The organism is Pseudomonas quercus, from assembly GCF_012033695.1.
GTDB lineage: Bacteria > Pseudomonadota > Gammaproteobacteria > Pseudomonadales > Pseudomonadaceae > Aquipseudomonas > Aquipseudomonas quercus.
In genome coordinates, this window is record NZ_JAAVJI010000012.1 from 1 (window position 1) to 55,826 (window position 55,826).

A 55,826-nucleotide genomic window follows, 5' to 3' on the forward strand; every position below is an offset into this window, starting at 1 on the left:
GGAACTGGATGAGTACATTTACTATTACAACCACCACCGCATCAAGCTCAGGCTCGGTGGTCTGAGCCCTGTTGAGTACAGGGCTCAGGCAACATCATAAACTGTCCAACTTTAAGGGGGCAGTCCAAGACTTGCACCAACTGTGCGCTGTGGGAGCTGGCGTAGCCGGCGAACCTTGCCGTACAGACACTTGGGATATCAGGTGCAATTCGTTCCCTGGCTGCGCCAGGTCCTACAAGACTTGCACCAGGCTGTACTCTGTGGGAGCTGGCGCAGCCGGCGAACAGGGCCATACAGACATTTTGGGATATCAGGTGCAGTTCGTTCCCTGGCTGCGCCAGGTCCTACAGGTTCTGCACCAACTGTGCGCTGTGGGAGCTGGCGTAGCCGGCGAACCTTGCCGTACAGACACTTGCGATATCAGGTGCAATTCGTTCCCTGGCTGCGCCAGGCCCTACAGTTTCGGCACTGCAGGGCTTGCATGGCTGTGACAGGGTTCAGGCCGCGATGGAGCCTTTAAGCTTATTCATCGCGTTCTTTTCCAGCTGACGAATGCGCTCGGCAGACACGTTGTACTTGGCTGCCAGCTCATGCAGCGTGGCCTTTTCCTCAGCCAGCCAGCGCTGGTAGAGAATATCGCGGCTACGCTCGTCCAGTACTTCCAAGGCTTCGTGAAGGTTACTGGTAGACGTGTCTGTCCAGTCAGCATCTTCAAGCTGCCGGGCCGGGTCGTACCGGTGGTCTTCCAGGTAGTGAGCCGGTGACTGGAACGCACTGTCGTCATCCGCCTCTGCCGCCGGGTCAAAAGCCATGTCCTGACCGGTCAGGCGGCTCTCCATTTCACGAACTTCACGCGGCTCCACGCCCAGACTCTCGGCTACACGATGCACTTCATCGTTGTTTAGCCAGGCCAGACGCTTTTTTTGGCTGCGCAGGTTAAAGAACAGTTTGCGCTGTGCCTTGGTAGTAGCGACCTTCACAATGCGCCAGTTGCGCAATATGAACTCGTGAATTTCGGCCTTGATCCAGTGAACAGCAAAGGACACCAGGCGCACACCCATTTCCGGGTTGAAGCGTTTGACAGCTTTCATCAAGCCGACATTGCCTTCCTGGATAAGGTCGGCCTGCGCCAGGCCGTAGCCCGAATAACTGCGGGCAATATGTACAACGAAGCGCAGGTGAGCCAGCACCATTTCACGGGCGGCTTCGAGGTCCTGGCTGTAGTAGAGTTTATCTGCCAGCTCGCGCTCCCGCTCCGGTGTCAGCAAAGCAATGCTGTTCACCGCATGCACGTAGGCTTCCAGGTTTGCGCCTGGAACCAGCATGTGCGCAGGTTGCAAGGAAGTGGTCATTCAAAAACCTCCAACGAACAGATGTGCGCCTTGTGAGCGCCGACACCAATAGACCGTACCATTTAGAACGAGTTCCGACGGCAAAGTCCTTGGCGCCAAAAATATGGTTAACGCGGCGCCAGCTCCCGAAGGTGCCTCGCCACAGCGATCCACGCACCGATATACCCCAACAATACCGCCCCTAGCAAGAGGGAAAAACCGTCTGAAGACGGTACCCCGCCAAGGGCGAAGTCGCTGCCGTACAATCCGGCAAGGTTCACGACGGCACCGTTGAGCCAATCCAGCCCGAAGGCCAGTACAGCCCAGGCTAATAGCCCGGCGCCAAACCCATAGAGCGCACCCATGTACAGAAACGGGCGCCGAACATAGGCGTCTGTGCCCCCTACCAGCTTTATGACCTCGATCTCGTTGCGCCGGTTCTCGATATGCAGCCGAATGGTATTACCGATCACCAACAGGAGGGCCGAAATCAGCAAGACCGCCAGCCCGAACACAAAGCGGTCCCCCAGCTTGAGGATGGCCGCCAGGCGCTCTACCCACACGAGGTCCAGTTGAGCCTGCTCCACATTTGGTAGCCCTGCCAACTGGGTACGCAGCGCCTCAAGCGCAGGCTTGTCTACTTCCAGGGGCGTGACAACGACTACACCTGGCAATGGGTTATCCGGCAGTTCCTTGAGCGCCTCACCGAGCCCTGACTGCTGTTGGAACGCGTCCAGGCCCTCTTCACGGCTGATGAACTCAGCGTCTGCCACACCTGCCAGGCCTTTAGCTTGCGCAACCAGCGCATCGCCCTCCCGGCTACCGGCATCCATGCGCATATAGAGGGAGATCTGCGCGGCACGCTGCCAGGAACCACCCAGGCGCTCCACATTCTTGAGCAGCAGAGACAACCCCATGGGCAGGCTGAGCGCAACAGCCATCACCAGGCATGTGAAAAAGCTGCCGAATGGCTGGCGCCCTAAGCGCTTGAGGCTATCGACCAGGCTTGCTCGGTGGCTTTCAAGCCAAGCATTGAACAGGGCGTTGAAGCCTGGCCCGTCGTCCTGTTCGTTGCGCCGAGGTTTTTTCTTGGGCGCATTATCGGAAGGCTTTGGCGCCACACGGTCCGATACCTTTGGGCTGCGCGTCGCACTCATTGGCCAGCCTCCCCATCTCCGATCAGGCGGCCACGTTGCAGCGTGAGCATGCGGTGGCGCATGCGGGCAATCAATGCCAGGTCATGGCTGGCGATCAGCACGCTGGTCCCCAACCGGTTGATGTCTTCGAATACGCCCATGATTTCCGCAGCCAATCGAGGGTCGAGGTTGCCCGTAGGTTCATCGGCCAGCAGCAAGGCCGGCTGATGGACGATAGCGCGGGCGATGCCCACACGTTGCTGCTGGCCTGTGGACAAGTCGCCTGGGTACAGCAGGCCTTTCTCATTCAGCGATACACGGTCCAGCGCAGAGTCCACCCGCTTAGCGATCTCGTCCTTGGGCAGGCCAAGAATCTGTAAAGGAAGCGCGATGTTGTTGAACACCGTGCGATCGAATAACAACTGGTGGTTCTGGAACACCACCCCGATCTGCCGACGCAGGAAAGGGATCTGCGCATTGCTGATCTGGCCCAGGTCTTGCCCGGCCAGCAGCAGCTTGCCACTGGTAGGCCGCTCCATCGCCAGCAGCAGGCGTAACAACGTACTTTTACCCGCCCCGGAGTGCCCGGTCACGAACAGGAATTCACCACGGCGCACCCGAAAGCTGAGTTCGTGCAGCCCCACATGGCCATTTGCATAGCGCTTGCCCACCTGTTCGAAACGGATCATGCCTCACGCTCGGCGAACAAAGCCTTAACGAAAGCGTCGGCCTCGAACGCGCGCAGGTCGTCGATCCCTTCGCCCACGCCGATGTAACGAATGGGCAGGCTGAACTGCTTGGCCAGTGCGAAGATCACGCCGCCTTTGGCCGTGCCATCTAGCTTGGTCAGCGCCAGGCCGGTGAGTGCCACGGACTGGTTGAAATGCTTGGCCTGGTTGATCGCGTTCTGCCCAGTGCCGGCATCCAGTACCAGCAACACTTCGTGTGGCGCCGCCTCGTCCAGCTTGCCGATTACCCGGCGCACCTTCTTGAGCTCTTCCATGAGGTTGTCTTTGGTGTGCAAACGGCCAGCCGTATCGGCAATCAGCACATCCACCCCGCGTGCCTTGGCAGCCTGCACGGCATCAAAGATGACCGAGGCAGAGTCTGCGCCTGTGTGCTGGGCAATCACCGGCACGCCATTGCGTTCGCCCCACACCTGCAGCTGCTCCACCGCAGCGGCACGGAAGGTGTCACCCGCCGCCAGCATCACCTTTTTGCCTTCGCGTTGGTAACGGGCCGCCAGCTTGCCAATGGTGGTGGTTTTACCAGCGCCGTTTACACCCACAACCAGAATGACAAAGGGGCCTTGCTGCTTGCTGATGACCAGCGGTTTCTCAACAGGGCGGAGCATGGCAGCCAGCTCTTCCTGGAGAGAAACAAACAGGGCCTGCGCGTCTGTCAGTTGCTTGCGTGCAACCTTCTGCGTCAGGTTGCGGATGATGACGGACGTTGCTTCTACGCCGACGTCGGCTGTGAGCAAACGCGTTTCAATGTCGTCGAGCAAGTCGTCGTCAATGGCCTTTCTGCCCAGGAACAGGCTGGCCATACCCTCGCCAATACTGGCGCTGGTCTTGCTCAGGCCCTGCTTGAGCCGGGCAAAGAAGCCGACCTTGGCAGGCTCTTCGGCGATAGGTGCAGGTACCGCTGGGGCAACCACGGGTACGAGGGGCGCAATGACCGGCGGCGCAACCTCGGCCAGTGGCACCTCGGGCTCGGGGAGGCGCGCAGGGGCGGGCGTTGATACCTCTGGGATTGCCGCGGCCTGGGCAGCCTGTGCGGGCGTTGGCGGCGGCAGCGGGGCCGGTTCTGGCTCTGGCTGAATGCCTACCGCCTCCTCCGGAACAGGTAGTTCGAGCCGGGCTGGCGGCACAAGCGCAGGCTCAACGACAGGCGCCAGGGCGGTTTCCGGTTCTGGCGCCAGCACTGGCTCTGGCGCAAGGGCTACTGCGCGCTCGGCCGCAGCCTCTTCGGTTTCTGCAGCGGGAACAGGCAGCTCCGGCTCAGGTTCAGGCTCAACAACAGGCGCCTGTGGCTTTTTGCGAAGCCAACCGAACAGGCCTTTTTTCTCGCCGGCCGGGGCCGGGGTCTTCTTATCGTCACTGGAACCAAACATGGAAGGTGGCTATCTCAAAGTAGCGAAGCGCCAGCGGGGGCGCCTCGGAAAAAAAACAGACCTTTTTTCACCCGACGCGTTCGTCACTGCTCAAAAACCGGGCCACCTGGCAATCATGGTCACAGGCGTGGCCCTAGGCCGGGCGGATCAGTATCCTAGCACCTCCTCGCCCGCCGACGCTAAGGCCAGGGGGCATCCGTACAGGTTCCGCGATTAAAATGACAGTTCTCTCCCGCTACCTTGCCGGGCTACTGGCAGGCCTTTCCTGCTGCACCCTGGCCAGCACCGCATCAGCCGCCCAGCCTACCCACGAGTACGTTCTGGCCAATGGCTTGAAGGTGATAGTGCGTGAGGATCACCGCGCACCCGTGGTGGTTTCACAGCTTTGGTACAAGGTGGGCTCCACCTACGAAGGCCCCGGCCAGACAGGGCTGTCCCATGTGCTGGAACACATGATGTTCAAGGGCAGCAGCAAGCTGGGCCCTGGGGAAAGCTCCCGCGTGTTGCGCGACCTGGGCGCGGAAGAAAACGCTTTTACCAGCGATGACTACACAGCCTTCTACCAAGTGCTGGCCCGGGACCGGCTGCCAGTGGCGCTGGAAATGGAAGCCGACCGTATGGCAACCCTGACGCTACCTGAGTCAGAATTCACACGGGAAATCGAAGTCATCAAAGAAGAGCGACGGCTGCGTACCGACGACAAGCCCTCTCAGAAAGCCTTCGAACTGTTCAAGGCAGCCGCCTACCCTTCCAGCAGCTACCGCACGCCAACCATTGGCTGGATGGCCGACCTTCAGCGCACGTCAGTTCAGGATGCACGTGACTGGTACCGTACGTGGTACGCGCCCAATAACGCCACGCTGGTGGTGGTGGGCGATGTTCAGCCCGAAGACGTTAAAGCCATGGCCGAACGCTTCTTTGGGCCTATTCCCCAACGGCCGGTGCCTGTGGCCAAGCGCCCGGTCGAACTAGCCGAGCCCGGTGAGCGCAGGCTAGTACTGCCCGTGCGTACCCAGTTGCCCAGCTTGTTGATGGCCTTCAACGTGCCCAGTGCCGCCACAGCAGCAGATGCCCGTAGTGTGCAGGCCCTGCGCCTGACGGTTGCCCTGCTGGACGGCGGCTACAGTGCGCGCATGGCCTCCAGATTAGAGCGCGGCTCGGAGGTGGTGTCCGCTGCCTCTGCCAGCTACGACGCTTACGAACGTGGCGATAGCCTGTTTACCCTGTCGGCGACGCCAAACAGTGAGAAACATAAAACCCTCGCTGACACCGAGAAGGCCGTATGGGCCCTGCTTGATGACTTGAAACGCACCCCGCCCACCGCCGAAGAGCTTGAGCGCGTACGCGCCCAGTTCATTGCAGGGTTGGTATACGACCAGGACTCCATCACGTCCCAGGCCACGGCCATTGGCCAGCTGGAAACCGTTGGCCTGCCCTGGAGCCTGCTGGACGGCGAAGTCGAGGCCCTGAGCCAGGTAACGCCGGAAGATATTCGCCAAGCGGCACGTACCTATTTCACGCACAGCCGCCTGACCGTGGCCCATGTTTTACCGGAGGCTGCACCCCATGACTGAGCACCGCCCCTTTGCAGCCACGCTGCTGGCCTTGCTCTTGAGCACCAGCGCTACGTTGCAGGCTGCCGAACCCGCGCCAGCGACCTCCTCAGCCAGCCCTCACTTGGAAACCCTGGCCAGCGCAAAGGCGGCCGCACCTACCTATCGCCAGCTCAACGTACAGCGCTGGACCACCCAGGCTGGCGCACGTGTGCTGTTTGTCGAAGCCCATGAATTGCCGATGTTCGACCTGCGCGTCACGTTCGCAGCCGGTAGCGCCCAGGATGGGCAGACGCCAGGCCTGGCGCTGATGACCAACGCCATGCTCAACGAAGGCGTACCCGGCAAGGATGTGGATGCTATTGCCCGGGGTTTCGAAGGGCTGGGAGCGGACTTCGGCAACGGCTCGTATCGGGACATGGCCGTCGCTAACCTACGCAGCCTGGTAGACCCTTCTAAGCGCGAGCCCGCCATGGCTCTGTTCAGCGAGGTGTTAGGCAAGCCAACGTTCCCAGCAGCCTCCGTCACGCGCATCAAGAACCAGCTGCTGGCAGGTTTTGAATACCAGAAACAGAACCCTTCGCACCTGGCCAACCAGGCGTTCATGACCCAGTTGTATGGCAGCCACCCCTACGCACATGGCAGTGAAGGGGATGCCAAATCAGTGCAGGCAATCACCGTCGCACAAATGCGTGCTTTCCATAAACGGGCTTATGCGGCTGGCAACGCTGTCATTGCTCTAGTGGGCGACCTGGACCGTGCCCAGGCCGAGGCCTTGGCCGAGCAGGTGTCGCGTGCACTGCCAGCAGGGCCCGCTTTGCCGTTGGCGCCTCAGGCAAAAGCGCCAGCCCCTGCTGTCACCCATATCGAATTCCCGTCCAAGCAGACCCATGTACTGGTCGGCCAGTTAGGCATTGCCCGTGACGACCCTGACTATGTGGCACTGACCATGGGTAATCAGATTCTGGGCGGCGGCGGTTTCGGTACCCGGCTGATGACCGAGGTGCGCGAACGCCGCGGCCTGGCGTATGGGGTGTCGTCCGGGTTCTCTGCCATGCAGGCGCAGGGCCCTTTCCTGATTAGCCTTCAAACCCGAGCGCAGGTGAGCCAAGGTACGCTGGAGCTGGTGCGCCAGGTGTTACGCGATTTCCTGCGCGATGGCCCTACCGAGGCCGAGCTGGCCGCCGCCAAGCAGGAACTGGCAGGCAGTTTCCCCTTGTCCAATGCCAGTAACGCCAGCATCGTGGGGCAGCTGGGAGGCATGGGTTTCTACAACTTGCCCGTGTCCTACTTGGAAGACTTCATGGCGCAATCCCAGCAGCTCACCGTAGAGCAGGTCAAACGTGCCATGAATCGGCACCTTGATGCCGACAAACTGCTTGTTGTAACAGTAGGGCCTACGGTTGCCCAAGACCCTTTGCCCCCACCCTCTGACCACCCTGCCGAGCCAACCCTCGGCACCCCGGAGCACTAATGGCCATTCAACCTGCCAAATCCGGCCCGCGTGGCGGCCAGGGCCAACTGCGTATCATCGGTGGCCAATGGCGCAGCCGTCGGGTCACTTTCCCCGAGGGGCCTGGCCTGCGGCCCACGCCGGACCGTGTCCGCGAAACGCTATTCAACTGGCTAGCGCCTTACGTCGCTGGCGCACGGGTGCTGGACCCGTTCGCTGGCAGTGGCGCGCTGTACCTGGAGGCCTTGTCCCGTGGCGCAGCCATGGGCTTGGCACTAGACAGCAATGCCGTTGCCATTGCCAGCCTTCGGGGCAACCTGGACCTGCTCAAATGCCCGGTAGGCCAGCTGTTGCAGGCTGACGCCGTACGCTACCTGGAAAACCAGCCCGCACAGCCATTCGACCTTGTGTTTCTGGACCCGCCCTTCCATCAGAACCTGCTGGCACCCGTCTGCGCACTGCTGGACAGCAAAGGGTGGCTGGCTGAGCAGGCCTGGATCTATACAGAGAGCGAAACGCCGCCTTCCAGCCTTCAACTGCCAGCCGGGTGGCACCTTCACCGGGAGAAACAGGCCGGGCAGGTCTATTACGCACTGTGGTCAACAGGGCGCTGAACGCAATGATGGCAACGTCTGCTTCGAGCTTCCGCCCTGCCTTGGGTTTGGGCAACCCACACATGCAAACCTTGTGGGGGCCGCTGTGGCGCAAAGTGCCTGGCCTGGCACGTACGCGTGAACGGCTATGGCTGGCAGACGGTGACTTTATCGATGTGGACTGGCATGGGCCCCATGCCGCTCAAGCCCCTGTGGTGCTGGTGCTGCATGGGCTTACCGGCTCCTCCAACTCGCCCTATGTGGCGGGCTTGCAAACTGCCTTGGCAGCGCGTGGCTGGGCCAGCGCCGCACTGAACTGGCGGGGGTGTTCAGGTGAGCCCAACCTGCTGCCACGCAGTTACCACTCTGGAGCGTCCGAAGACTTGGCTGAAGTTATCGGGCTGATCCAGGCGCGGCGCCCCATGGTGCCGCTGTATGCAGTAGGGTACTCGCTAGGCGGTAATATTCTACTCAAGTACATGGGTGAAACGGGTGATGCGTGCCCGTTACAGGCCGGCGTGGCCGTGTCAGTGCCGTTCCGCCTGGACCAATGCGCCGACCGTATGGGCCTAGGGTTCTCCAGGGTGTACCAGGCACATTTCATGCGCGAAATGCTGGGATACCTTAAGCACAAACGGGAGCATTTCGAGCAGAACGGGCACACACAGCACCTTCAAGCGCTGTCAGCCCTAGGGTCGCTGGAGGGCATTCGCACGTTCTGGGACTTCGACGGCCGCATTACGGCGCCGCTGCATGGTTTCGAAGGCGCGGGTGACTACTACCGCCGCGCTTCAAGCCGCTATTTTCTCAAGCAGATCAGGCGGCCTTGCCTGTTGATCCAGGCCGAGGACGACCCCTTTGTATTCGCCCACAGCTTGCCGGGGCCTGACGAGCTGGCGCCGGGCACCACCTTCGAGCGCCACGCCGCGGGCGGGCATGTGGGCTTTGTGGAAGGCAGCCTGCGCAAGCCAAGCTATTACCTGGAGCGCCGCATACCCCAGTGGCTCGGCACGGTTTAACCCGCGCCTGTCGCCACTGGCCGCTGGGGGTCGGTGATCCACTCACTCCACGAACCGGCGTACAGCTTTGCCAGCGGCAGGCCCGCCAAGCACATGGCAAACAGGTTGTGGCAGGCCGTCACGCCTGAGCCACAGTACGCAACCACTTCTTTGCCCTCATAGGCCTTGAAGCGCTCATGCAGTTGCTCGGGCGCCAGGAAAGTCCCTGCAGGGCCGATGTTTTTACTGAAGTCCAGGCAATGGGCGCCTGGAATATGCCCTGCCACTGGGTCGATGGGTTCTGCTTCCCCGTTGAAGCGGGGCTGGGCCCGCGCATCGAGCAAGGTCAAGCGACCTTCAGGCAGTTGTGCAGCCAGTTGCTGTGCCGTCACCACCAGGCTGGCATCAGGTTTTGCACTCAGGTGACCACGCTCGGCGGGGGGAGCATTCAGGCTAAGCGGCAGGCGCGCCTCATGCCAGGCTTTCAAGCCACCATTGAGGATATAGACACCGCTACGCTTTCCTAACCAGGCCAGCAGCCACCACGCTCGGGCGGCATAGGCGCCAGGCCCGTCATCGTAGAGCACCACGTCGGAGTTAGCATTGATACCCCAGGCCTGGAAGCGCTCAAGCAGGTGCCCAGGGCTAGGCAAGGGATGGCGCCCTGTTACCCCCCTCACCACCTTGCCGCTGAGGTCGCGATCCAGGTCTGCCAACCGCGCACCCTCAATGTGGCCCTGCGCATAACTGCGACGGCCATAGTCCAGGTCGCCCAACGATGCGCGGCAATCGAGGATAACCAGGCCTGGCTCTTCAAGTCGCTGGTACAGGTTTTCAGGCGAGATCAGTTGCGCGATAGGCATGTCGGGTTCCCTGGGCTAGGCGTGAAACGTCCTGAAAATAGGGCTATGCAAGACTGAACATCCGCTCAGAATGCACCTGCACAGCCTGACAAGTGCTGGATTGATTCACAGCTGGGATTGAAGTTCCTCAAGCACTACACGAGGGGCAAAGCCTTGTCGTCCTGTGCACCGCCCTTGAAAGCAGCCATCAATTCGCTTATCCAACCTGCCGGGCACGGCAGGGCGTAATGCTGTAGCAGGCTTAGGGCCTGCCAAGCGCCACGCTGAACAGCAGCAGGCGAAATGACCACCGGTGATGGCAAGGTGGTGTAGAGGTAACGCACCCAGGACGTGAGAATTAGCCAGGCGTTGATAGCCACAGTTTGTTGCTCCAAGGGCGTCATGCTTAGCAAGCCGCAGCGGCACAAGTGCTCCAGCAACTGACGGCCTTCGCGCAGGCAGCTTATTGAAAACACCCGATGCTCGGCGCCCAGCTCAGGGTCTGCCTGTACCAGCTGCTCAAGATCCCTGTAAATGAACCGATACGCCCAGATAGCTGCAATGACCTTGCCCACGCACAGGCGCAGACGCTCTGCCCCTGAAGGTGTGTCAGCGTGCACTTGCAATGCGCTATTCATCTGCGCCTTGTAGTCAGCGAACAGAACGGCGACCACTTGATGCTTGTTGGCGAAGTGGTAATAGAGGTTGCCGGGCGAAATACCGGCCGCAGCCGCAATGTGATTAGTCGAAACGTTGCGCTCCCCCTGCTCGTTGAACAGCGCAAGGCTGACCTTGGCAATGTGTTCACGGGTTTTGGACGACGCTTTCAAAGGCAGGTGCTTCCTGGCTGAACGGCTTTTAGATAGGCCCATCGTGATTATGGCCAATAGTGACACAGGTCATTGCAAAGGAGAGATTGCACACAGCCCATGTGAAAGTGCAGTAGATTCGCGTAACGTGGCTCTGTGCCACCACCTGTTTGTACCTAAGGCCCGGCAGTTGTAAGCCGGTGCCCGTTGGCAGTGAGGCTGTAATGAATTTATCGCGCGATGACATCGCCACCCTGTGGAAGAAGCACCTGCACGTGGAAATTGTGACTGACCAGGACAATTTTTTCGAGCTAGGGGGCGACTCCATACAGGTGCTGCACCTGGTATACGAACTAAGCGCCCAGTACAGCACTGGCATGGATGTACGGCTGTTTTTCTCCAATCCCACCCCCGCTGGCCTGCTCGCAGCCACTACCCACTCCCATTGACCACCTGCTGCCATGGCTGGCGCGGGTACAGCCGGCTGCGCTACCATCCCAGTCCCTAACGGTTTCCCCTTCAGGACGATCCGATGAACCGAGTGTTGTATCCAGGCACCTTCGACCCTATTACCAAGGGCCATGGCGATCTGGTCGACCGGGCCTCGCGCCTGTTTGACACTGTCGTGATCGCTGTCGCGGCCAGCCCGAAAAAGAACCCCCTGTTTCCGCTGGATCAGCGCGTAGCGCTAGCGCGAGAGGTAACCGCTCATCTGCCCAATGTGGAGGTGGTCGGTTTTTCCACGCTATTGGCGGCCTTCGCCAAGGAGCAAGGCGCTAATGTGCTGTTGCGCGGCCTGCGTGCCGTATCGGACTTCGAATACGAGTTCCAACTGGCCAACATGAACCGCCAACTGGCGCCGGATATCGAAAGCCTGTTTCTCACACCCTCGGAGCGATATTCATTCATTTCTTCCACGTTGGTACGAGAAATTGCCGCGTTGGGAGGGGATATCAGCAAGTTCGTACACCCTGCCGTTGCCGATGCCTTGAAGCAGCGCTTCAAGGGCTGACCCGACATGCCGGCGTGCAAGGCGCCGGTTATTGGGGCAAAATACGGGTATTGTTCTGTTCCTGAACGCCCTGGCGCCGGCCTGGGCTGGAGTTTTCATGTCTTTGATCATCACCGACGATTGCATCAATTGCGACGTCTGCGAACCCGAGTGCCCGAACGCTGCCATTTCCCAGGGCGAAGAGATCTATGTGATCGACCCCAACCTGTGCACGCAATGCGTAGGCCATTACGATGAGCCCCAGTGCCAGCAGGTCTGCCCTGTCGACTGCATCCCCCTGGATGAAGCCAACCCAGAAACAACCGAGCAACTGATGGACAAGTACAAGCGGATTACCGGAAACGCTTAATCGCGTTTATAGCCGCTTTCTGTACACCCAAGGCACCGCACGAAGGCTGCCTTGCCTGGATCGACCACCAACGCCTTGCCCGCTGCGCCCACATTCCCGCCCAAGGCGGTGAAGGGCAGTGACACCACGAACACCCCTGCACCGACCACCGTGGCAGCAATCAGCAAGGGCCGGGCAATCACCAGGTCGCCGATCATGGCGAAGGCCGGTGGCGCCTGCACGTCGTAGACGGGGTCGCCACTGGTGCTGCTTTGGGAAACCTCGGCCAGAGCGGGAACACAGGGCACCAGGGCCAGTGCCAAGGCAAATGAAAGGGCGCGAAACGGCTTCATGTGACTTCCTTTTTCCCGATGGGAAAGCAACTGCAGGGTCAGTTCACTATATCAGGGCCACAAGCGCTGTCAGGCGCCGAAATTATTTCTGACACCCCGGGCAATAAACGCTAGCACGCTGGCCAAGCCGTATTTCTCTCAACACCTTGCCACACACCTTGCAGTATTCACCGCCACGCCCGTAGGCAAACAATTCTTGTTGGAAATAGCCTGGCTGCCCGTCCCCGCCAATAAAGTCCCGCAAGGTCGTGCCGCCCCGCTCGATGGCGTAGGCCAGAATGCGTTTGATCTCGACGGCGAGCTTCAGGTAACGGCCGCGGGAGATTCCGCCGGCCGGCCGGCGCGGGTCTATGCCCGCCGCAAACAAAGCCTCTGTGGCGTAGATGTTACCCACACCCACAACAATGTGGTTATCCATGATGAAGGGCTTTACCGCTGCACTGCGCCCTCTGGACAGCTTGAATAGCCGCTCGCCATCGAACGCATCGGTCAGGGGCTCTGGCCCCAGCCCTTTGAGCAATTCATGGGCATGGGGGTCAGTGCTCCACAGCATAGCCCCAAACCGACGAGGGTCGGTGTAGCGCAGTGCAAGGCCTGAGTCGAACTCGATGTCCACATGCTCGTGCTTGAGTGGGGCCTGCCCTGTCGGCACCAGCCGCAGGTTGCCAGACATGCCCAAATGCGCAATCAGGGTGCCCACTTCGGCATTGATGAGCAGGTACTTGGCCCGCCGCTCCACGCTGACGATACGCTGGCCGGAAAGCCGGGCGTCCAGGTCCTCTGGCACAGGCCAGCGCAACCGGCGGTCTCGCACGATGACGCGCGTAACACGTTGGCCTTCAACATGGGGCACGATGCCGCGCCGTGTGGTTTCGACTTCAGGTAGCTCAGGCATTGAAAAGCTCGACAGGAGGCGCGCTATCGGGCGCCTGATTCGCGGACGGTTTCTTTAAGGTTGTCAAAGTCATACTCGCTCAACCCTACGTAATCGAGTACCCACTCACCGACCCGGTTCCATTCATGGTCCATAGGCTGGTTGCCTACCCGGTGATGGGAGGCACTGATGTGCTCGGCCATCTTGAGCACGGCCAGCAGGTCTTTCTGGGCACTGTGCTGCCCTCGTTCGTCGCTCATCAGCGCCTGAGCATTGTGATGGCCTGCAATGGCGGTGCAGGCGGTCAAGGGCAAGCGCCACGCCTTGGCGGCGTATTAACCCACCACGGCATGGTTGGTGTTGAATGCCTGGTTTTCCGTGTCCACGATGCGCAGGCCTTGCTCTGCAACGGCATAGGCCGTTTCCAGGGTTGTCATGTAACCGGGAAAACGCATCAGCATCAAGGGCATACCGCAATCGTGCAGCAGCCCTGCCAGATAGGCCTCGTCCACAGTAACCGTGCCCAGGTGCCGGGCAATGGCAGCACAGGCGCTGGCCACATCCTGGGCATCGTCCCAGAAGCGGTTGAGCGTCACGATGGTTTCGTCGGCCATCTCGCCCTTTATGGATTGGGCGTTGATCAAGGCAATCACCACGTCAGCGCCCAGCAGCTCGGCCGCTTGGGAAATGGAGGCCGTGGGTTCAAGCAGGCCAAATGGTGCGGAGTTGGCCACCCTGAGTACGGCGCCGGACAGGCCAGGGTCGAGGGTGATCAACTTGCCGATAGCTCCAAGGTCTGGGCCAGGCAAGTACAGCTCCATCTGAAGGTCCACAAGGATCTGCGGCTGCGGGGGCACGCTGATACCTTGCAAGGCTTGCTCAAGTTGTAGGGGGGTCAGCGCGTGCGCCATAACAGCAGATACTCCGGTGTCTTGGCATTCTAGCGCTTGGTGCACACCTCAGGTGCAACCCCTCGAACCTTTCATCTAACCGTTGTGTGATCGTCGGCCACCACAGCAGCACGGCACACTGCCGGGTATACTTGCGCTCTTTTGCCTGGAGCGCGCTGATGTCCCTGCCCACCCTTCGTCTCAAAGCCAATGCCGACCGCCGGTTGCGCGCCGGCCACCTGTGGGTGTTCAGCAATGAGGTTGACGTTGCCGCTACCCCGCTGAACGGTTTCCAGGCAGGCGACCAAGCCATTCTTGAAGCTGCAGGCGGCAAGCCCTTGGGCATTGTGGCCATCAGCCCGAACAACCTGATCTGCGCCCGCCTGGTTTCGCGTGACGTACGCATTGCGCTGGACAAGTCCCTGCTGGTGCACCGCATCAACGTTGCCCTGTCGTTGCGGCAACGGCTGTTCGACAAGCCCTTCTACCGCCTGGTGTACGGCGACTCGGACCTGCTGCCTGGCTTGGTAGTGGACCGCTTTGGCGACATTCTGGTCGTGCAACTGGCCTCGGCCACCATGGAAGCACTGAAAGACGACGTGCTGGCTGCGCTGGTGCAGGTACTCAAGCCCAGCGGTGTGCTGTTCAAGAACGATTCGGCCGCACGCGATGCCGAAGGCCTTGAGCGCTATGTGGATACCCCCTTTGGTGTCGTTCCTGAATGGGTAGCGCTTGAAGAAAACGGCGTTAAGTTCGAAGCACCGGTGATGCAGGGGCAAAAAACCGGTTGGTTCTACGACCACCGCATGAACCGTGCGCGCCTGGCACCCTATGTGAAAGGCAAGCGGGTGCTGGACCTGTTCAGCTACATCGGCGGCTGGGGCGTGCAGGCAGGGGCCTTTGGCGCCAGTGAAGTGTTCTGCGTAGACGCTTCGGCCTTTGCGCTGGACGGCGTGGAGCGCAATGCAGCCCTCAACGGTTTTGCCGAGAAGGTGACCTGCGTGGAAGGCGATGTGTTTGAAGCCTTGAAGGAGCTAAAAGCGGCAGAGGAGCGTTTTGATGTGATCGTGGCCGACCCGCCCGCCTTCATCAAACGCAAGAAGGACCTGAAGAACGGTGAAGGCGCCTACCGCCGGCTGAACGAACAGGCCATGCGCCTGCTTAACAAGGACGGCATCCTGGTCAGCGCATCGTGCTCCATGCACCTGCCCGAAGACGACCTGCAGAACATCCTGCTCACCAGCGCACGCCACCTGGACCGCAACATCCAGCTACTGGAGCGCGGCGGCCAAGGCCCGGACCACCCGGTACACCCAGCCATTCCGGAAACGCGCTATATCAAGAGCATTACCTGCCGGTTGTTGCCCAATAGCTGATAGCCGATGGCAAATGGGCTTCGCTTTCGGGCGTTGCTCATTGCGCCAGCCGAAAGCGGCGTGAATTTTCCTACACAGCTTTCAGCTCCTGTTGCTGCCCTGCCGTGCGCTACGCTTGCAGTCGTTTTGCTTGCGACGAGCCTCTCATGACAGTGGTCAAACCAGTAACCGTACTTTTGGTCTGCATGACGTTGCTAGGGGTATTCCCGATCGACGTCATACTCCCCTCCATACCCACCCTGGCTACTCGATTCAACAGTACTGCACAGTCGATCACCTCAAGTATCGGGCTGCTCACAGTGCTTGTAGCACTGGCGCAGTTGATCATAGGGCCGGCCTCGGACCGGTATAGCCGCAAGCGGTTGTTCATCGTGTGCCTGGCCCTGGCGATCGTGGGCGCAATTGGCGCTACCCTGGCTGACGGCATTGCCTCCTTCCATACCTGGCGTGCTGTCCAGGCCCTAGGCTGCGGCGGGTTCGTGTTGGCCCATGCTTTGGTACAGGACCTGTTCGACGCACGTCAGCGAACGCGTCAACGTATCTGGCTGGGAACGGCCGGAGGGGTGTTCATTTCAGTTTCGCCCTTGCTCGGGGTGTTCCTCGAGCAGCGGTGGGGCTGGCAAGGCAGCTTCTGGGCGTTTGCCTTGATCGGGAGCTGTACCCTGGCACTTGCTGCATGGGTGTTGCCCAACAGGAACCGGCCCAGTACCACTGCTTCTTCAGATCAACCCTCATCCGCCTGCAAGGTACGGTTTGCCTGCGCCAGCGGGCTGGCCATGCTGGCGTTTACCTGCCATTTCTCGTTTGTCGTGTTATCGCCCGTTATATTCCTGGAAACCCTCGGTACACGCCCTGGCACCTATGGGCTGATCATGCTGGGGTATGGCGGAGCCTACCTGCTGGGCGGGATGCTAGCCCTCCACGTTGCCAAACGTTCGGCGGAGTTGCCTCAGGTACGCATAGGCCTGAGCCTGATCGGGCTGGCGGGTATGAGCATGGCGCTATCCTACGCCTGCCTAGGCATGACCACACTCAGTGTACTGGCTGGCGCCAGCTTGATGACCTTAGGCGTTACGCTCATGCGGCCCGCCGCAGTGACCACCGCCATGAATGCCCTCCCCGGCCGTGCTGGCACAGCAGCGGCCGGGCTCAACACCCTTACCTACCTAGGTGGAGGCGCTATCACCTTCTTACTGGGCCAATACGCCGCCCTGGCGTATTGGACGCTCCCTGCCGTTCTTGTGGCGCTTGCTATCGTAGGTGCTGCCTTGTGCCACGTACTGGCAACACGAGAAGGCGTGCGTAGGGCCGCGGTTAAAGTTCCAGCACCTGAGTCGCAATAGCAAAGTACACCAGCACTCCAGCGGCATCCGCAACGGAAGTAATCAATGGGCCGCTGGCCGTGGCTGGGTCCAGGCGTAGGCGGCTGAGAAGGAACGGCAAGCTCATGCCGATCACACTGCCCAGGATTACGATGATCACCATGCTGCTGGCCACAATCACGGCAATTGCCGGGCCGCCACGCATCACACCCAGCAAGGCCACTGCTGCCGCCATGGTTACCCCCAGTGCCAGGGCGACCAGGCACTCGCGCCCCAGCAACTTTACCCAGTCCTTCAATACCACTTCGCCGGTTGCCAGCGCGCGTACCATCAGGGTGGCAGACTGGGCTCCGGCGTTCCCGCCGCTGTCCACCAGCAGTGGCAGGAAGAACACCAACGCGATATTGGCGGCAATCACGTCCTCGAAGGCCGCAATGCCTGCCCCGGAGAACAGGTTGCCGAATACCAGCAGCACCAGCCAGAAAACCCGCTTGCGGTACAGCAGCCCGATGGTGGCGTCCCTCAGGTTGCCGACATGGGTAGCGATGGAGGCACCTTTGTGAAAGTCTTCGGTAGCCTCATCCACCACAACGTCCATGGCGTCATCACAGGTCACAATGCCTACCAGTTTCTGTTCGCCGTCAACAATGGGCAATGCCAGCAGGTCGTACTCCCGGATCAACCTCGCTACCGTTTCCTGAGTGCTGTCCACGGTGGCACTGACCAGATGGCTGCACACCAGGCCCTCCACGGGAGCTTCTGGCTCGGCGACGACCAGGTCGCGCAGGGATAGCACCCCAACGAGCCGCCGTTCGGCATCGAGTACATAGATTTGATAGATGGTTTCCGCCTCAGGTGCGCTTTCGCGTAGCGCCTTGATGGCCTGGTCTACGCTCAGGGCATGCCCTACCGTGCAGTAGTCGCTGGTCATGATGGCGCCAGCGGTGCCGGGTTCATGCCCAGCAAGCTGAAGCAGGTCATCTCGTTCAGCCTGGGCCAACGCTGCCAGCAGGCTGATGCGTAGGCTGTCGCCAAGGCGTTGGAAAAGATCGGCGCGTTCGTCTGCGGACATGGCCTTGATCAGCTCGGTCAACTGAGCCCGGGACATTTGCCCGGCCAGCTCAACCTGGCGCTCCAGGGGAAGGTAGCCGAATACCTCTGCGCGCTTGGCCAGTTCCACCTGGGCAAGGGCCCCAAGGGCCTCGGTGGTATTCATGAGGACAAGGTAGCGGGCGATATCCGCAGACAGCTGGGCCTTGGCGGTGTTGACGTTCGGAGTACCAAACAGTTCGGTGGTGGGCGTTACAGTCGTCATGATGTTCTCCGGCGCAAAGGCGGGCCGGGAACACGCAGCGCAAAGCCGCTCAGTTCACCGCGCCACGCCCGTGCACGCTTGTGTAAAGCAAGTTGAAGGTCAATGAACTGGGAAGGTCCATTTAGGCAAGTCTCTGGCCACCGCAAATGCGGCTCGGGGATAGTAGGGAGGTCAGCAGGCTTGCACCAGCCCTCCCATACGAGCTGAAACGTTTCAGGGAAATGTCCTACACAATAGTTCCACCTTTATACGCAGGCGCCGGGGGTCAGCATTCAGGTTCCCTTAGGCGGCCAGCGGTGTAGAATCGGCTTATTCATCGCCAAACATCCCCCGGCGGGTTTATGAGCCAGGCCCAGGCTTGCGGCGATCCCGCGCAGCTGTCGGCCACTTCCGTGACAGCAGCCCAACGGCCGCCCCACCCGGAACCGCACACGGCTCACTTTTCCCTTGGAACCTGATTTGCCGCCTGGAGTGCTTCATGCCCGATTACCGTTCGAAAACATCCACACATGGCCGTAACATGGCCGGTGCCCGCGCGCTGTGGCGTGCCACAGGGATGAAAGATGCCGACTTCAAGAAGCCGATCATCGCCATTGCCAACTCCTTTACCCAGTTCGTACCTGGCCATGTTCACCTCAAAGACCTGGGCCAACTGGTAGCACGCGAAATTGAACGCGCGGGTGGTGTTGCCAAGGAATTCAACACCATTGCGGTGGACGATGGCATTGCCATGGGCCACGACGGCATGCTGTATTCCCTGCCAAGCCGAGAGATCATCGCGGACTCCGTGGAGTACATGGTCAACGCCCACTGCGCCGATGCCATCGTGTGCATTTCCAACTGCGACAAGATCACCCCTGGCATGCTGATGGCGGCCTTGCGCCTGAACATCCCTGTGATCTTTGTGTCTGGCGGCCCTATGGAAGCCGGCAAAACCAAGCTGGCCAGCCACGGCCTGGACCTGGTAGACGCCATGGTCATTGCTGCCGACAGCACGGCATCGGACGAAAAAGTGGCTGAATATGAGCGCAGCGCCTGCCCTACGTGCGGCTCCTGCTCAGGCATGTTCACTGCCAACTCCATGAACTGCCTGACCGAAGCGCTAGGCCTGGCCTTGCCAGGCAATGGGTCCACCTTGGCCACTCACAGCGACCGCGAAGAGCTGTTCCTGCGGGCTGGCCGTACCATCGTGGAACTGTGCCAGCGCTACTACGGCGAAAACGATGAGTCTGTGCTGCCCCGCAATATCGCCAATTTCAAGGCGTTCGAGAACGCCATGACGCTGGACATCGCCATGGGCGGCTCCACCAACACTATTCTTCATTTGCTGGCGGCGGCGCAGGAGGCTGAAATCGCCTTCGACCTGCGTGACATCGACCGGCTGTCGCGCCGCGTACCGCAGCTGTGCAAAGTGGCGCCGAACATCCAGAAGTACCACATGGAAGACGTGCATCGTGCTGGCGGTATCTTCAGCATCCTGGGCGAGCTGGCCCGTGGCGGCCTGTTACACACGGACCTGCCCACCGTACACAGCAAGACTATGGCCGACGGTATCGCCCAATGGGACATCACCCAAACCGACGACGAAGCGGTTCATACCTTCTTCCGCGCAGGCCCTGCTGGCATTCCGACACAAACGGCGTTCAGCCAGTCCACCCGCTGGGACACCCTGGACGCAGACCGTGAAAACGGCTGTATCCGCAGTGTGGCCCATGCCTATTCGCAAGAAGGTGGCCTGGCAGTGCTGTATGGCAACCTGGCGGTCGATGGCTGTGTCGTTAAAACAGCGGGCGTGGATGAGTCCATCCACCGCTTCGAAGGCACCGCCAAAATCTTCGAAAGCCAGGACAGCGCTGTACGCGGCATTCTGAATGACGAGGTTAACGCAGGCGACGTGGTGATCATTCGCTACGAAGGCCCCAAAGGCGGCCCCGGCATGCAGGAAATGCTGTACCCCACGTCGTACCTCAAGTCCAAGGGGCTGGGCAAAGCCTGTGCACTGCTCACCGATGGGCGCTTCTCAGGGGGGACCTCGGGCCTCTCCATCGGGCACGCGTCACCGGAAGCGGCAGCGGGCGGTATCATCGCGCTGGCCCGTGATGGCGATAAGGTGCTGATCGATATCCCTAACCGTGCCATCAACCTGTTGGTAGATGACGGCGAACTGGCAGCACGCCGTGCCGAGCAAGACGAGAAAGGCTGGAAGCCGGCTGAAGTACGGCCACGCAAAGTGACCACCGCCTTGAAGGCTTACGCCCTGCTTGCCACCAGTGCCGACAAGGGCGCCGTTCGCAACAAGGCATTGCTCGACGGTTAAACCCCTGCCCATTCAGGGCATGGCGCGTGCCGTGCCCTGATGGCCGCTTAAATGCGTTCCCATACCTCAAAGTGATAGGCCGGCGCCTCACCTTCGGCCGCGTTCGCCGTGTCCGATACCTTGGCCCAGGCGGTACGGTCAAACGGTGGGAAGAAGGCGTCCCCTTCAGGGGAAGCTTCAACGCGGGTCAGGTAGAGCCGGTCCGCGAACGGCAGGCCCAGCGCATACAGCTGAGCCCCGCCAATCAACATCACTTCATCAACACCCTGCGCCTTGGCCCAGGCCTCGGCACGGGCCAGGGCGGCTTGCAGCGTCGGGTACACTTCGGCACCGTCCAGCACTAGCCCGGCTTGACGACTGACCACCAGGTTCAGGCGGCCTGGCAGCGGCCGGCCCAAGGAATCCCAGGTTTTACGGCCCATGATGATGGGCTTGCCCAGCGTGGTGGCCTTGAAGTAACGAAAATCCCCTGGCAGGTGCCAAGGCATGCGGTTATCGATGCCGATGACGCCGTTCTCGGCATGAGCGGCGATCAGGCTTAGCGGGAGTGTTTTTTTCATGGGCGCAGGATAACAGAGCCATGCGCCTCCAGCAGCTGCAGGTGCGGTATGCTCAGGCGCTGAACCTATTGCAGGAGCCTGCGTGAACAAGCTGGACACTCTCTGGTTGACCGAAGCCATCAGCCTGCGCGAGCGCGACACAGGCCCTCTGGAAGACGGCGAAGCCAACCGCCACGCGCGCCAAGGCGGTGGGGACTTTTCCGCGCGCTGGCAGGCCCGTGCCTTGTGGCTGGCGCGCCGGGACGGGTTGGTCAATGCGCTGGGCCATTGGAAACAAGGTGCGCGGCTAGGGCTGATCGCCTTGGCAGTGCTAAGCGTTGTCAGTGGGGCCGGCATGGCTGCCACTGCGTTGGCAGGCGCACCAAACCCGGTCAATGTGTTTTGGGCTACCGGCAGCTTGCTTGGCCTCAACCTGCTGTTATTGGCGGGCTGGTTGCTCAGCCTTGCAAGCAGCGGCAACCGTGCGCCCTGGCTAGGCCACCTATGGCTGGTGCTAACCCAGCGCCTGGCCCGTGATGCCAAGGCTGCTCACTTGGGCAGCGCCCTTGTTTCACTGCTGCACCGCCATCGCCTCAACCGCTGGCTGTTGGGTGCCACGGTCAACGGGCTGTGGACGCTGTGCATGCTGACGGCCCTGGCCGCGCTGCTGTTGATGTTTGCGACCCGCCGTTACGATTTCGTATGGGAGACCACGCTGCTCAATAGCGATACGTTTATCGCGCTGACCGTGGCCTTGGGCAAGCTGCCTGGCTGGCTAGGTTTTCCTGTTCCAGAAGCGGCGCTGATCCAGGCCAGCGGCAATGGCCCTGCTACCTTGGAAGGCGCCCGTCAGGCATGGGCCGGTTGGCTGGTTGGCGTAGTGGCCTGCTATGGGGTAATGCCGCGCGCCGTATTGGCTGCTGCCTGCTGGGTGCGCTGGCGCCATGGCCGGGCGGGGTTGCAGCCCGACGTGGATAGCCCTCAGGCCGCAGCGTTGCGCGAACGTTTGATGCCGTCTACCGAACAATTGGGGGCTACCGACCTGCCTGCTGTGCCCGCCTGGGTGCCGCCGGTGGTTACCCTGCCACCGGCCGGAAGCGGGACTGTCATGGCTGGGATCGAACTGGACAGCGACCTGCCTTGGCCGCCTGTGGTAAGCACACAGGTTGGGGATGCAGGCCTACTGGATGACAGAACCTCGCGCCAGCGCGTGCTGGAGCTGTTGGCGGCTCACCCCCCACAACGCCTGCTGTTGGTATGCGATCCGCGTCGCTCGCCAGACCGCGGTACTCAGGCGTTGCTGGCAGAACTGTCCCGCAGTGCCGGGGACACGCGTGTGTGGCTGATGCCGCCGCCCGCCGGTGAAACCCTCGACCCTACCCGCCTACAGGTCTGGCATAACGCCCTTGAACCGCTGGGGCTGGTTCACGACACCCTGTTCCCTGCCGCCTGGCTGGAGCCTGAGCATGCCTGATGTAGTGAAGCTGGCCGTTGTAGGCCATACCAACGTGGGCAAGACATCGCTGCTGCGTACGCTTACCCGGGATGTGACCTTTGGCGAAGTGTCCTACAACCCTGGCACCACCCGCCACGTAGAAGGTGCCCGGCTTTCCGTACAAGGCCAGGCACTGATGGAGCTGTATGACACGCCCGGGCTTGAGGATGCCGTGGCGTTGCTGGAATACCTGGAGCGCCTGGGCGGTGGCCAGCTGAAACTGGATGGCCCTGGCCGTATCGATGCGTTCCTGAATTCAGCCGAGGCCCGCCAGCGTTTCGAACAGGAGGCCAAGGTGGTTCGCCAGCTCAGTGCCTCGGACGCTGGCCTGTACGTGATTGATGCGCGAGAGCCGATACTGGCCAAATACCGAGATGAGTTGCAGATCCTGGCCAGCTGCGGCAAGCCGCTGTTACCGGTACTCAATTTCGTAAGCGCTCCAACGGCACGCCGTGAAGCCTGGCAGGAAGCGCTGGCCAGGCTTGGGCTGCATGCGCAAGTGGCCTTCGACAGTGTCGCCCCGCCCGAAGACGGCGAACGCCGCCTGTATGAAAGCCTTGCCCTGTTAATCGAGCGCGCCCGCCCTGCACTTGAGCGCTTGATCAGCGACATTGAGCAGCAAGTAGCGCAGCGCCAGATGGCAGGCCGCCGGCTGATCGCGGACCTGCTGATCGACTGCGCCGCCTGCCGCCGAACGGTGGCAACGGATACGGACCAAGTGGAAATCGATGCGTTGCGCCAAGTGGTTCGTCAGCGCGAGCAAGCCTGTGTGAGTGCGTTGCTGGCGCTGTTCGGGTTTCGCCCAGGTGATGCCGAGGCCGGCAGCCTGCCCCTGCTAGATGGCCGTTGGGGTGATGACCTGTTCAACCCCGAGACGTTGCGCCAGCTTGGCGTAAAAGTGGGCGGTGGCATGGCCGCTGGCGCCGCCGCCGGGGTTGGGGTAGACCTGATGGCAGGTGGCCTTACGTTAGGGCTGGCCACATTGGCAGGGGCCCTTGCCGGGGGCGCCTTGCAAACAGCTCGGGGCTACGGCGGTCGCTTGTTAGGAAAATGGCGTGGCGAACAGGTGCTCAGTGTGGACGATGCGGTACTGCGGCTATTGGCCCTTCGGCAACAGGCGCTGCTGGTAGCCCTGGCACGCCGTGGTCACGCTGCGCAGGGCAGTGTGCATGTGCCTGAACAAGACCCGGAGCAATGGCGTGAAGGGCGCTTGCCTGCCGTGCTCAAGCGCACACGTGCTCACCCGGAATGGTCCACGCTCAACCCAGCCTTTCGCAAGCGCCAGGCTGAGCGTGAGCAAGCGCTTATTGCGCTGGCGGCCGACTTGTAGGCGGGCCGGCCCGCAACAACCGCAAGCCGTTGAACACCACCAGCAAACTCACGCCCATGTCAGCGAATACGGCCATCCACAGGGTGGCCATGCCCAGCAGGGTCAGCACCAGAAATACGGCCTTGATCCCGAGCGCCAACACGATGTTCTGAATCAGCAGCCTGCGGGTGCGCCGGGACAGCGCAATGAATTCCCCTACCTTGCGCAAATCGTCATCCATCAGTGCGACATCCGCAGTTTCAATGGCGGTGTGTGAACCGGCCGCCCCCATGGCAAAGCCAATGTTCGCCCGTGCCAGCGCAGGCGCGTCATTGATGCCATCGCCCACCATCCCCACCGCCTTGCCGCTGCCTGCCAGGGTTTCGATAGCCGCCAGCTTGTCCTGTGGCAACAGGTTGCCCCGTGCCTCATCGATGCCTACTTGTGCCGCAATGGCCGAAACGGCAGCCTGGTTGTCACCGCTGAGTACCATGGTTTTCACACCCAGCTCGTGCAGGGCGGCTATGGCCAACGTGCTGGTATCGCGCAACGTATCGGCCACTCCGAACACCGCCAGGGGCTGCTGACTGTCACACAGCACCACCACACTCTTGCCTGCCTGCTCCAGGCCTTCCAGCACGGCTTCAAGGGGGGCGCTGCACAAGCCCAGCGCTTCCACCAGCCGATGGTTGCCCAGAGTGTACGCCTGACCGTTGACACGGCCTCGGCTGCCACGCCCAGCAATGGCTTCGAAATCAGCGACAGCGTGAGCAGGTACTTCACTCAGCCCTGCCGCCAGCGCTTTGGAAACGGGATGGTCCGATCGGCTGGCCAAGCTGGCGGCGATGGCTTTCGCGGCGTCCACATCACCTGCGAACGGCACGGTATCCGTAAGCACGGGCTTGCCCTGGGTCAGGGTGCCGGTCTTGTCCAGCGCCAGCCATTCCAGGCTATGGGCCATTTCCAGGTAGGCACCCCCCTTTACCAGAATCCCGCGCCGCGCTGCAGCAGCCAGCCCGCTAACCAGTGTAACAGGCGTGGAAATCACCAAGGCGCAGGGGCAGGCGACGACCAGCAGCACCAGGCCTCGGTATACCCAGTCCAACCAGGCGCCGAAACCAAACAGGGGCGGCAGTACGGCTACCGCGCAGGCCAACAGCATCACCGCAGGGGTATAGAGACGAGAGAAACGGTCCACAAACCGCTGGGTAGGGGCACGGCTGCCTTGTGCCTGTTCTACTACTTTGAGAATGCGGCCTAGGGTGGATTCGCTCGCCAACTGGGTAGCACGGTATTCCAACTCCCCCGCCTCATTGACGGTGCCCGCAAACACGGCATCGCCCACGGTTTTATCCACAGGCAGGCTTTCGCCTGTAATGGGCGCCTGGTTAATGGTGGAGCGGCCTGAAGTGACCTCCCCGTCCAGCGCAATACGTTCACCTGGCCGTGCGCGCAGCAGGCTGCCTACCGTAATGTCGGCGACCTTGCGTGATACCCACTGCCCCTGCTCGTCCTGCACGGTGGCGGTTTCCGGTGCCAATTGCATCAGTGAACCGATAGCATTGCGGGCGCGCTCCAGTGAACGGGCTTCGATCCGCTCGGCAAGGGCGAACAGCACCATGACCATGGCAGCTTCTGGCCATTGACCGATCAACGCCGCGCCGGTCACTGCCAGGCTCATGAGTGCATTGATATTCAGGTTGCGCTGGCGTACCGCGATCCAGCCTTTGCGGTACGTACCCAGGCCTGTGGTACAGATGGCAAGCAACGCCAATGCAATGACCAGCCAGGGCGGGCCGACCTGGTACAGGTGGCATACCTCAGCAGCACCGGCTGCGATGAACCCCAGAATCAAGGCCGGCTTGCCACGCTTATCGGGCGCAGGTGCCTGGGCAGCATCCGCCTGCGCGTCCGTCAGCGGCACGGCGGTCATGCCCACTTCAGTGATGGCGCTTTCAATGGTGCGGGTATCAGGCAGCGAGTGGCGCACACCTAGCACACGGTTGATCAGGTTGAACTCCAAGCCCTGCACACCCGCTACCGCGCCAAGGCGCTTCTGGAGCAAGGTTTGCTCGGTAGGGCAGTCCATGGCCTCGATACGAAAACGGCTGAGGGTCCCACCACTGGCCTCACTAAAGCTCACGCTGCTAGGCGCACTGGCGTCGTGGTCGTGGTCGTGGTCGTGGTCGTTGTGATCATGACCTTGCTCTGCAGCATGGGCGCAAGGGGCCTTGGTAGGGGGTGCAGGATCAGGCGACGGCTCGGTAACGCGGTCCATGGTCGGTTCCAGAAATTGACTATTGCCAAGTCAACACCCTGTAGCCACTATAGGGTCAAGCTTGGCTGGACATCTAGGTGCGTTCTTTTCGAAGGCTTTATGAATGTCCTTAGCAGCAGAGCCGCACCCAAAGCTAGCCTTCGGGCTGTTGCCGCAACGAGGCATTTGCCTGCTTACGCGACTCGCGAACCTTGCCCTCAAGCTCGGAGGCATCCATCGACATACGCCCGTGTTGGACCACGAGAGTATCTATATTTTTCAAAGCTTGCAGAAAGGCCTCATCCTGAACCTTTTTTGCAACGCTACGTTGCCCAATACGACCGAAAAACATAAACCTCACCTGGCAGAATAGGTGGCACTATTTGAGCGAACCATAGCATAGCCAGCGCCCTACCAGCACCCCACGAGAGTTTTGCGAAATGTCTCGAAAATGGCCCTAAAAATAGGCAAAAGTGGAGGTAAGCGTATGAAGATCGGCACCCTGGCTAAAGCCACTGATTGCCAGGTGGAAACCATTCGTTATTACGAGCGCGAACGGCTTCTGCCCGCGCCTGCGCGTACGGAAGGCAATTACCGGGAATACACCCAAGCCCATGTAGAACGGCTTACGTTTATCCGTAATTGCCGCACGCTGGACATGACCCTAGACGAAATCCGTGCCCTGCTGGCTCTTCGAGACAATGCCAGTGCCCCATGCGAAAGCGTGAATACGCTGGTGGATGAACACATCAACCACGTGCGCGCGCGTATCAATGGCTTACTGGCGCTGGAGGCGCAACTGGTCGGGCTGCGCGAACGCTGTCAGGTCAGTGATACCACTGCGCAATGCGGCATTCTAGAGCGACTTGAAGTCAGCGGCGCCGTGGAGCTGGAGGCCGAGGCTAGTCATGTGGGCCGCAGTCATGGGCATTGAGGGGGGCATGGCTGCGCGCAAGGCAGCCAGCTTATCAAGTACTTCAAGCCGTCCCATTTATCTAGGACCAGAAAGCAAAAAGCCCCGGTGATCGCACCGAGGACTAGACGCCGACCGGGATCTCCCAGTCCATTTGCGGGAATTTTATGTTTGATAACGCTTAAGCACAACGGCTACGCCTTTAGGCGCTGACTGCCCTACCGGTTTGCCTTGATCAAAACGCCTAGCGCCCTCACACCGCCATCGGCGCCGTCAGTGGCGGATGATGCTCGTACCCTTCCAGCCAAAAGTCACTCGGCTCCACCTGCTCCAGCCATTCAGGTGCATATACGCCCGTGGTGGCGTAGTCCGGTATACGGTCCGAAATCACCAGCTTCGGCGCGGGCAAGGGCTCGCGGCGCATCTGCTCGTTGAGCATGTCCAGGTGGTTCACATACACGTGGGCATCGCCTACGAAGTAGGCGAGCCAGCGTGGGGTATAGCCGGTCAGGCGGCCGAACAGCGAGAGCATGGCAGCGCCTTCGGTGATGTTGAACGGCGTACCTAAGCCCAGGTCGTTCGAGCGAATATAGAGCGTAAGGGACAGCTCGCGGGTTTGTGCGTTGGGGTGGAACTGGTACAGCAGATGGCACGGTGGCAACGCCATTTCGTCCAGTTGCGCGCAGTTCCAGCCATGGAACAGGATGCGGCGGCTGCCAGGGTCGTTGACGATGGTATCTAGGCATTGGCGCACCTGGTCGATGGCCTTGTACAGCACCACGAAGGCTTCGCCGCCCTCCTCGTCTTCAGCAATGCGGCGGTAGCCCTGCGCCAGGCAAGCGTCGATGGCTGCGCTGTTGCTCACGGCGATGCGCTTGTAGGCAGGCCATTTGCGCCACTGCACGCCGTAGATCTCGCCCAGGTCGTCCGTGCCCTGCCGGAACGGGTTGTTCAGCCATTGGCTGTTTTCGTTAGCGTTCTGGTCCCACACCTTGCACCCCAAGGCACGGAAGTCCGCCGCACTGTTAGCACCGCGCAGGAAGCCGACCATTTCCCCCACCGCCGCCTTGAATGCCAGCTTGCGGGTGGTGATGGCAGGGAAGCCCTGGGTGAGGTCGAACTTCAACATGGCGCCCGGCAGGCTGATGGTATCCACGCCCGTACGGTTGGCCTGGCGTGTGCCCTGCTGAATAACCTGAGCGACGAGATCGAGATAGTGCTTCATAAGCATCCTGAACAAAGCGGGGCCAGCAGCCCCGCTGACAAGCGTTAGGCGGTTTGCCGGGCGGCAGGGTCACGGTGGTAGGCGAACCAGATCAGGCCGAGGCCGCCGATAATCATGGGCAGGCATAGCACCTGGCCCATGGTCAGCCAGTTCCAGGCCAGGTAGCCCAACTGTGCGTCCGGCACGCGCACGAACTCCACGATGAACCGGAAAATGCCGTAGAACAGCGCAAACATGCCGGAAACTGCCATGGTGGGGCGCGGCTTGCGCGAGTAGAGCCACAGGATAGCGAACAGCGCGACGCCTTCGAGCGCGAACTGGTACAGCTGCGACGGATGGCGCGGCAACTGAGCGGGGTCGCTGAAGGCTGGGAACACCATGGCCCACGGCAGATCAGTAGGCTTGCCCCATAGCTCGGCGTTGATGAAGTTACCGATACGCCCAGCACCCAGACCCAACGGCACGAAGGGGGCGATGAAGTCCATGAGTTCGAAGAAGGTTTTGTTGTTGCGCTTGCCAAACCACCAGGTCGACAGCATCACTCCGATCAGGCCGCCATGGAAGGACATGCCCCCTTTCCACACTTCGAAGATAAGCGCCGGCTGGGCAATATAGGCAGGCAAGTCGTAGAACAGCACATAACCCAGCCGCCCACCCAGTATCACCCCCATGGCGACCCAGAAAATCAGGTCCGACAGCTTTTCGCGGTTCCAGGTGGGGTCGAAGCGGTGCAAACGGGTTGGTGCCAGCAGCCAGGCGCTGCCAATGCCCACCAGGTACATCAAGCCGTACCAGTGAATCTTCAGGGGCCCCAGGCTCAAGGCCACGGGGTCTATCTGCGGGTAAGGCAGCATGTCTCTTCCTCGATCAAAGCCAAAGCTCACGCCAAACGGCAGGGTCCGGGAACGGCCTCGTCGAGGTCCGCTACCGTGAGCGAGGGCGCATGGTAACGGATCAGGCGGTGCCCCCTCCAGTGAAGGTGACGGGAGTGTGTTGTGGTGGGGTGTATAGGGGCTGAAAGAGAGTAGCCTAGTAGGGCTACGGCCAGGAGGTGTTTTTCAGCCCGAAGCGGACAGTCGTTATGAACAATTTCTGGCTACGGACAGATGGACTTTGTTTACTTATGGCTATTGGTTATAGCGTTACGGCTGGCCCTCTCCAGAGTAGCGGACATAACCTTCCCGTTGGTTTAATCGATCCTGGTACGCACTGACTGCAGAGAACGCGGGGCGCTCGAATGGCGTCTGGAGCCAACGATTCACCGAAAGTCCAATAGCAATGTCGGCCAAGGTGAAATGTTTTCCAGTAACGAACGCACCTGTCTCTGTCAATTGCCGATCGAGAATAGCCATGGTGCCTGCCCACCGGGCCTGACCTTGGCGCAATAGATCAGGGTCCTGGTAATCCGGATTATTCCGCACTATGGAGTGAAAGACATAACTCCATGAGGGATTGAGTTCTGCGGCTTGCCAGTCAAGCCATTGGTCCACTCGTGCCCTGGTTCTTGGCTCCTGAGGGTAAAGCATGCCCTGACCGGGGCCGTTCGCGAGATAGCGTAGGATACTGTTGGACTCCCACAGAACGAAGTCATTCTCTACCAACACTGGAATCTGGGCGTTAGGATTCAGAGCCAAAAATTCAGATGCCTTGGGTGATCTAAAACCTAAGCCCCAGTCGGAATCATGCTCAAAGGGCAGCCTAAGCTCTGTGCAAGCCCATAGTACTTTCCGCACATTGATAGAAGAGGACCGCCCGAGAATCTTCCGCATTGCATTTTTCCTTGCCTATGCTGAGAAGCCCGAAGCCTAGCATTAGTCAGTATCTGGCCACGAGAGGCTGGATTTGGTTATCACCGATCCTGCCGGGAGACGGTAATGGATCGATAGCCATCCAGTTATATGCATTCGTGCATATGTGCTCTCTGGAATTTGACACTCATTTCTGAAACATCAGATGATGCTCCCATGATTACTTGCAGCCGCCTGCCCATGATACGTTCCATGATGACCTCCTTCGGCGGGCCATAGGGCGTTTCGCGCGTAAATCCAACGCACACCCAAAGCCCCACCACGAATGGTCGGGGCTTTTTCATGCTCCGGTCATGAACGAATACGACAAGGAGCGTGAGCATGTTGCAGATCCGCCCAGCCAGGTACAGCGATGCCGAGGCCGCTTTTGATATTCGGTTTCAGGCGATACGACACCAGTGTATTACTGTGTACACGTCAGAACAGGTTCAGGCCTGGACGGAGGTGCAGCTGACGGACCGGTACAGGGCCAATGTAGAGCGCCAGTACCATATTGCATGGTGGGGCGAAGTAGCGATTGCCACGGGGCTGATCGATTTACAATCTGCAGAGTTGGGTGCTCTTTTTGTACTGCCTGCGTTCATGGGGCAGGGAGTTGGCAAGTCCATGATCCAGTATCTGGAACGGCTGGCGCTTGAGGCTGGGCTTGACGAGATTCATCTGGACGCGACTCCGAATGCCACTGCGTTCTACCGCCGCTGCGGTTACCACGGAGAGGTTGCAGGTATATATACCTCACCTTCGGGCCTCCAGCTGGCATGCACGCCCATGCGCAAACGATTAGTCGGCTGAGGTTGCGAGGGGCCACACCGGGGGGTGCCCAAAAGCACGCGTCGTGCGGCCCTAGGCTATTTGCTTTAATACTCGTAAAAACCCCGCGCACTGCCCTGCTCATCAATAATCTAAGATTTTTAGGCTAGGCCAGGTAGCAAGCCAGTTTTTCGATCTGACGCGCTCTAGATAAATCGGCTTTTTTTCCAGTTGGAATCTTGCTGTTGGTCGGACAACGAGATTGAAAAGGTCATCCAACCCGAATGGAGCTGACACTTCGATTACGTCATCCACTCCAAGCCTAACCGCGACCCCTGTCGCCGTTTCGCACCAGCCCGTCATGGCGTGTGCAACGGAGCTGTAAGGCATATCGTGATTGCGTACATGCATCCGTGCCTGGTTTTTCACCGACCAGTTCAATGAAGGCGCTAAAGAGAGCAGCTGGTTCTCGATCTCAACGTCGATAGCCGAATCGGTGCGTGTTTTATCAAACCAAACCACATCGATATCGGACGGTAGCGGTGAATAGGTTCGATTGTGCTGCCTATCCCATATGGCACTGCGCACAAAACCTGCAGCTATCCAACAATCTGGAAGCCCTATAGTGCTAACGATGCGGAGCGCCTCCAACCGTACTGGATCTGCGCCTATCATGGCCTGCAATTGGCAAAGATGGTTCATACACTTACGGGCCGTATTGTGAAATCAAAGATTATCAGCCTACAAGGCTTCCGTCCCCTCTCTCACTATTAGCACCCTCTTAAATCACCCCCCGCCCCCTACCTCCCTTATGATGCCCACACACCCCTCACCCACGGAACCTCCCATGTGCCTGATTGCATTCGCGTGGCGCCCTGGCCACGCCCAGCCGCTTATCGTTGCTGCCAACCGGGACGAGTTCTACGCACGCCCCACTGCTCCCCTAGCGGCTTGGCCAGACGCGCCGGGAGTATGTGCCGGGCGGGACCTGGAAGCCGGCGGCACCTGGTTGGGTATCGGGCCAGCAGGTCGCTTTGCGGCGGTGACCAACATCCGTGGCGGTGGAAAGACGCAGGGGCAGCGGTCCAGAGGTGAGTTGTGCGCGGCGTATCTGAAAGGCGACTGCTCGCTGCAGGCCTATGCCCACACCGTGCATGCGCAGGCAGGTGAGTATGCGGGGTTCAACCTGTTGCTGGGCGACAGGCAGGCGCTGTATTACCTCAGCAGCCATACCGCACCCGAGGCCCTGGGTGAAGGGGTATATGGGCTGTCCAACGCTGGCCTGAACACGCCTTGGTCCAAATTACTGAAGGCTCGTGCGGCCTTGGCAGACCATTTGGCTGATACGCCGGACACGTGGTTCGACATGCTCGCTAACCCTGAACTTGCCGCGGATGCCGACCTTCCGCAGACGGGCGTGGGGCTTGTGACAGAGCGGTTACTATCGAGCATATTCATTGCCAATGAAACGTACGGCACACGGGCCAGTACTGTGCTGGTTACCCAGGCTGATGGCGCGAGAACCCTGATCGAGCGTAGCTTTGGGCCTGGGGGCAGGCCATTGGGGGAAGTGAAACGGGTGGTTCCGGCCTAACCTGGATACGGCTCAGGTGGGTTGTTCACGGGCTTTGCCCGGTGCCACAGCCTCCAATGCGTGTCAGAGGCTTTTTGGGGCAGCCGGGTTGATCATCCGTGCCAGGCCCTGGTTTTTCAGGGCCAGTTGCAACGTACTGTGCACCAGTTGTGGGTTGTCGATTTTCATCAATTGGGCCAGCAGCTCGCAGGATTTTTCATGGCTAACCTGGCGCAGCATCCATTTCACCTTGGGCAGGTTGGTGGCGTTCATGGACAGGCTGTCATACCCCATGGCCATCAGCAGCACAGCAGCAGCAGGGTCGCCGGCCATTTCTCCGCAGATGCTTACGGGCTTGCCCTCGGCATGGGCCTCGGTCACTACATGCTGCAGGGCCATCAGTACGGCCGGGTGCAGGTAGTCATAGAGGTCGGCTACACGCGGGTTGTTGCGGTCCACCGCTAGCAGGTACTGGGTCAGGTCGTTCGAACCTACGGAGAGGAAGTCCACCTGGCGTGCCAAGTCCCGGGTCTGGTACACGGCAGCAGGGATTTCCACCATCACGCCAATCGGCGGCATCGGCACGTCGGTGCCTTCGTCGCGCACCTCGCCCCAGGCCCGATGCAGCAGGTGCAGGGCCTCTTCAAGTTCATGGGTGCCGGAAATCATCGGCAGCAGGATGCGCAGGTTGTCCAGGCCTTCGCTGGCCTTGAGCATTGCCCGTGCCTGCACCAGGAAAATCTCCGGGTGGTCGAGCGTGACCCGAATGCCGCGCCAGCCCAGGAAGGGGTTTTCTTCCTTGATGGGGAAGTAGGACAAGGCCTTGTCGCCGCCGATATCCAGGCTGCGCATGGTGACGGGCAGGGGGTGGAAGGCAGCCAGTTGCTCGCGGTAGATTGCCGTCTGCTCTTTCTCGGACGGGAAGCGCTGGTTAATCATGAATGGCACTTCGGTGCGGTACAGGCCTACACCTTCGGCGCCACGCTGTTGGGCACGGGCCACGTCGGCCAGCAGGCCGGTGTTGACCCACAGCGGCATACGGTGACCATCCAGGGTTACGCAAGGCAGCTCACGCAGCGCGTCCAGGCCCTTGGCCAGTTCGCGCTCTTCTTCGACCACGGCAGCGTATTGCTTGGTCAGGATGTCGCTGGGGTTAGTGAAGACCTCGCCATGGTAGCCATCGACGATCATCTTGATGCCGTCGACCTTCGAGTACGGTAGGTCTACCAGGCCCATGACCGTAGGAATGCCCATGGCACGCGCCAGGATCGCCACGTGGGAGTTGCCAGAGCCCATCACAGAGATAAGGCCCACCAGCTTGCCTTCGGGCACCTCCCCCAACATGGCAGGCGACAGCTCTTCACTCACCAGAATGGTGTTGTCCGGGTACACCAGGGTTTGCTGCCGCTCCTGCTGCAGGTAGGCCAGCAGGCGGCGGCCAAGGTCTTTCACATCCGAGGCGCGCTCGCGCAGGTAAGCGTCGTCCATCAGCTCAAAGCGGTTCACATGCTCGGTGACCACCTGGCGCAGCGCGCCCTGGGCCCACTGGCCGGTCTTGATCACGTTGCGCACTTCACTGCCCAGCGAGGCGTCGTCCAGCATCATCAGGTACACATCGAACAAAGCACGCTCTTCTGGCCGAAGCTGGGTTGCCAGCTTTGCCGAGAGGGTGCGCATGTCGTTGCGCACGCCTTCGAGGGCCGTTTCGAACAGCTGTATTTCGGCCTGGATGTCCGTAACGGTACGGTCTGGTACCACCTCCAGGTCTGCCGGAGGCAATACCACTACCGCTGTGCCCACGGCAGCGCCTGGTGAGCCGGGAACGCCTACGAAACGGGCCTCCTGCGTGCCCTTGCCCTGGCGGCCCAGCCCACGAATAGAGCCTGTGGCTTCGGCATGGGCGATAACGCCGGCCAATTGGGCACTCATGGTCACCAGGAAGGCCTCTTCGCCTTCATCGAACTGGCGGCGTTCCTTTTGCTGGATCACCAACACACCCACCACGCGACGGTGGTGGATGATGGGCGCACCCAGGAACGAGGCATAGCGCTCTTCGCCCGTTTCGGCGAAGTAGCGATAGCGAGGGTGGTCTGCTGCGTTTTCGAGGTTCAGGGGTTCTTCGCGCGTGCCAACCAGGCCGACCAAGCCTTCGTTGGGGGCCATGCTCACGCGACCAATGGAGCGCTTGTTCAAGCCCTCGGTGGCCATCAGTACGAAACGGTTGGATTCCGGGTCCAGCAGGTACACCGAGCACACTTGGCTGCTCATGGCTTCCTGCACGCGGATGACAATGATCCCCAACGCCGTTTTGAGATCTTTGGCGGAGTTTACTTCCTGAACGATCTTGCGCAGCGTATTGAGCATGGCTCGGGGTCGAACTCCGTCGTCAGTCGCGCGATAACAGGCGTGGGGCCAATTCTTTCAAGGCCCGACGGTACACTTCCCGTTTGAAAGTGACCACCTGGCCCAGGGGGTACCAATAGCTGACCCAACGCCAGCCATCGAATTCCGGTTTTCCGGTCAGGTCCATCCTTACACGCTGTTCATTGGACACCAGCCGCAGCAGGAACCATTTCTGCTTCTGCCCGATGCATAGGGGCTGGCTGTGGGTACGAACCAGCCGCTGTGGCAGACGGTAGCGCAGCCAGCCGCGGGTGCAGGCGAGGATTTCCACGTCCTGACGCTCAAGGCCGACTTCTTCGTTCAGCTCGCGATACAAAGCCTGCTCGGGCGATTCCTCGGGGTTGATGCCCCCCTGGGGAAACTGCCAGGCGTCCTGATTGATCCGGCGCGCCCATAGCACCTGGCCAGCATCATTGGTAAGGATGATGCCAACATTGGGGCGGAATCCATCGGGGTCGATCACGGCAGCAACCTCGCAAACGCATGTTCGGGCATTGTTCCACAAAGCCCGGCAGAGCGGCAACGAGGCGTGCAGCCTTATGTGCAGCATTCATAAAAGGCCGTATTCTGTGGGCCATTTCTGCCATTAATGCGAGCCAATTCATGCGCCTGGCCCTGTTCGACCTTGATAACACGCTGCTTGGCGGCGACAGCGACCATGCCTGGGGTGATTACCTGTGCGCAAAAGGCATACTGGACCCGGTCGCCTACAAGCAGCGTAACGATGAGTTTTACCAGGATTACCTGGCAGGCAAGCTGGACCTGCAGGCCTACCTGAGCTTCAGCCTGGAGATTCTGGCGGTTACCGAGCCGGCACAACTCAAGCAGTGGCATGACGCATTCATGCGCGAATGCATTGAGCCCATCATTTTGCCAAAGGCCCTGGCGCTGCTGGAAGAGCATCGTGCAGCGGGCGACAGGCTGGTGATCATTACGGCCACCAATCGCTTTGTTACTGGCCCTATTGCCGCGCGCCTAGGTGTTGAAACCCTGCTGGCCACAGAATGCGAAATGAACGGTGATCGCTACACGGGCCGCAGCACAGACGTGCCCTGCTTCCGTGAAGGCAAGGTCACACGCCTGGAACGCTGGCTGGGCGAAAACGGCCTTAACCTGGAAGGCAGCTATTTCTATAGCGACTCGATGAACGACATGCCCTTGCTTGAGCGTGTAGCGCACCCCGTTGCCGTGGACCCGGACCCTGTGCTGCATGGCGAGGCCATGCGCCGGGGCTGGAAAGTTATTTCACTGCGCGAGTAAGTGCCTTCCCTGTAGCAGGCACCGCAGCATGGTAGCCGCCCAGGTTCGCCCGCTACGCGCGGGCTCCCCCAAAAGGCAGGTGCTACCCGAGGAACAGCTGGTAGGCCGGGTTGTCGGTTTCGTCCCAGAAGGGATAGGCGATCTCTTCGAGTGCAGCGATGACTTCGGGCCGCTCAGCCTCTGGAACCTGCAGGCCTGCCACTACACGGCCATCTGCCGAGCCGTGATTGCGGTAATGGAACATCGAGATGTTCCAACGCCCCCCCAGCTTGTTCAGGAAGTTGAACAGCGCACCTGGCCGCTCTGGGAATTCGAACCGTAACACCATCTCGTCGCTCACCTTCACCGCATGCCCACCCACCATGTGGCGTATGTGCAGCTTGGCCAGCTCGTTATCCGTCAAATCCTGTACGGGGAACCCCTGGTCGGTGAGGTTGGCGATCAAGGCTGAGCGGGGATCGCTGACGGGGTGTGTCTGCACGCCCACGAATATGTGCGCCTCGTGCCCACTGTGGTAGCGATAGTTGAATTCCGTGATCTGCCGCTTGCCCACCGCTTCGCAGAAGGCTTTGAAACTGCCAGGCTGTTCAGGAATGGTGACGGCGATAATGGCTTCGCGCCCTTCGCCTAGCTCTGCCCGCTCAGCCACATGCCGCAACCGGTCGAAATTGACATTGGCGCCTGAGTCGATGGCAATCAGCGTCTGCCCGGTGATACCTCGGCTTTCCACGTATTTCTTGATGCCTGCAACACCCAGCGCACCGGCAGGCTCAGTGATGGAGCGCGTGTCGTCGAAAATGTCCTTGATGGCCGCGCAGATCTCGTCGCTGCTTACCGTGATCACTTCGTCCACGTAATGCTGGCAGATGTCGAAGGTGTGCTTGCCGATCTGCGCCACCGCCACGCCATCGGCAAACAGGCCCACTTGGGACAGTACCACCCGCTCTCCCGCAGCCATGGCCGCTTGCAGGCAGTTGGAGTCGTCCGGCTCCACGCCGATGATCCGCACTTCAGGCCGCAGGTATTTCACATACGCCGCGATACCGGCGATCAGCCCGCCGCCACCGACCGGCACGAAGATGGCGTCCAGCGGCCCGCGGTGCTGACGAAGGATCTCCATGGCCACCGTACCCTGGCCGGCGATTGTGTCAGGGTCGTCATACGGGTGAACGTACACGTAGCCCTGCTCTTCCACCAGTTTGAGGGACCAAGCCAGTGCCTCGGGGAAGGAATCGCCTTGCAGCACGACTGTGGCGCCACGCGAGCGCACCCCTTCGATTTTGATTTCTGGGGTGGTGGTCGGCATCACGATCACCGCCTTCACGCCCATTTCGCGCGCAGCCAGTGCCAGGCCCTGGGCATGGTTGCCCGCCGAAGCGGTCACTACGCCACGGCTGCGCTCCGCGTCGGTCAAGTGAGACAGCTTGTTGTAGGCGCCCCGGATCTTGAAAGAGAACACCGGCTGCAAGTCTTCGCGCTTGAGCAATACCTGGTTTTGCAGCCGCCGCGACAGTTGGTTGGCGGGCTGCAAGGGGGTTTCGACGGCCACGTCGTAAACGCGCGAGGTGAGAATCTTTTTTACGTACTGTTCGAGCATGGGCGCACAGGTCACTGCTGAGAGGTACAGGGCTTGTGAGTCTAACCCAGCGTTCTGTGCCGCCACCACACTCGGAGGCTATCGATGGCTATAATGCTGCCCCTTCTTGAACACCAGCCGCTTGCGGAGCCCTAGTATGACCCAGGATCAACTCAAACAGGCCGTGGCCCAGGCGGCCGTCGATCATATTCTGCCCGGCCTGAACGACAAGAGCATCGTTGGCGTAGGCACCGGGTCGACTGCAAACCTGTTCATCGACGCCCTGGCCCGCCACAAGGGTGCCTTCGATGGTGCAGTCGCCAGCTCCGATGCCACCGCCGCACGCCTCAAGGGCCATGGCATTCCCGTGTATGACCTCAATGCAGCAGGCGAGCTGGAGTTCTACGTGGACGGCACCGATGAAAGCGACGAGCGCCTGCACCTGATCAAGGGCGGCGGCGCGGCACTCACGCGGGAAAAGATCGTGGCGGCGGTGGCCCGGCAGTTCATCTGTATTGCCGATGCCAGCAAGCTGGTCCCTGTGCTGGGGCAGTTTCCGCTACCCGTCGAAGTGGTGCCCATGGCTCGCAGCCACGTGGCCCGCGAGCTGGTAAGGCTGGGAGGCGACCCGGTGTACCGGGACGGCGTGCTGACAGATAACGGCAATATCATCCTTGACGTACACAACCTCCACATCACCGACCCCGTGGCGCTGGAAGCCAGCATCAACCAGATCGTGGGTGTGGTAACCAACGGCCTGTTCGCCGCGCGCCCTGCCGACCTGCTGCTGCTAGGTACTGCCGAGGGTGTGAAGCGGTATACCCGCTGAGCCTAGTGGGGGGGCTGCGGCTGCGGCTCAAAGCGATAGAACAGATTCGGCTCGCTCACGATATATAAAGTGCCCTCGGCATCCATGGCGATACCTTCGGCTTGGGGCACATTGCGCTTCAAGCCGGCCGCCCCCGCGACCAGCGACAGGCTGGCCACCGGCTTGCCGTCGGCGTTGAGCTCGACCAGCACCCGCGACTCGTCGGAGACCACCATCAGGTGCCCCGTACGGGGGTCGAACTGCAGGCTAGACAGGTCTTTCACGAACATGGCCCGGTCCCGCTCCGGGTTTTCCGCGATGCTGACGGCAACAGGCCCCGCCCCGCCCATGGGGAACCCACTGACTTCATAGATGCGCACCGGGTCGCGCTCCTTGGCCACGAACAGGCGTTTGCTGGCGCCGTCATAGGCCAGGCCCTCGAAACCTTTGTTGCCATTGAGGCCTAACCCCAATGAAAGATGGTGCGCATCGGCTGCATTCAGACGCTGGGTGTGATCGTCCACTTCCACCTGCACCAGCCGCTGCTGCCGCTCACCACTGAGCACATAAGTGCCAGGGGCGATGTATTCCACCGCTTCAGGGTCATCGAGCCCTTCAAGCGGGATGCGCCGCAACACCTCGCCTTCCAGCGAAAGCTCTATCAGCTCTGGCTGCTTATTGGTGACGGTAAAGAGGGTGTTACGGTCCGGGTCATAGGTCAGCGCCGAAATATTGTCCAGGCCTGCCAAGGGCAGGGCCTCGAGCGTAACCCGGTAATGGTCAAGCCCTATGGCAGACGTATCGGAAGAAAACCACCGGCTCACCTCGAACCAGAGCCGAGCAGGCAAAGGGGACCGGTAGGCCAGGCTGGCGCCTACCACTAACACAGCAAAGAACAGACAAAAACGCACAGGGCGAGCAGACAATAGCGAGAGCATGGAGGTATCGTTCAGGAAGAAACCTGCCGATAGAACCATATTTCCCTGAAGCGCGACTTAAGCGCAGGCCTATTTTTTCTTGAAGGCGTAGAACAGGTTAGGTTCACTGACCATGTACAGCGTGCCCTGCTCGTCCAGCGCAACACCCTCGGCACGGGGGATGGTGTTCTTGATGCCATTGAAACCGCCGAGCAAGGCCATGAAGCTAACCGGCTTGCCTTCTGGGTTGGCCTCCATCAGCAGGTGCGAATCGGCTGAAAGCAGCAACAGGTTGCCCGTACGAGGGTCGATATCCATGGCCGACAAGTTGCGCATGTCCAAGGCATCGCTAGCGACGGGCTGCTTGTCTACGGCAAAACGGCCGTTGTCTGCCTCCTTGAGGCTGAACAGCTCCAGCGGGCGCTCCTGCCCCAACAACAGCCGCTGGTGCTTGGCATCCCAGGTAATGCCTTCGAACCCTTTGTTCTGGTTCGGGGACGTGCCCAGGTCCACGGCCGGAAACGCTTGGTAGTTCAGGATTGTTGTCTCTGGCTGTACGGTAACCACCACCAGGGTATGCAGGCGCTCATCCGTGATTGCCAGGCGCCCTTCACCCAGCATGGCCACACCCTCCGGGTTGGCCCAGCCCACAAGGGGGATTTTGCGCAGCACATCCCCTTGCAGGCTCAGTTGAACCAGAAACGGATGTTTACCCATCACCGCGTACAGGGTACGGCTGACGGGGTCATAGGTCAGGTCCGAGGCTTCGTCGTCTTCCATGCCAGAAAGCGGCTTGGCATCGATGATGGCGCGGTAACCCGGCAGCCAGACCGCTTGTGCCTGCTCGGCCGGGGAGGTGAAGTACTCCTTGAACCACAGCACCGCGCGATCGTCCCAGTGCAACACGGCCGCGACCACGTAGGCCACTATCAGCACCAAGGCGCTTAGCAATAACCGCCGGCGGTTGGGCGAGCGCCGGCTACCAAGTGCGTTGGGCGAAGTGGCAGTGCTGGACATAAGCGTTACCTGCGGTCGGGTGCGGAATGCTGGCGTATTATCCGTACCCGATGTGAAAAAATCGGGAAACCCGACCGCTTCGAACTCAACGCTTCAGAGCACTCGGGTTTCGACGCGAGTGGTGCCTGGCAACTCGATCACCAGTTCATCACCGCTCTCCAACGGGCCAACGCCTACGGGTGTACCGGTGAGCACCACATCACCCGCTTGCAGCGAGAATTGGGCCGCCATGTGCTGGATCATCGGCACGATGGCATTGAGCATCAACCCGCTGTTACCGTCCTGCCGAACCTCACCGTTTAGGGTAAGGCGCACAGGAATGTCGGCCAGGTCCGGGAACTGGCTGGCAGGGACGAAAGGCGACAGCACACAAGCACCGTCGAATGACTTGGCGATTTCCCAAGGCAGGCCTTTTTCCTTCAGTTTCGCCTGCACGTCACGCAGCGTAAGGTCCAGGGCTGGTGCGAAACCGGAAATAGCGTCTCGCACTTCTTCCTCGCTGGGCTGGTTGGACAGCGGCTTGCCCAGCAACACGGCAATTTCGGTTTCATAATGGACCGACCCACGGCCTTCGGGGATCTTGAACCCGCCCTCGGCAGGCACAACGCAACTGCCCGGCTTGATGAACAACAAAGGCTCGGTGGGCACCGGGTTGTTCAGCTCTGCGGCATGCTCGGCATAATTGCGACCAATGCACACCACTTTCCCCAATGGAAAATGAATGTGGGTGCCGTCGGTGTACTGGTGCTGGTAGTTCATGATCGACCCCTTAGGTTCTGTCTGAAATATATCTGTGCTCGGTGATGCTGCGTTGAAAGCAGGCTCGGAATGCTCATTTACAACCAGTAAACCCGAGTGCGGGCCCAGTCCGCTTCCTCGCCTGCTTTCGCCTTGCCTGACCTTCGCACAAACATATTTCAGACGGAACCTAGTAACACTCAAGCAGATAAGCGAACCCGTAATTCTCTCATACGCTGCCTGAGGCATCTTCACGTCTGAGCGCGGGCGTCAAGGAAGGCGAACATGCTAGCATAAGCCCCCGCTGCAGGGCTGCTCAGGTGCAGCGCGAACGTAGCGGTCGTTCTTCTCCCCGCCATTTTTTCGGAACCAGGTTTAAGCAGATGAGCAAGACTTCTCTCGACAAGAGCAAGATCAAGTTCCTTCTTCTCGAAGGCGTACACCAGACTGCCGTGGACACGCTCAAGGCGGCCGGTTACACCAACATCGAGTACCACGCCAGCTCCCTGCCCGAAGCGGACCTCAAGGCCAAGATCGCCGATGCCCATTTCATCGGTATTCGTTCGCGTACGCACCTGACCGAAGAGCTGTTCGACTGTGCGAAAAAACTGGTAGCGGTCGGCTGCTTCTGCATCGGAACCAACCAGGTCGACCTCAACGCTGCCCGTGAACGGGGTATTGCCGTCTTCAACGCGCCCTACTCCAACACCCGTTCAGTGGCCGAGCTAGTACTGGCCGAGGCCATTCTGCTGCTACGGGGCATTCCTGAAAAGAACGCCTCCTGCCACCGCGGTGGCTGGATCAAGAGCGCCGCGAACTCGTTCGAGATCCGTGGCAAGAAGCTCGGCATCGTCGGCTATGGTTCGATCGGTACGCAGCTGTCCGTACTGGCCGAGGGCCTGGGCATGCAGGTGTTTTTCTATGACCCGCTGACCAAGCTGCCGCTGGGCAACGCTACACAGGTGCCTACGCTCAAGGAGCTGCTGGGCCTGGCAGACATCGTGTCGCTGCATGTGCCTGAGTTGCCGTCCACCAAGTGGATGATTGGCGAAGAAGAAATCCGCGCCATGAAAAAAGGCGGCATCCTGATCAACGCAGCCCGTGGCACCGTGGTGCGCCTGGAAGCCCTGGCCGAAGCGATCAAAGACAAGCACCTGATCGGCGCAGCCATCGACGTGTTCCCGGTGGAGCCGCGCTCCAACGAAGACATTTTCGAGAGCCCTCTGCGTGGCCTGGACAATGTGATCCTCACCCCGCATATCGGTGGTTCCACCGCCGAAGCCCAAGCCAACATCGGGCTGGAAGTGGCAGAAAAGCTGGTCAAGTACAGCGACAACGGTACTTCCGTATCGTCGGTCAACTTCCCTGAAGTGGCTTTGCCGGCTCACCCTGGCAAGCATCGCCTGTTGCACATCCACGAGAACATTCCAGGCGTGCTGAGCGAGATCAACAAGGTGTTCGCGGAGAACGGCATCAACATTTCCGGCCAGTTTCTGCAAACCAACGAGAAGGTTGGCTATGTCGTCATTGACGTGGACGCCGAATACTCGGACCTGGCACAGGCCAAGTTACAGCACATTAACGGCACCATTCGCTGCCGCGTATTGTTCTGATGGCATGGGCCGCCCTGAAGGGGGCGGCGCACGCTACAACGTGAGCATGTGAGTTCCACTGTGCCTCACAAAGGCAGCTCGCCCCGGCGGCGCAACCAGCCGGTCAGCGAGCGCCGCTCCCGCATGGCCGGCATCACTTCATGGGGAACCTGCCCCGACATGAAGGCCACGAACGCTCCCCCCGTAGGCACCACGTCATGTACTCGCTGATCAGGCAGGTACAGCCGCAGCTGGCCGCCGTCTTCGGGTAACCAGGCGTCATTCAAATACAGAACGGTGGACACCACGCGTCGGTCGTCGTCGTTGAAGCGGTCCAGGTGGCGCGTGTAATAGCCACCCTGTGGGTAGCACGCAAAGTGCCCCTCAAAATCCTCCAGCCCCAGGTAAAGGGACTGGTTCAAGCTCTGCCGCAAGCAATCCATCAGTGTGAGCCAGCTGTCGACGGGCGCAGACTGCCCTGGCTCCACCCAGTCGATAGCATCGCCGCGGATACCTTCGCGAACCTGAGCGCCGATGCCACGCCCTGTCGCTGCAGGCGTAAGCAGCCCATCGGCCGCCCGGCGCTGGCAATCCGTGGCCAAGGCCTGGGTCAGTGCCGGCGGAAGGAAAATAGTGTGATGCGACCAGCCATGATCGGCGAGGTCGGAAGCGATACGCGTGAACAACGGGTGATCGAGGGCTATTTTCATCGACACATGTTAGCGATACGCCCGTGAAACAAACAGCACCTACGAAGCGCAGGCCGAGTTTCATCGGCTACTGCCTTGCCTCTCTCGACAAAGGCCGCCCTTGACACAGACAATAGTGCCCTGCCGACAGGAGTCCTTCATGCGTCGTTTTCTTTTCGTTGTGTTGATGTTCTGCGCCTTGCCGGCGTGGGCAGACCTCCACGACGCGCTTTACAAGGCTGCCGGCTGGCCAGAACAACGTGTTCATTTCACCGATGCGCTCCAGGCGGCTCAGCAACGCTACCAGAACAGCCTTCCACCGGCTGTGTTCCAAGCCTTGGTGAACAACAGCAACCAACGCTTTTCAGCTCAGGCCGTTGACCAACGTGCTGAAGGCAGCTTGCACCAGGCACTGGCAAACCCTCAACCCGCCTTGACGTTCTTCCAGTCCCCACTGGGCCGCAAAATAGTGGCTGCCGAGTTGTTGGCTACCCGCCCGGACCAACTGGCGCGCAACGCGCAAGGCTTGCCGAAAATGCAGGCCAGCGATACTCGCCAGTTGCTCATTGGCCACCTTGCTCGCGCCTTGCCTGCGCGTGAAGCAGGCGCCGAAGTGAGCCTGGCGATTGCAGGCGTAGCGGCCGACAGCCTTAGCTCGATGATTCCGGGGCTACTAGGGGGCGCATCGGCCCAAAGCATGCTCAATGGCCAACGTGAACGGCTGATGCAGCAGATTGGCACAGACCTGGACAACACCCTGCTGTACGTCTACCGAGGCCTTAGTGACCCGGAGCTGGAGGAGTTCGTAAACTTTGCCGAATCGCCGGAGGGGCATGCGTATTACCAGGCCGCACTGGCGGCGGTAAAGGCGGGGTTGGCGGTCGGGGCGCGGTAGCAGCAATACGATGCCGGTGGGACCAGGCGTAGCTAACGGCGGAACCCTGGAACCTGACGCGTATGCCGTTACGCCGGTTACAGATACCGCTCCAGAAACGGCAGGTATTGCGCCCGAATATAGTCTGCCTCGTTGGCCAAATGGTGTCGGGCCGGAGGCAGGCGTAGCACTTCGGGCTGCTTGAACTTGCGCTCCAGCACCCGCAGGTTGTGCCGCCAGTCCACTGTCATGTCCTGCTCGCCCTGCACGATCAATGGTGTAAGGGTGCACGCAGGCGCCGCTTCGATCCGGCGTACCCACTCCACCAGCGCACCTACCCACGCAGTTGGCAACCTCAAAGGCTGCAGAGGGTCTGCCTGCAGAAAGGGCAAAAAGGCTGGGTCATTGCTATTTTCGCTGAAGCGCCGGGCAATACCGTCTACAAAAGGGCTAAGCACGTGATAGCTCAAACGGGACCAGCCCCAGGCCCGCGGGCGAACCAGAGGCGCCAGCAACATGAGGCGACCGTCTACAGGGCTGCTACTACCTTTGTGCAGCGCATGGTCGATCAGGATCGCACCCCCGGTGCTTTGCCCTAATGCATGCCAGGGCCGTGGCAGGCCCAGGGCTTGAGCCTGAGCAAACAGCCCGTCAAGGGTAGACTGGTAATGGCCAAAGTGTCGGATACTGGCGCGTGGCCCACTGGACAGCCCATGCCCTGGCAGGTCGCATGACACCACCGCCAGCCCGCAGCCCAAGGCCCAGGCAATCACATGGCGGAACAAGCCCATGTGATCGTAGAACCCGTGCAACAGAAACAGCGTGCCCCGTGGCTGACGAGGTAGCCATACCTGGCACACCAGCTCGAACCCCTCAGCTTCAAAACGCCCCAGAAGCGTATCGAACCGCACGGCACAGCCGGGCAGGTCCAGGCCGTAGAAACGCTGATACGCTGCGCCTTGCTGGCAAGGCGTACAGGTTTCGTTGAGAGAAGAAAGGCTGGCGCGCAGCCGATCAGGATGGAAGGTCGCAGTCATCAGGGTCACCCGGTTGTACGGGCAACCCTACCCCTGCCTACGGCTATTGAACAAGCACCTTCAGGCCGAAACCACTTCAGGCTTGGCGCGACGCGGGTCTGGCTGGGACGAGTTGGCTACGGCCGCTTCCTCGACAGCCTGCTGAATGGCCCGGCGACGGCGCTCTTCAGCACGGCGACTGAAGAACCATACAAAGAACGTGAAGACAGATACCACCAGCAGAATAAGGCTGGCGATGGCATTGATCTCAGGCTTCACGCCCAGGCGTACCTGCGAGAACACTTCCATGGGCAGCGTAGTGGAACCCGGGCCAGCCACGAAGCTTGCCAATACCAGGTCGTCCAGCGACAGCGCGAAAGACATCATGCCGCCTGCTGCCAGCGAAGGCGCGATCATCGGGATGGTAATCAGCAGGAACACCTTCCAAGGCCGCGCGCCTAGGTCCATGGCCGCTTCTTCGATGGACAGGTCCAGTTCACGCAGGCGCGCCGAGACCACCACGGCCACATAGGCCGCACAAAAGGTGGTGTGCGCAATCCAGATGGTGGGCACCCCACGCTCCTGCGGCCAGCCGATCACCTGTGCCATGGCCACGAACAGCAGCAGCAATGACAGGCCAGTGATCACTTCAGGCATCACCAGGGGCGCCGTGACCAGGCCACCAAACAGGGTGCGGCCCTTGAAGCGAGGTACACGCGTTAGCACAAATGCCGCCAGCGTTCCCAGAATGACCGAGGAGATGGCAGTGTAGGTGGCAATTTCCAAGGAACGGAAGACAGCACTCATCAACTGGTCGTTGTGCAACAGCCCTTGGTACCACTTCACCGACCAACCGCCCCACACTGTTACCAGCCGGGAGGCGTTGAACGAGAAAATCACCAGGATCAGCATGGGCGCATAGATGAAGATCAACCCTGCCCACAGCATGAAGGTGGAGAACCGGAAACGAGACGTCATAGCTTGCCCTCCAGCTCTTTGGCCTGGCTACGGTTGAACAGCAGGATCGGAATGATCAACAGCACCAGCATTACGACTGCCAATGCGGACGCCACCGGCCAATCGCGATTGTTGAAGAACTCCTGCCATAGCACCTTGCCGATCATCAGGGTTTCCGGGCCACCCAGCAGCTCAGGAATCACAAACTCGCCTACCACAGGAATGAACACCAGCATGCAGCCGGCGATGATGCCGTTCTTCGACAGCGGCACGGTGATTTTCCAGAAATTGTTGAAGCGGCTGGAGCCTAAGTCTGACGCCGCTTCAAGCAGGCTCTGGTCGTGTTTCACCAGGTTGGCAAACAGGGGCAGAATCATGAATGGCAGGTACGAATACACCACCCCGATGTACACCGCCAGGTTGGTGTTCAGGATCTGCAGAGGCTGATCGATCACGCCCAGGTACATCAAAAAGCCATTGAGCAGGCCGTTGTTGCTCAACAAGCCCATCCACGCATACACGCGGATCAGGATGGCCGTCCAGGTGGGCATCATGATCAGCAACAGCAGAACCGTTTGGGTCTCTTTCTTGGCAATCGACATGGCATACGCCATGGGATAACCAATCAGCACGCACAGCAACGTGCTGAAGAACGCCATTTTCAACGAACCGAAATAGGCCGCGAAATAGAGGTCGTCGTCGCCCAGCAACAGGTAGTTGGCCAGGTTGAGGGCGATGTTGATCTTGCCTTCGGCGTACTGCCAGATGTCCGTGTAGGGCGGAATGGCCACGTCGGCTTCGGCAAAGCTGATCTTCAGTACAATGAAGAACGGCAGCATGAAGAACAGGAACAGCCAGATGAACGGCACACCGATCACCCATTGCCGGCCGCCGGGCACCCAGCGGTTGTAAATGCGCTTGATCTTTTTCCGGTTCATGAACGAAGCACCACGCCGCTGTCGTCTTCCCACCACACGAACACTTCATCGTCCCAAGTAGGCCGGGCCCCGCGGCGCTCGGCGTTGGCCACGAAGGATTGCACGATCTTGCCGCTAGGCAGCTGCACGTAGAACACCGAATGCCCGCCCAGGTAGGCAATGTCATGCACCTTGCCACGGGACCAGTTGTGCTCAGTGGTAGGCTGTTCGGTGGTCACCAGCAGTTTTTCCGGCCGCAGGGCGTAGGTCACGCTCTTGTCTTCGGCCGCCGTACTCACGCCATGGCCCACATAGATGCTACGTTCAAGCTCTGGCGAACTGATCAAGACATAGCCTTCCATGTCCTCGACCACTTGGCCTTCGAACAGGTTGACGTTACCGATGAACTCGCACACCAAGCGGCTGGTAGGCGTCTCGTAGATGTCCACCGGGCTGCCGATCTGAGCAATCCAGCCCAAGTGCATGATCGCCACACGCTCGGCCATGGTCATGGCCTCTTCCTGGTCGTGGGTCACCATCACACAGGTAACGCCTACGCGCTCGATGATCTGCACCAGCTCCAGCTGCATTTCCGAGCGCAGCTTCTTGTCCAGGGCACCCATGGGTTCGTCGAGCAACAGCAGCTTGGGCCGTTTGGCCAGGGAGCGCGCCAGGGCTACACGCTGGCGCTGCCCACCTGACAACTGATGTGGCTTGCGCTTGGCGTACTGGGTCATGTGCACCAGCTTGAGCATTTCCGCTACGCGCGCATCGATTTCGGCGCCAGGCATCTTGTCCTGCTTCAGGCCGAAGGCGATGTTCTGGGCCACTGTCATGTGCGGAAACAGCGCATAAGACTGGAACATCATGTTGATGGGCCGCTTGTAAGGCGGCATGTCGGTGATGTCCTCACCGTCCAGGAAGATCCGGCCTTCCGTGGGCCGCTCGAAACCGGCCAGCATGCGGAGCAAGGTCGACTTGCCCGAGCCGGACCCGCCCAGCAGGGCGAAGATTTCGCCCTTGTGGATCTGCAGGGAAACGTCGTCTACAGCGACCGTTTCATCGAATTTCTTGGTCACCCGATCGATCTTGACCAACACCTCTTTAAGGTGCTGCCCGCCTTCGAGGGCTTTCTTGTAGGCACTGGAGGCAACGGCCATCAACGAACTCCCAACTTGTTCACGCGCCCGCCCAGGGTGGCGGGCAAAAGGTTAATTACTTGCCTGTCTTGATGCGCGTCCAGGAACGGGTCATCAAGCGCTGAATGTTTGGCGGCAGCTCATGGTTCACATACGCCTTGTCGAGCACGTCCTGTGGGGGGTACACCGCAGGGTCTTCGCTTACGGCCTTGTCCATGTCAGCTCGCGCCTCGGGGTTCGGGTTGGCATAGCCCACGTAGTCGCTGACCTGCGCGATCACCTTAGGCTCAAGCATGTAGTTGATGAAGGCATGGGCGGCTTCCACGTCCGGCGCATCTGCAGGAATGGCCAGCATATCGAACCAGAGGTTGCCGCCTTCTTTTGGAACGGAATAGGCAACGTTCACACCGTTCTTGGCTTCCTTGGCACGGTTGCGCGCCTGGAACACATCCCCGGAGAACCCGGCGGCGATACAAATGTTGCCCGCTGACAGGTCGGTGATGTACTTGGAGGAGTGGAAGTAGCGAATATAAGGCCGAACAGCCAACAACTTGGCTTCTGCCTTTTTGTAGTCATCGGGGTTGGTGCTGTTGGGGTCCAGCCCCAGGTACTGCAGAACGGCGGGCATCATCTCGTCCGGGGAATCGAGGAACGCTACGCCACATTTCTGCAGCTTTTTCATGTTCTCGGGCTCGAACAGCACAGCCCAGGAGTCGATCTTGTCTGTGCCCAGCGCAGCTTTCACCTTGGCCACGTTATAACCGATACCGTTAGTGCCCCACAGGTAAGGCACGGCGTACTGGTTACCCGGATCGTTGGCTTCCAGCCGCTTCATCAGTGCAGGGTCCAGCTTGTTCCAGTTCGGCAGCTGGCTGCGGTCTAGCTTCTGGAATACGCCGGCTTTTATCTGCTTTCCAAGAAAATGGTTGGACGGCACCACTACGTCGTAACCGGTACGCCCCGCCAGCAATTTGCCTTCGAGGGTTTCGTTGGAATCGAACACGTCATAGGAAGGCTTGATACCTGTCGCTTTCTCGAAGTCGGCCAGGGTTGTCTCGCCAACATAGTCGGACCAGTTGTAGATCTTCACCTGCCCTGCTGCCTGGGCGCCGATTGCAAGGGCCAGGCCGGTGGAGAGCAGGATCGCTTTGCCAATTAGGGAGTGAGACAAATGTGTATCCTCTCGAAACGTGTTCTTTTCAGACGGCGATCGACCGACCAGAATGCGAAACCGGCGCGCAACTTACCTTCCATGAAGCGATTGGGCAAAATGAATTCTTTAAAAATCCGAAGGATAAGTTCGGTTGCCTGCCCGCCAAGCGGCGGACAGGCCTCCAAGCCGACCGGTTTTACTTGCCCGACTTGATCTTGGTCCAGCTACGGGTCATCTCGCGTTGAGTGGCCGCAGGCAGGTCCGAAATCGCGTAGAACTTGGCTTTCACGTCGTCTGATGGGTAGATGTTTGGGTCAGACTTGATCGCCTCGTCCACGAACTGAGTGGCCGCCTTGTTACCATTCGGGAACTGAACAGCGTTGGTGATTTCAGCCATCACTTCCGGCTTGAGCAGGAAGTTCATGAACTTATAAGCACCCTCGACGTTTTCGGCATCCTTGGGAATGGCCACCATGTCATAGAAGGTGCCTGCGCCTTCCTTGGGAATGGTGTAGCTGACCTTCACCTTGCCGCCCGCTTCTGCCGCACGGGACTTGGCCTGCTGTACGTCACCCGAGTACCCCACGGCCACGCAGATGTTGCCGGTGGCCAGGTCCGAGATGTACTTGGACGAGTGGAAGTACGTGATGCTGGGGCGAATGCTCAGGAACAGGTCTTCAGCCTTCTTCAGCTCATCTTTCTTTTGGGTATTGGTTGGCAGGCCCAGGTAATGCAGTGCCACAGGCAGCATTTCGGTCGGTGAGTCCAGGAAGCTCACACCGCAGGATTTAAGCTTGGCGATATTCTCGGGCTTGAGCAGTGTGTCCCAGGAATCGATCTTGTCCACGCCCAGCGCGGCTTTGACCTTCTCAGGGTTGTAACCGATACCGATAGTGCCCCACATATAGGGGAAGGCATGGGCGTTGCCGGGGTCGCTGGCGTCACCTACCGCTTTGAGCAGCGACTCGTCCAGGTTTTTCCAGTTAGGCAGCTTGGCCTTGTCCAGCGCCTGGTAGACGCCAGCCTTGATCTGCTTGGCCAGGAAGTTGTTGGACGGCACCACAATGTCGTAACCGGACTTGCCCGCCAACAGCTTGGCTTCCAGGGTCTCGTTGCTGTCGAACACGTCGTACACCACTTTGATGCCCGACTCGTCTTCAAATTTCTTCACGGTGTCGGGTGCGATGTAGTCCGACCAGTTGTACACATGAAGCACCTTGTCGTCAGCGTGCACTGCCCCGACTACGGCCCCCATCAATGACATGGCGAGCAGTGTCTTGCCAAATTTCTTCATCCGTCATGCTCCAATTTTTTTGATAACCACCTGTTGGGCGTCGGCGCCTTACCCGTCGGGGGTACGCTCCATCAAGCGCACCGCCGCACAGCCTAGCATTTAGCCATGGACTGCATTAAGCGTAAGGTCCAGGCACATGCGCGCTTTGGTCACTAACTCGTCGATTTCTTCGCGGTTGATGACCAATGGCGGCGCAATGATCATGGTGTCGCCCACAGCGCGCATGATCAGCCCGTTGTCGAAACAGAACTGCCGGCAGATCATGCCCACGCCTTGGCCTTCGTACCGCTGGCGGGTTGCCTTGTCTTTCACCAGTTCGATAGCGCCAAGCATCCCCAACCCCCGGACCTCGCCTACCAACGGGTGGTCTGCGAGTTCCCGCAGGCGCTTTTGCAAGTACGGTGCCGTTTCAGCTTTAACCCGCCCTATGATGTTTTCGTCATGGAGCAGTCGCAAATTGGCCAGGCCAACGGCCGCAGCCACCGGGTGGCCAGAATAGGTAAAGCCGTGATTGAAGTCGCCGCCCTCGCTGATGACCTTGGCCACGCGATCCCGAACGATCACACCACCCATGGGTACATAGCCGGAGGTCAGGCCTTTGGCAATGGTCATCAGGTCTGGCTGCAGGCCATAGTAATCACTGCCGAACCACTCGCCAGTGCGGCCGAAGCCGCAGATCACTTCATCAGCCACAAACAAGATGTCGTACTTGGCCAGGATTTCCTTTATGCGCGGCCAGTAGGTGTCCGGCGGAATGATCACGCCACCAGCGCCCTGAATCGGCTCGGCAATGAATGCGCCGACCTGGTCCACGCCTAGCTCCAGAATCTTCTCTTCCAGCTGGTTTGCGGCCCATACCCCAAAGGCGTCGGGCGACAGGTCGCCGCCTTCGCCGTACCAATAGGGCTGAGCAATGTGCACGATACCCGGGATGGGCAGGTCGCCTTGTTCGTGCATACCGGACATGCCGCCCAGGCTGGCACCGGCGACGGTCGAACCGTGATAGCCATTGACGCGGCTGATGATGGTCTTTTTCTGCGGTTTGCCTTGCAGTGCCCAATAGTGGCGAACCAGCCGCAGCACCGTATCGTTGCCTTCGGAGCCGGAGCCGGTGAAGAACACATGGCTCATGCCTTCAGGCGCCACATCAACCACGGCCCTTGCCAGTTCCAGCGCAGGTGGGTGAGCGGTCTGGAAGAACAGGTTGTAATACGGTAGCTCGCGCATCTGGTTGGCCGCCGCCTGCACCAGTTCTTCACGCCCGTAGCCCACGGCGACACACCACAGCCCTGCCATACCGTCGAGGACCTTGTGGCCCTCGCTGTCCCAGAGATGGACACCCTGTGCCTTGGTAATGATGCGCGGGCCTTTCTCCTTCAGTTGTTTGTAATCACTGAAGGGCGCCAGGTGATGATCACTGCTTAGGGTTTGCCACTGCTGGGTTTGTGGGTTGTTGTTGCTCATGCTTGCCTCCTGGGCCGGCCAGCCCTGCAGGCTGGCCGGTGATGATCAGACCGCGAACAGCAGGAATTCCCGTTCCCACGAACTGATCACGCGTTTGAAGTTTTCATGCTCTGCACGCTTTACTGCCACGTACCCGGTCACAAACTTGCGACCCAGGTATTTCTCGATGATCTTGCAGTTTTCCATCCGCTCCAGCGCATCCTCAATGGTCAGCGGCAGGCGCAGGTTGCGGCGCTCATAACCACGCCCATGAACCGGCGCACTGGGCGGAATGCCTTCTACCATGCCGATGTAGCCACACAGCAGGCTGGCAGCAATGGCCAGGTACGGGTTGGCATCCGCACCAGGCAGGCGGTTTTCCACACGTCGGTTCTGCGGGGTGGCGTCTGGCACGCGCAAGCCAACTGTACGGTTCTCTTCGCCCCACTCCACGTTTACCGGGGCCGAGGTATCTGGCAGGAAGCGGCGGAACGAGTTCACATTAGGTGCGAACAAGGGCAGCGATTCAGGGATGTACTTCTGCAACCCGCCCACATGATGCAGGAACAGCTGGCTCATGGAGCCGTCTTCGTTGGAGAAGATGCTCTTGCCTGTTTCCACGCTGACCACACTCTGGTGCAGGTGCATGGCACTACCCGGCTCGCCGGTCATGGGTTTAGCCATGAAGGTTGCGGCCACGTTGTGCTTGAGCGCGGCTTCACGCATGGTGCGCTTGAACACCACGATCTGGTCCGCCAGCGCCAGGGCGCTGCCGTGACGGAAGTTGATTTCCATCTGCGCCGTGCCGTCTTCGTGAATCAGCGTATCGAGGTCCAGGTTCTGCAATTCGCACCAGTCGTACACGTCCTCGAACAAAGGATCGAATTCGTTGGCGGCTTCGATGGAAAAGGACTGACGACCGGTTTCTGGCCGGCCGGAGCGGCCAATGGGCGGCTGCAGGGGGAAGTCCGGGTCGTCGCAGCGCTTGGTCAGGTAAAACTCCATCTCCGGCGCCACAATGGGCTGCCAACCGCGGTCGGCATACAACTTGAGCACTTTCTTGAGCACGTTGCGAGGAGACAGCTCGATCGGGTTGCCCTGCTTGTCATAGGTGTCGTGGATCACCTGCGCAGTAGGTTCGATGGCCCAGGGCACTAGGAACACAGCATGCTCGTCCGGGCGGCAGAGCATGTCGATGTCGGCCGGGTCCAGCAGCTCGTAATAGATGTCGTCTTCTACATAGTCACCCGTCACGGTCTGCAGCAGCACGCTTTCCGGCAGGCGCATGCCCTTTTCGGCAATGAACTTGTTGGTCGGCGAGATCTTGCCGCGGGTAATGCCGGTCAGGTCGCTGATCAGGCATTCAACTTCCGTGATCTTGTGTTTTTTCAACCAATCAGTGAGCTGGTCGAGGTTGGTACTCATAAATACCTCAGGAGGTAAGGGCCTGGCCTGGAGAAGGCCTGGTGTGTTTGACGCCTGTGCGTCAGCGTGTGATGCGCGGTGCTCGAACATACCTTGCGCGCTGCAAGCGCCCAGGCTGGTATGCACTGTAGAGTGTTGAGGCCCTGTGCTACAGGCGCGCCTGTGCAGCAGCCGACCGGCAGGGCAGCCGGGCACGCAGGGGCGACTTCTGGCAGTATGGTAATACGAACAGGGGAATATTCGGGGCACGCTGCGGTCGAGCCACAAGCGCTGTGGTGATAGTGTGTTGCTGTACCGGCCAGCGGCTGCAAAACATGCAGTGGCCCTGCAAACCAGGCATTTGCGCCGAAGCGAACCAGGCGTGCCATGATACTCCCCGTTATTGTTGCTGTTCTGGGATGGAGCCGAGCTTAGCGTCGTTCAATTTTTTACACAACACCCTGTAAAAAATTCGGCACAAGCCAAAAAAGGAGAGTTGCAACGTGTTGAATAAACTATCGGAAAACGCACCTTAAATGGGCAATCAGGCCAGAAATGCCTTGTAAAAAGGCGCTCAGAGGCCCGCTTGACTTCGTATTGGCTTTCGGATTGACTGAGACTGCTGTAAGCCAATGATTGATATTTTTAACAACAAAGGTGTTGCATCATGTCGGTACCCCCGCGTGCCGTTCAGCTTAACGAAGCGAACGCATTCCTTAAGGATCATCCTGAGGTTCTGTACGTTGACCTTCTAATTGCAGATATGAATGGTGTAGTGCGTGGCAAGCGCATTGAGCGCACCAGCCTGCACAAGGTGTACGAAAAAGGCATCAACCTTCCAGCATCCCTCTTCGCACTGGATATCAATGGCTCCACAGTAGAAAGCACAGGGCTAGGGCTGGATATCGGCGACGCCGACCGTATCTGCTACCCCATCCCCAACACACTCAGCAACGAGCCTTGGCAGAAGCGCCCTACCGCGCAGTTGCTGATGACCATGCATGAGTTGGAAGGCGAACCGTTCTTCGCAGACCCTCGCGAAGTACTGCGCCAAGTGGTGCAGAAGTTCGACGACATGGGCCTGACCATTTGCGCGGCCTTCGAGCTTGAGTTCTACCTTATCGATCAGGAAAACGTGAACGGGCGCCCCCAGCCGCCACGCTCCCCCATTTCCGGTAAGCGTCCACAATCGACCCAGGTCTACCTGATCGACGACCTGGATGAATACGTAGATTGCCTGCAGGACATCCTCGAAGGCGCCAAGGAACAGCACATCCCTGCAGACGCTATCGTGAAGGAAAGCGCGCCGGCACAATTCGAAGTGAACCTTCACCATGTGGCCGACCCGCTCAAAGCGTGCGATTACGCGGTATTGCTCAAGCGGCTGATCAAGAACATTGCCTACGACCATGAAATGGACACCACTTTCATGGCCAAGCCGTATCCAGGGCAGGCAGGCAATGGCCTGCACGTTCACATTTCAATATTGGACAAGGACGGCAAGAACATCTTCACCAGCGAGGATCCCGAGCAGAACGCCGCATTGCGTCACGCAATCGGCGGTGTGCTCGAGACCCTGCCGGCCTCCATGGCCTTCCTCTGTCCGAATGTGAACTCATACCGCCGCTTTGGCGCGCAGTTCTATGTGCCCAACTCCCCGACCTGGGGCTTGGACAACCGCACCGTGGCCCTGCGTGTACCTACAGGCTCAGCCGATGCGGTGCGCATTGAACACCGCGTGGCTGGGGCCGATGCCAACCCGTACTTATTGATGGCAGCGGTACTGGCGGGTATCCACCATGGCCTTACCAGCCAATGCGATCCGGGCGAACCCCTGGAAGGCAACGCGTACGAACAAACAGAGCCCAGCCTGCCGAACAACCTGCGCGACGCACTGCGTGCGCTGGACGACAGCGAAATCATGGCCCGCTACATCGACCCCAAGTACATCGATATTTTCGTGGCTTGCAAGGAAAGCGAACTGGCAGAGTTCGAGCACTCCATTTCGGACCTGGAGTACAACTGGTACCTGCATACGGTGTGATGCCTTATGCAGGCTGGCTCCCCGCTCCCACAGCCGCTATGTCACGTGCTGTGGGATCGGTTGGAGCCGAAGGCGGAGGCGGGGAACCTGCCGTAACG

At 60.0% G+C, this 55,826-nt stretch carries 52 protein-coding genes and 1 pseudogene; 21 read left to right on the forward strand and 32 right to left on the reverse strand.

The window, feature by feature from the left end; genetic code table 11:
* On the forward strand, window positions 1-100 hold a 100-nt coding region (locus tag HBH25_RS17460), incomplete at its 5' end, for an IS3 family transposase (protein ID WP_168084692.1).
* A gap of 397 nt (window positions 101-497) precedes the next feature.
* Here HBH25_RS17460 and rpoH read toward each other — a convergent pair.
* From rpoH to ftsY, 4 genes are all read right to left on the reverse strand, one after another.
* Entirely contained in the window at window positions 498-1,352 is an 855-nt protein-coding gene (gene rpoH / locus HBH25_RS17465; RefSeq protein ID WP_168085220.1) for an RNA polymerase sigma factor RpoH, read from the reverse strand.
* Between the two features lie 107 nt (window positions 1,353-1,459).
* Entirely contained in the window at window positions 1,460-2,488 is a 1,029-nt protein-coding gene (gene ftsX, locus HBH25_RS17470; protein WP_168085221.1) for a permease-like cell division protein FtsX, read from the reverse strand.
* Window positions 2,485-3,156, reverse strand: coding sequence for a cell division ATP-binding protein FtsE (gene ftsE, locus HBH25_RS17475; protein WP_168085222.1), 672 nt, complete (start codon window positions 3,154-3,156; stop codon window positions 2,485-2,487). Before ftsE ends, ftsX begins: the two co-directional genes overlap by 4 nt.
* Window positions 3,153-4,583, reverse strand: a complete 1,431-nt coding sequence (gene ftsY / locus HBH25_RS17480; RefSeq protein ID WP_168085223.1) for a signal recognition particle-docking protein FtsY — start codon at window positions 4,581-4,583, stop codon at window positions 3,153-3,155. The genes ftsE and ftsY overlap by 4 nt, the downstream gene beginning before the upstream one ends.
* A 218-nt stretch (window positions 4,584-4,801) precedes the next feature.
* Between ftsY and HBH25_RS17485 the strand changes: the two genes are divergently transcribed.
* From HBH25_RS17485 to HBH25_RS17500, 4 genes are read left to right on the forward strand one after another with little or no spacing between them, the layout of a single operon-like run.
* Entirely contained in the window at window positions 4,802-6,157 is a 1,356-nt protein-coding gene (locus tag HBH25_RS17485; RefSeq protein WP_168085224.1) for a M16 family metallopeptidase, read from the forward strand.
* Window positions 6,150-7,610, forward strand: coding sequence for a M16 family metallopeptidase (locus tag HBH25_RS17490; RefSeq protein ID WP_168085225.1), 1,461 nt, complete (start codon window positions 6,150-6,152; stop codon window positions 7,608-7,610). Before HBH25_RS17485 ends, HBH25_RS17490 begins: the two co-directional genes overlap by 8 nt.
* A complete protein-coding gene (gene rsmD / locus HBH25_RS17495; protein WP_168085226.1) occupies window positions 7,610-8,203 on the forward strand; it encodes a 16S rRNA (guanine(966)-N(2))-methyltransferase RsmD in 594 nt (197 codons plus the stop codon). The genes HBH25_RS17490 and rsmD overlap by 1 nt, the downstream gene beginning before the upstream one ends.
* Window positions 8,204-8,211: 8 nt before the next feature.
* Entirely contained in the window at window positions 8,212-9,201 is a 990-nt protein-coding gene (locus HBH25_RS17500; RefSeq protein ID WP_168085342.1) for a hydrolase, read from the forward strand.
* Here HBH25_RS17500 and HBH25_RS17505 read toward each other — a convergent pair.
* Window positions 9,198-10,043 (reverse strand): sulfurtransferase, encoded by an 846-nt coding sequence (locus tag HBH25_RS17505; protein ID WP_168085227.1) that lies wholly within the window; start codon window positions 10,041-10,043, stop codon window positions 9,198-9,200. The two genes, HBH25_RS17500 and HBH25_RS17505, sit on opposite strands and share 4 nt — an antisense overlap.
* 134 nt (window positions 10,044-10,177) lie before the next feature.
* Window positions 10,178-10,852 (reverse strand): TetR/AcrR family transcriptional regulator, encoded by a 675-nt coding sequence (locus HBH25_RS17510; protein WP_168085228.1) that lies wholly within the window; start codon window positions 10,850-10,852, stop codon window positions 10,178-10,180.
* A gap of 203 nt (window positions 10,853-11,055) precedes the next feature.
* Between HBH25_RS17510 and HBH25_RS17515 the strand changes: the two genes are divergently transcribed.
* From HBH25_RS17515 to HBH25_RS17525, 3 genes are all read left to right on the forward strand, one after another.
* The gene (locus tag HBH25_RS17515) at window positions 11,056-11,280 is read left to right on the forward strand and encodes an acyl carrier protein (protein ID WP_168085229.1); all 225 of its coding nucleotides are present in this window, start codon (window positions 11,056-11,058) and stop codon (window positions 11,278-11,280) included.
* A gap of 83 nt (window positions 11,281-11,363) precedes the next feature.
* Window positions 11,364-11,843, forward strand: coding sequence for a pantetheine-phosphate adenylyltransferase (gene coaD, locus HBH25_RS17520; RefSeq protein WP_168085230.1), 480 nt, complete (start codon window positions 11,364-11,366; stop codon window positions 11,841-11,843).
* A gap of 97 nt (window positions 11,844-11,940) precedes the next feature.
* On the forward strand, window positions 11,941-12,192 hold the full coding sequence (locus HBH25_RS17525; protein WP_168085231.1) for a YfhL family 4Fe-4S dicluster ferredoxin: 252 nt from the start codon (window positions 11,941-11,943) through the stop codon (window positions 12,190-12,192).
* Here HBH25_RS17525 and HBH25_RS17530 read toward each other — a convergent pair.
* The 3 genes and pseudogenes from HBH25_RS17530 to HBH25_RS17540 form a co-directional block, all read right to left on the reverse strand.
* Entirely contained in the window at window positions 12,189-12,524 is a 336-nt protein-coding gene (locus HBH25_RS17530; protein WP_168085232.1) for a multidrug transporter, read from the reverse strand. The two genes, HBH25_RS17525 and HBH25_RS17530, sit on opposite strands and share 4 nt — an antisense overlap.
* 82 nt (window positions 12,525-12,606) lie before the next feature.
* Window positions 12,607-13,419 carry a bifunctional DNA-formamidopyrimidine glycosylase/DNA-(apurinic or apyrimidinic site) lyase gene (mutM, locus tag HBH25_RS17535; protein ID WP_168085233.1) on the reverse strand — a complete coding sequence of 271 codons (813 nt, stop codon included), beginning with the start codon at window positions 13,417-13,419 and terminating at the stop codon, window positions 12,607-12,609.
* Window positions 13,420-13,442: 23 nt separating this feature from the next.
* Window positions 13,443-14,309: pseudogene (locus HBH25_RS17540) on the reverse strand (HDOD domain-containing protein).
* Window positions 14,310-14,467: 158 nt separating this feature from the next.
* Here HBH25_RS17540 and HBH25_RS17545 point away from each other — a divergent pair.
* Together HBH25_RS17545 and HBH25_RS17550 are read left to right on the forward strand one after the other, a co-directional pair.
* Window positions 14,468-15,664: a class I SAM-dependent rRNA methyltransferase gene (locus HBH25_RS17545; RefSeq protein WP_168085234.1), complete on the forward strand. Its 1,197-nt coding sequence runs from the start codon at window positions 14,468-14,470 to the stop codon at window positions 15,662-15,664.
* 146 nt (window positions 15,665-15,810) lie between these two features.
* The gene (locus HBH25_RS17550; RefSeq protein ID WP_168085235.1) at window positions 15,811-17,007 is read left to right on the forward strand and encodes an MFS transporter; all 1,197 of its coding nucleotides are present in this window, start codon (window positions 15,811-15,813) and stop codon (window positions 17,005-17,007) included.
* Here the strand turns inward: HBH25_RS17550 and mgtE are convergent.
* Window positions 16,979-18,301: a magnesium transporter gene (gene mgtE / locus HBH25_RS17555; protein ID WP_168085236.1), complete on the reverse strand. Its 1,323-nt coding sequence runs from the start codon at window positions 18,299-18,301 to the stop codon at window positions 16,979-16,981. The two genes, HBH25_RS17550 and mgtE, sit on opposite strands and share 29 nt — an antisense overlap.
* A 478-nt stretch (window positions 18,302-18,779) precedes the next feature.
* Between mgtE and ilvD the strand changes: the two genes are divergently transcribed.
* Window positions 18,780-20,618, forward strand: coding sequence for a dihydroxy-acid dehydratase (gene ilvD / locus HBH25_RS17560; RefSeq protein ID WP_168085237.1), 1,839 nt, complete (start codon window positions 18,780-18,782; stop codon window positions 20,616-20,618).
* A gap of 47 nt (window positions 20,619-20,665) precedes the next feature.
* On the opposite strand, the gene HBH25_RS17565 is transcribed toward ilvD, so the two are convergent.
* On the reverse strand, window positions 20,666-21,178 hold the full coding sequence (locus HBH25_RS17565) for a dihydrofolate reductase (protein WP_168085238.1): 513 nt from the start codon (window positions 21,176-21,178) through the stop codon (window positions 20,666-20,668).
* Window positions 21,179-21,260: 82 nt separating this feature from the next.
* On the opposite strand from HBH25_RS17565, the gene HBH25_RS17570 reads away from it, so the two are divergent.
* Window positions 21,261-22,631: a DUF2868 domain-containing protein gene (locus HBH25_RS17570; protein ID WP_168085239.1), complete on the forward strand. Its 1,371-nt coding sequence runs from the start codon at window positions 21,261-21,263 to the stop codon at window positions 22,629-22,631.
* The gene (locus tag HBH25_RS17575; protein WP_168085240.1) at window positions 22,624-23,982 is read left to right on the forward strand and encodes a GTPase/DUF3482 domain-containing protein; all 1,359 of its coding nucleotides are present in this window, start codon (window positions 22,624-22,626) and stop codon (window positions 23,980-23,982) included. The genes HBH25_RS17570 and HBH25_RS17575 overlap by 8 nt, the downstream gene beginning before the upstream one ends.
* On the opposite strand, the gene HBH25_RS17580 is transcribed toward HBH25_RS17575, so the two are convergent.
* On the reverse strand, window positions 23,957-26,239 hold the full coding sequence (locus tag HBH25_RS17580) for a heavy metal translocating P-type ATPase (protein WP_168085241.1): 2,283 nt from the start codon (window positions 26,237-26,239) through the stop codon (window positions 23,957-23,959). The two genes, HBH25_RS17575 and HBH25_RS17580, sit on opposite strands and share 26 nt — an antisense overlap.
* 133 nt (window positions 26,240-26,372) lie before the next feature.
* Complete coding sequence (locus HBH25_RS17585; RefSeq protein WP_168085242.1) at window positions 26,373-26,570, reverse strand: hypothetical protein; 198 nt, start codon at window positions 26,568-26,570, stop codon at window positions 26,373-26,375.
* A 135-nt stretch (window positions 26,571-26,705) separates the two neighbouring features.
* On the opposite strand from HBH25_RS17585, the gene cadR reads away from it, so the two are divergent.
* Complete coding sequence (gene cadR, locus HBH25_RS17590; protein ID WP_168085243.1) at window positions 26,706-27,152, forward strand: Cd(II)/Pb(II)-responsive transcriptional regulator; 447 nt, start codon at window positions 26,706-26,708, stop codon at window positions 27,150-27,152.
* Between the two features lie 232 nt (window positions 27,153-27,384).
* On the opposite strand, the gene HBH25_RS17595 is transcribed toward cadR, so the two are convergent.
* The 3 genes from HBH25_RS17595 to HBH25_RS17605 form a co-directional block, all read right to left on the reverse strand.
* Window positions 27,385-28,356, reverse strand: coding sequence for a thymidylate synthase (locus HBH25_RS17595; protein WP_168085244.1), 972 nt, complete (start codon window positions 28,354-28,356; stop codon window positions 27,385-27,387).
* Window positions 28,357-28,400: 44 nt separating this feature from the next.
* The gene (lgt, locus tag HBH25_RS17600) at window positions 28,401-29,210 is read right to left on the reverse strand and encodes a prolipoprotein diacylglyceryl transferase (protein WP_168085245.1); all 810 of its coding nucleotides are present in this window, start codon (window positions 29,208-29,210) and stop codon (window positions 28,401-28,403) included.
* A 288-nt stretch (window positions 29,211-29,498) separates the two neighbouring features.
* Window positions 29,499-30,125 carry a glutathione S-transferase family protein gene (locus HBH25_RS17605; protein ID WP_168085246.1) on the reverse strand — a complete coding sequence of 209 codons (627 nt, stop codon included), beginning with the start codon at window positions 30,123-30,125 and terminating at the stop codon, window positions 29,499-29,501.
* Between the two features lie 360 nt (window positions 30,126-30,485).
* On the opposite strand from HBH25_RS17605, the gene HBH25_RS17610 reads away from it, so the two are divergent.
* Entirely contained in the window at window positions 30,486-30,956 is a 471-nt protein-coding gene (locus tag HBH25_RS17610; RefSeq protein WP_168085247.1) for a GNAT family N-acetyltransferase, read from the forward strand.
* A 102-nt stretch (window positions 30,957-31,058) separates the two neighbouring features.
* On the opposite strand, the gene HBH25_RS17615 is transcribed toward HBH25_RS17610, so the two are convergent.
* Complete coding sequence (locus HBH25_RS17615) at window positions 31,059-31,616, reverse strand: nucleotidyltransferase family protein (RefSeq protein ID WP_168085248.1); 558 nt, start codon at window positions 31,614-31,616, stop codon at window positions 31,059-31,061.
* A 145-nt stretch (window positions 31,617-31,761) separates the two neighbouring features.
* On the opposite strand from HBH25_RS17615, the gene HBH25_RS17620 reads away from it, so the two are divergent.
* Window positions 31,762-32,508, forward strand: coding sequence for an NRDE family protein (locus HBH25_RS17620; RefSeq protein WP_168085249.1), 747 nt, complete (start codon window positions 31,762-31,764; stop codon window positions 32,506-32,508).
* A gap of 63 nt (window positions 32,509-32,571) precedes the next feature.
* Here HBH25_RS17620 and ptsP read toward each other — a convergent pair whose 3' ends face one another.
* Both ptsP and HBH25_RS17630 read right to left on the reverse strand, forming a co-directional pair.
* Window positions 32,572-34,851 carry a phosphoenolpyruvate--protein phosphotransferase gene (gene ptsP, locus HBH25_RS17625; RefSeq protein WP_168085250.1) on the reverse strand — a complete coding sequence of 760 codons (2,280 nt, stop codon included), beginning with the start codon at window positions 34,849-34,851 and terminating at the stop codon, window positions 32,572-32,574.
* 22 nt (window positions 34,852-34,873) lie between these two features.
* Window positions 34,874-35,353: an RNA pyrophosphohydrolase gene (locus HBH25_RS17630; RefSeq protein ID WP_168085251.1), complete on the reverse strand. Its 480-nt coding sequence runs from the start codon at window positions 35,351-35,353 to the stop codon at window positions 34,874-34,876.
* A gap of 140 nt (window positions 35,354-35,493) precedes the next feature.
* Between HBH25_RS17630 and HBH25_RS17635 the strand changes: the two genes are divergently transcribed.
* Entirely contained in the window at window positions 35,494-36,150 is a 657-nt protein-coding gene (locus HBH25_RS17635) for a histidinol-phosphatase (RefSeq protein WP_168085252.1), read from the forward strand.
* Window positions 36,151-36,232: 82 nt separating this feature from the next.
* Here HBH25_RS17635 and ilvA read toward each other — a convergent pair whose 3' ends face one another.
* A complete protein-coding gene (gene ilvA / locus HBH25_RS17640) occupies window positions 36,233-37,747 on the reverse strand; it encodes a threonine ammonia-lyase, biosynthetic (protein WP_168085253.1) in 1,515 nt (504 codons plus the stop codon).
* A 136-nt stretch (window positions 37,748-37,883) separates the two neighbouring features.
* Here ilvA and rpiA point away from each other — a divergent pair, with 136 nt between their 5' ends.
* Complete coding sequence (gene rpiA, locus HBH25_RS17645; RefSeq protein WP_168085254.1) at window positions 37,884-38,555, forward strand: ribose-5-phosphate isomerase RpiA; 672 nt, start codon at window positions 37,884-37,886, stop codon at window positions 38,553-38,555.
* Between the two features lie 2 nt (window positions 38,556-38,557).
* Here the strand turns inward: rpiA and HBH25_RS17650 are convergent, their stop codons facing one another.
* The 3 genes from HBH25_RS17650 to HBH25_RS17660 all read right to left on the reverse strand — a co-directional run bounded on the left by HBH25_RS17650 (window position 38,558) and on the right by HBH25_RS17660 (window position 41,227).
* On the reverse strand, window positions 38,558-39,472 hold the full coding sequence (locus HBH25_RS17650) for an SdiA-regulated domain-containing protein (RefSeq protein ID WP_168085343.1): 915 nt from the start codon (window positions 39,470-39,472) through the stop codon (window positions 38,558-38,560).
* A gap of 69 nt (window positions 39,473-39,541) precedes the next feature.
* A complete protein-coding gene (locus tag HBH25_RS17655) occupies window positions 39,542-40,468 on the reverse strand; it encodes an SdiA-regulated domain-containing protein (protein ID WP_168085255.1) in 927 nt (308 codons plus the stop codon).
* 93 nt (window positions 40,469-40,561) lie between these two features.
* Entirely contained in the window at window positions 40,562-41,227 is a 666-nt protein-coding gene (locus HBH25_RS17660; RefSeq protein WP_168085256.1) for a fumarylacetoacetate hydrolase family protein, read from the reverse strand.
* A 362-nt stretch (window positions 41,228-41,589) separates the two neighbouring features.
* On the opposite strand from HBH25_RS17660, the gene serA reads away from it, so the two are divergent.
* Window positions 41,590-42,819, forward strand: coding sequence for a phosphoglycerate dehydrogenase (serA, locus tag HBH25_RS17665; RefSeq protein WP_168085257.1), 1,230 nt, complete (start codon window positions 41,590-41,592; stop codon window positions 42,817-42,819).
* Window positions 42,820-42,884: 65 nt separating this feature from the next.
* Here serA and HBH25_RS17670 read toward each other — a convergent pair whose 3' ends face one another.
* Window positions 42,885-43,508 carry a 2OG-Fe(II) oxygenase gene (locus tag HBH25_RS17670; protein ID WP_168085258.1) on the reverse strand — a complete coding sequence of 208 codons (624 nt, stop codon included), beginning with the start codon at window positions 43,506-43,508 and terminating at the stop codon, window positions 42,885-42,887.
* A 139-nt stretch (window positions 43,509-43,647) separates the two neighbouring features.
* Between HBH25_RS17670 and HBH25_RS17675 the strand changes: the two genes are divergently transcribed.
* The gene (locus tag HBH25_RS17675; RefSeq protein WP_168085259.1) at window positions 43,648-44,382 is read left to right on the forward strand and encodes a DUF2059 domain-containing protein; all 735 of its coding nucleotides are present in this window, start codon (window positions 43,648-43,650) and stop codon (window positions 44,380-44,382) included.
* 77 nt (window positions 44,383-44,459) lie between these two features.
* Here the strand turns inward: HBH25_RS17675 and bipL are convergent, their stop codons facing one another.
* From bipL to HBH25_RS17715, 8 genes are all read right to left on the reverse strand, one after another.
* Window positions 44,460-45,398: a phospholipase BipL gene (gene bipL, locus HBH25_RS17680; RefSeq protein ID WP_168085260.1), complete on the reverse strand. Its 939-nt coding sequence runs from the start codon at window positions 45,396-45,398 to the stop codon at window positions 44,460-44,462.
* 60 nt (window positions 45,399-45,458) lie between these two features.
* Window positions 45,459-46,355, reverse strand: a complete 897-nt coding sequence (locus tag HBH25_RS17685) for an ABC transporter permease subunit (RefSeq protein WP_168085261.1) — start codon at window positions 46,353-46,355, stop codon at window positions 45,459-45,461.
* Window positions 46,352-47,233, reverse strand: coding sequence for an ABC transporter permease subunit (locus HBH25_RS17690; RefSeq protein WP_168085344.1), 882 nt, complete (start codon window positions 47,231-47,233; stop codon window positions 46,352-46,354). Before HBH25_RS17690 ends, HBH25_RS17685 begins: the two co-directional genes overlap by 4 nt.
* A 35-nt stretch (window positions 47,234-47,268) precedes the next feature.
* Entirely contained in the window at window positions 47,269-48,411 is a 1,143-nt protein-coding gene (gene potA, locus HBH25_RS17695) for a polyamine ABC transporter ATP-binding protein (RefSeq protein WP_168085262.1), read from the reverse strand.
* 55 nt (window positions 48,412-48,466) lie between these two features.
* Entirely contained in the window at window positions 48,467-49,561 is a 1,095-nt protein-coding gene (locus tag HBH25_RS17700; RefSeq protein WP_168085263.1) for a polyamine ABC transporter substrate-binding protein, read from the reverse strand.
* Window positions 49,562-49,739: 178 nt separating this feature from the next.
* Window positions 49,740-50,837, reverse strand: coding sequence for a polyamine ABC transporter substrate-binding protein (locus HBH25_RS17705; RefSeq protein ID WP_168085264.1), 1,098 nt, complete (start codon window positions 50,835-50,837; stop codon window positions 49,740-49,742).
* A gap of 99 nt (window positions 50,838-50,936) precedes the next feature.
* Entirely contained in the window at window positions 50,937-52,301 is a 1,365-nt protein-coding gene (locus tag HBH25_RS17710) for an aspartate aminotransferase family protein (RefSeq protein WP_168085265.1), read from the reverse strand.
* A gap of 45 nt (window positions 52,302-52,346) precedes the next feature.
* On the reverse strand, window positions 52,347-53,705 hold the full coding sequence (locus HBH25_RS17715) for a glutamine synthetase family protein (RefSeq protein WP_168085266.1): 1,359 nt from the start codon (window positions 53,703-53,705) through the stop codon (window positions 52,347-52,349).
* A 646-nt stretch (window positions 53,706-54,351) separates the two neighbouring features.
* Between HBH25_RS17715 and HBH25_RS17720 the strand changes: the two genes are divergently transcribed.
* A complete protein-coding gene (locus HBH25_RS17720) occupies window positions 54,352-55,728 on the forward strand; it encodes a glutamine synthetase family protein (protein ID WP_168085267.1) in 1,377 nt (458 codons plus the stop codon).
* The last annotated feature ends 98 nt before the right edge of the window (window positions 55,729-55,826 follow it).

What these genes read in the sequence shown, in the direction of transcription:
- mutM (WP_168085233.1), bottom strand. Translation starts at nt 13,419, where the DNA reads ATGCCTGAGCTACCTGAAGTCGAAACCACACGGCGCGGCATCGTGCCC.
- rsmD (WP_168085226.1), top strand. Translation starts at nt 7,610, where the DNA reads ATGGCCATTCAACCTGCCAAATCCGGCCCGCGTGGCGGCCAGGGCCAA.
- serA (WP_168085257.1), top strand. Translation starts at nt 41,590, where the DNA reads ATGAGCAAGACTTCTCTCGACAAGAGCAAGATCAAGTTCCTTCTTCTC.
- HBH25_RS17595 (WP_168085244.1), bottom strand. Translation starts at nt 28,356, where the DNA reads ATGAAGCACTATCTCGATCTCGTCGCTCAGGTTATTCAGCAGGGCACA.
- ftsX (WP_168085221.1), bottom strand. Translation starts at nt 2,488, where the DNA reads ATGAGTGCGACGCGCAGCCCAAAGGTATCGGACCGTGTGGCGCCAAAG.
- coaD (WP_168085230.1), top strand. Translation starts at nt 11,364, where the DNA reads ATGAACCGAGTGTTGTATCCAGGCACCTTCGACCCTATTACCAAGGGC.
- HBH25_RS17715 (WP_168085266.1), bottom strand. Translation starts at nt 53,705, where the DNA reads ATGAGTACCAACCTCGACCAGCTCACTGATTGGTTGAAAAAACACAAG.
- ftsE (WP_168085222.1), bottom strand. Translation starts at nt 3,156, where the DNA reads ATGATCCGTTTCGAACAGGTGGGCAAGCGCTATGCAAATGGCCATGTG.
- HBH25_RS17620 (WP_168085249.1), top strand. Translation starts at nt 31,762, where the DNA reads ATGTGCCTGATTGCATTCGCGTGGCGCCCTGGCCACGCCCAGCCGCTT.
- HBH25_RS17585 (WP_168085242.1), bottom strand. Translation starts at nt 26,570, where the DNA reads ATGTTTTTCGGTCGTATTGGGCAACGTAGCGTTGCAAAAAAGGTTCAG.
- HBH25_RS17610 (WP_168085247.1), top strand. Translation starts at nt 30,486, where the DNA reads ATGTTGCAGATCCGCCCAGCCAGGTACAGCGATGCCGAGGCCGCTTTT.
- HBH25_RS17525 (WP_168085231.1), top strand. Translation starts at nt 11,941, where the DNA reads ATGTCTTTGATCATCACCGACGATTGCATCAATTGCGACGTCTGCGAA.
- mgtE (WP_168085236.1), bottom strand. Translation starts at nt 18,301, where the DNA reads ATGACGACTGTAACGCCCACCACCGAACTGTTTGGTACTCCGAACGTC.
- HBH25_RS17490 (WP_168085225.1), top strand. Translation starts at nt 6,150, where the DNA reads ATGACTGAGCACCGCCCCTTTGCAGCCACGCTGCTGGCCTTGCTCTTG.
- rpiA (WP_168085254.1), top strand. Translation starts at nt 37,884, where the DNA reads ATGACCCAGGATCAACTCAAACAGGCCGTGGCCCAGGCGGCCGTCGAT.
- HBH25_RS17485 (WP_168085224.1), top strand. Translation starts at nt 4,802, where the DNA reads ATGACAGTTCTCTCCCGCTACCTTGCCGGGCTACTGGCAGGCCTTTCC.
- HBH25_RS17650 (WP_168085343.1), bottom strand. Translation starts at nt 39,472, where the DNA reads ATGCTCTCGCTATTGTCTGCTCGCCCTGTGCGTTTTTGTCTGTTCTTT.
- lgt (WP_168085245.1), bottom strand. Translation starts at nt 29,210, where the DNA reads ATGCTGCCTTACCCGCAGATAGACCCCGTGGCCTTGAGCCTGGGGCCC.
- HBH25_RS17720 (WP_168085267.1), top strand. Translation starts at nt 54,352, where the DNA reads ATGTCGGTACCCCCGCGTGCCGTTCAGCTTAACGAAGCGAACGCATTC.
- HBH25_RS17670 (WP_168085258.1), bottom strand. Translation starts at nt 43,508, where the DNA reads ATGAAAATAGCCCTCGATCACCCGTTGTTCACGCGTATCGCTTCCGAC.
- ilvA (WP_168085253.1), bottom strand. Translation starts at nt 37,747, where the DNA reads ATGCTCGAACAGTACGTAAAAAAGATTCTCACCTCGCGCGTTTACGAC.
- HBH25_RS17655 (WP_168085255.1), bottom strand. Translation starts at nt 40,468, where the DNA reads ATGTCCAGCACTGCCACTTCGCCCAACGCACTTGGTAGCCGGCGCTCG.
- HBH25_RS17710 (WP_168085265.1), bottom strand. Translation starts at nt 52,301, where the DNA reads ATGAGCAACAACAACCCACAAACCCAGCAGTGGCAAACCCTAAGCAGT.
- cadR (WP_168085243.1), top strand. Translation starts at nt 26,706, where the DNA reads ATGAAGATCGGCACCCTGGCTAAAGCCACTGATTGCCAGGTGGAAACC.
- HBH25_RS17705 (WP_168085264.1), bottom strand. Translation starts at nt 50,837, where the DNA reads ATGAAGAAATTTGGCAAGACACTGCTCGCCATGTCATTGATGGGGGCC.
- HBH25_RS17505 (WP_168085227.1), bottom strand. Translation starts at nt 10,043, where the DNA reads ATGCCTATCGCGCAACTGATCTCGCCTGAAAACCTGTACCAGCGACTT.
- HBH25_RS17550 (WP_168085235.1), top strand. Translation starts at nt 15,811, where the DNA reads ATGACAGTGGTCAAACCAGTAACCGTACTTTTGGTCTGCATGACGTTG.
- HBH25_RS17635 (WP_168085252.1), top strand. Translation starts at nt 35,494, where the DNA reads ATGCGCCTGGCCCTGTTCGACCTTGATAACACGCTGCTTGGCGGCGAC.
- rpoH (WP_168085220.1), bottom strand. Translation starts at nt 1,352, where the DNA reads ATGACCACTTCCTTGCAACCTGCGCACATGCTGGTTCCAGGCGCAAAC.
- HBH25_RS17500 (WP_168085342.1), top strand. Translation starts at nt 8,212, where the DNA reads ATGGCAACGTCTGCTTCGAGCTTCCGCCCTGCCTTGGGTTTGGGCAAC.
- ftsY (WP_168085223.1), bottom strand. Translation starts at nt 4,583, where the DNA reads ATGTTTGGTTCCAGTGACGATAAGAAGACCCCGGCCCCGGCCGGCGAG.
- bipL (WP_168085260.1), bottom strand. Translation starts at nt 45,398, where the DNA reads ATGACTGCGACCTTCCATCCTGATCGGCTGCGCGCCAGCCTTTCTTCT.
- HBH25_RS17615 (WP_168085248.1), bottom strand. Translation starts at nt 31,616, where the DNA reads ATGAACCATCTTTGCCAATTGCAGGCCATGATAGGCGCAGATCCAGTA.
- potA (WP_168085262.1), bottom strand. Translation starts at nt 48,411, where the DNA reads ATGGCCGTTGCCTCCAGTGCCTACAAGAAAGCCCTCGAAGGCGGGCAG.
- HBH25_RS17545 (WP_168085234.1), top strand. Translation starts at nt 14,468, where the DNA reads ATGTCCCTGCCCACCCTTCGTCTCAAAGCCAATGCCGACCGCCGGTTG.
- HBH25_RS17565 (WP_168085238.1), bottom strand. Translation starts at nt 21,178, where the DNA reads ATGAAAAAAACACTCCCGCTAAGCCTGATCGCCGCTCATGCCGAGAAC.
- HBH25_RS17660 (WP_168085256.1), bottom strand. Translation starts at nt 41,227, where the DNA reads ATGAACTACCAGCACCAGTACACCGACGGCACCCACATTCATTTTCCA.
- HBH25_RS17515 (WP_168085229.1), top strand. Translation starts at nt 11,056, where the DNA reads ATGAATTTATCGCGCGATGACATCGCCACCCTGTGGAAGAAGCACCTG.
- HBH25_RS17675 (WP_168085259.1), top strand. Translation starts at nt 43,648, where the DNA reads ATGCGTCGTTTTCTTTTCGTTGTGTTGATGTTCTGCGCCTTGCCGGCG.
- HBH25_RS17575 (WP_168085240.1), top strand. Translation starts at nt 22,624, where the DNA reads ATGCCTGATGTAGTGAAGCTGGCCGTTGTAGGCCATACCAACGTGGGC.
- ptsP (WP_168085250.1), bottom strand. Translation starts at nt 34,851, where the DNA reads ATGCTCAATACGCTGCGCAAGATCGTTCAGGAAGTAAACTCCGCCAAA.
- HBH25_RS17685 (WP_168085261.1), bottom strand. Translation starts at nt 46,355, where the DNA reads ATGACGTCTCGTTTCCGGTTCTCCACCTTCATGCTGTGGGCAGGGTTG.
- HBH25_RS17580 (WP_168085241.1), bottom strand. Translation starts at nt 26,239, where the DNA reads ATGGACCGCGTTACCGAGCCGTCGCCTGATCCTGCACCCCCTACCAAG.
- HBH25_RS17605 (WP_168085246.1), bottom strand. Translation starts at nt 30,125, where the DNA reads ATGCGGAAGATTCTCGGGCGGTCCTCTTCTATCAATGTGCGGAAAGTA.
- HBH25_RS17530 (WP_168085232.1), bottom strand. Translation starts at nt 12,524, where the DNA reads ATGAAGCCGTTTCGCGCCCTTTCATTTGCCTTGGCACTGGCCCTGGTG.
- ilvD (WP_168085237.1), top strand. Translation starts at nt 18,780, where the DNA reads ATGCCCGATTACCGTTCGAAAACATCCACACATGGCCGTAACATGGCC.